Here is a 57,671-nt window from a genome sequence, read left to right on the forward strand (position 1 = left end):
CGCCTTCTTTCAGAACGTTGCGCGCGTCTTCAACGCGGTCACGGCTGATTTCGGAGGCTTTCAGAGTCGCTTCGATATCGTCGGCCAGAGTGATGATGGCGCCTTTAGCGTCAACTTCCTTCACGATGCCTTTAACGATGGCGCCTTTGTCGTTCTCTTGAACGTACTCGGAGAACGGATCGCTTTCCAGTTGCTTGATACCCAGGGAGATGCGCTCGCGCTCTGGGTCAACCGACAGGATAACGGTGTCCAGTTCGTCGCCCTTCTTGAAGCGGCGAACGGCTTCTTCGCCCACTTCGTTCCAGGAGATGTCGGACAGGTGAACCAGGCCGTCGATGCCGCCGTCCAGACCAATGAAGATACCGAAATCGGTGATCGACTTGATGGTGCCGGAGATTTTATCGCCCTTGTTGAACTGGCCAGAGAAATCTTCCCATGGGTTAGATTTGCACTGCTTGATGCCCAGGGAGATACGACGACGCTCTTCGTCGATGTCCAGAACCATAACTTCCACTTCGTCGCCGACTTGTACGACTTTCGAAGGGTGGATGTTCTTGTTGGTCCAGTCCATTTCAGAAACGTGTACCAGACCTTCAACGCCTTCTTCCAGCTCAGCGAAGCAGCCGTAGTCGGTCAGGTTGGTTACACGCGCGGTAACGCGAGTGCTTTCTGGGTAACGGGCTTTGATAGCAACCCATGGATCTTCGCCCAGCTGCTTCAGGCCCAGGGAAACACGATTGCGCTCGCGATCGTACTTCAGAACCTTGACATCGATCTCGTCGCCAACGTTGACGATTTCGGAAGGATGCTTGATACGCTTCCAAGCCATGTCGGTAATGTGCAGCAGGCCATCGACGCCACCCAGATCGACGAATGCGCCGTAATCGGTGAGGTTCTTGACGATACCTTTGACTTGTTGGCCTTCCTGCAGGGATTCCAGCAGAGCTTCGCGCTCGGCGGAGTTCTCGGCTTCCAGGACGCTACGACGGGAAACGACAACGTTGTTGCGCTTCTGGTCCAGCTTGATGACCTTGAATTCCAGCTCTTTGCCTTCCAGGTGCGTGGTGTCGCGCACTGGACGGACGTCAACCAGAGAACCTGGCAGGAACGCACGGATGCCGTTAACGTCGACAGTGAAGCCGCCTTTAACCTTACCGTTGATAACGCCCTTGACCACTTCTTCGGCTGCGAAGGCTGCTTCCAGAACAATCCAGCATTCAGCGCGCTTGGCTTTTTCACGGGACAGCTTGGTTTCGCCAAAGCCGTCTTCAACCGAGTCCAGAGCAACGTGAACTTCGTCACCGACGTTGATGTTCAGTTCGCCAGCGTCGTTGTAGAACTGCTCAAGCGGGATGAGTGCTTCAGACTTCAGGCCAGCGTGAACGGTTACCCAGCGAGCCTGGTAATCGATATCAACGATAACACCGGTGATGATGGAGCCTGCCTGAAGGTTCAGGGTTTTTAGGCTTTCTTCAAAGAGTTCCGCAAAGCTTTCGCTCATTTTAATTCCTGTTGATGAGGGCGAAGAATACGCCCATCTCCACACCCCAGACGGTGTGGGTTAGTTTCATTTAAAAGAAGCCACCGCAGGACTATGACTGGTCCCCTGCGGCCTTCTTGGTCACCCGGCGATATCGCGAATGGCGATCTCGCTCATGATGCGTTCCAGCACCTGGTCGATAGATAATTCCGTGGAATCCAGCTGTATGGCGTCAGCCGCCGGTTTGAGCGGGGCTACCGCTCGCTGGGTGTCACGCTCATCGCGCGCACGTATCTCATCTAGCAGACTCGACAGACTAACACCCTCGACTTTGCCCTTCAACTGCAAATATCGACGGCGTGCCCGCTCCTCGGCGCTGGCGGTCAGAAAAATCTTCAGTGGCGCGTCAGGAAAAACCACTGTGCCCATGTCGCGACCATCCGCCACAAGGCCTGGCGCCTCCTGAAAAGCACGCTGGCGCTGCAGCAGCGCCTCGCGTACAGCCGGCAGCGCAGCCACCTGGGAAGCGCCGGAACCGACGCTTTCGGTGCGAATGACATCGCTGACTTCATCACCTTCCAGAATGATGCGTTGCAACTGACCGTCCGTCGCGGCGATGAACTGTACATCCAGATGAGCGGCGAGTTTCTTCAGCAGCTCTTCATTGGTCAGGTCGACACCGTGGTTATGCGCGGCGAAAGCCAGCAATCGGTACAACGCACCGGAATCCAGCAGGTTCCAGCCCAGGCGCTTGGCCAGTATCCCGGCTACCGTGCCCTTGCCCGAACCGCTTGGCCCATCAATGGTGATGACCGGTGCAATGTTGATCACGACTGTGCCTCTTGTGCCACACGAATGCCGACCTGTGCGCACAGCGCCAGGAAATTCGGGAACGACGTCGCGACGTTGGCGCAATCATGAATGCGGATCGGCGCACTGGCGCGCAGCGAAGCAACGCTGAACGCCATGGCGATGCGGTGATCACCATGACCGTGCACTTCACCGCCGCCGATCTGGCCTCCGTCGATGATGATGCCATCCGGGGTTGGCTCGCACTTGACGCCCAATGCCAGCAAGCCATCAGCCATGACCTGGATACGATCCGATTCCTTGACCCGCAACTCTTCGGCGCCACGTAACACGGTGCGCCCTTCGGCACAGGCGGCGGCGACGAACAGCACCGGGAACTCGTCGATCGCCAGCGGAACCAGCGCCTCGGGAATCTCGATACCCTTGAGTTTAGCTGCACGTACGCGCAAGTCAGCCACGGGCTCGCCACCCACTTCACGCTGGTTTTCCAGGGTGATGTCGGCGCCCATCAGGCGCAGGATGTCGATCACACCGGTACGGGTCGGGTTAATGCCGACGTGTTCCAGCACCAGCTCCGAACCCTCGGCGATCGATGCCGCCACCAGGAAGAACGCCGAGGACGAGATATCACCCGGGACTTCAATGTGGGTCGCGGTCAGCTTGTTGCCGGACTCGACCGATGCGGTCGCACCGTTGACCGTTACCGGGTAGCCGAAGCCACGGAGCATGCGCTCGGTATGGTCGCGGGTCGGAGCAGGCTCGGTGACCGTGGTCTTGCCTTCGGCATACAGACCGGCCAACAGCAGGCAGGACTTAACCTGGGCACTGGCCATCGGCATGGTGTAGGTCAGGCCCTTGAGTTTATGGCCACCACGAATGGTCATCGGTGGACGACCTTCGGCGGCGGTTTCGATCACTGCGCCCATTTCACGCAGCGGATTGGCCACGCGATTCATCGGGCGCTTGGACAGCGAAACGTCGCCGGTCAGGGTGCTGTCGAAGTTCTGCGCAGCCAGCAGGCCGGACAGCAGACGCATCGACGTACCCGAGTTGCCCAGGTAGATCGGACCCGGTGCCGGCCTCAGGCCATGCAGGCCAACGCCGTGAATGGTCACGCGACCGTGGTGTGGACCTTCGATGACCACGCCCATGTCACGGAACGCCTGCAAGGTCGCCAGGGCATCTTCGCCCTCCAGGAAACCTTCGACTTCGGTGACGCCTTCGGCCAGGGAGCCAAGCATGATCGAACGGTGGGAAATCGATTTGTCGCCTGGTACGCGAATCCGACCGGAAAGGCGGCCACCAGGTTGAGCCAGGAAAATCAGATCGTTGGAATTCATAGCGTCCACATAGGCCCTGCGGGCCAGGATTTTACTGAAATGCTCGCGGGCAACCCGGGCGCGAGTGAAAACGCCCAACAATTGGTGCCCATCCCCTGCATCGACCGCGTCGCGCAAGGCGTCGAGATCGCTGCGAAATGTATCGAGTGTGCGCAGGACAGCTTCACGGTTGGCGAGGAAGATGTCGTGCCACATGACCGGGTCGCTTCCGGCGATTCTTGTGAAATCACGGAAACCGCCCGCAGCGTAACGGAAGATCTCAAGATTTTCATTGCGCTTGGCCAACGAGTCGACCAGGCCGAACGCCAGCAAGTGCGGCAGATGGCTGGTCGCGGCCAGCACTTCGTCGTGACGTTCGACCTGCATGTGCTCGACATCGGCACCCAACTCGCGCCACAAACGGTCGACCAGCGCCAGGGCTGCGGGATCGGTCTGATCCAGCGGCGTCAGGATCACTTTATGGCGACGGAACAGTTCGGCATTGGAGGCTTCCACCCCGCTCTGCTCGGAACCGGCAATCGGGTGCCCCGGCACGAAACATGACGGCATCTTGCCAAATGCTTCGGTGGCCGCACGCACCACATTGCCCTTGGCACTGCCGACATCGGTCAGGATCGCCTGCCCCAGATCCATGCCCGCCAGACGCACGAGCAATTTTTCCATGGCCAGGATCGGCACCGCCAGCTGGATGACGTCGGCACCCTGACAAGCAACGCCCAGGTCCTCCTCGCAGCGATCCACCACACCCAACTCGACCGCGAGCTTGCGCGATTGAGGATCGAGATCGACCCCGACCACTTCGCGGCACAGACCGCTTTCACGCAAACCCTTGGCAAACGAACCGCCGATCAATCCGAGGCCGACCACCACCAGGCGACCGATCATAGGTCCGGCAGATTGCAGCGCAGTGACATCAACCACGAGCCAGAACCTTGGTCAGCGCTTCAAGGAAGCGGCTGTTCTCTGCCGGCAGGCCAATGGTGATGCGCAGGTGGTTCGGCATGCCGTAGTTGGCCACCGGGCGCACGATCACGCCTTCACGAAGCAAGCCCTGGAACACCGGGGCCGCGACCTGACCGAGATCGACGCAGATGAAATTGCCCCTGGACGGGATCCAGCTCAGCCCCAGCTCACGGAAACCGGCTTCCAGCTGCTGCATGCCGGACTCGTTCAACTGACGGCTTTGCGCCAGATACTCTTCGTCCTTCAACGCCGCACAGGCCGCGGCCAGGGCCAGGCTGTTGACGTTGAACGGCTGGCGCACACGGTTCAGCACGTCTGCAACCACCGCCGTGGACAAGCCATAACCCACGCGCAGCGCAGCCAGGCCATAGGCCTTGGAGAAGGTACGGGAAACCAGCAGGTTCGGATAAGCCGCCAGGAAGTCCAGGCCATCCGGCAGATCGCTGCCTTCGGCGTATTCGATGTAAGCCTCGTCCAGCACGACCAGCACATGCTCCGGCACATCCTGCAGGAATTCGTCCAGCGCCTCGGCGTCGAACCAGGTCCCGGTCGGGTTGTTCGGGTTGGCGATGAACACCACGCGGGTGTTGGCATCGATCGCCGCCAGCATGGCAGGCAGGTCATGCCCCCAATCCTTGGCTGGAACCACCTTGGCCTGGGCGCCGACCGCCTGAGTGGCAATCGGGTAGACCGCGAACGCATGCTCGCTGAACACGGCATTCAGGCCCGGCGCCAGATAGGCACGCGCGACCAGCTCCAGGATGTCGTTGGAACCGTTGCCCAGCGTGACTTGGTCGAGTTCGACGCGGCACTGCTCGGCCAGCAGGCTCTTGAGGGCAAAACCGTTGCCGTCCGGATAACGGGTCAGCTCGGCCAACGCATCGCGGATCGCCGCCAGCGCCTTGGGGCCGGCACCCAGCGGGTTTTCGTTGCTCGCCAGTTTGACGATGCTGGCTGGATCGAGGTCCAGCTCACGCGCCAGTTCGTCCACGGGTTTGCCCGGAACATAAGGCGAAAGTTGTTGCACGCCCGGCTGTGCCAGAGCGAGGAAATTGCCACTCATTTGCTACCGCCCCTTAAAGAACTGCTTTCGGGTAGGAACCCAGCACCTTGAGTGCCACTGCTTCCTGACTGATCTTTTCCAGCACACCCTTGACCAGCGGATCGCGGTGGTGGCCGACGAAGTCGATGAAGAACACGTAGGTCCATTTACCGCTGCGCGATGGACGAGTCTCGATTCGCGTCAGGTCGATGCCATTGTCGTGGAACGGCACCAGCAACTCGTGAAGCGCACCCGGCTTGTTGCTCATTGAAACGATGATCGAGGTCTTGTCGTCGCCGGTCGGCGGCACTTCCTGGTTGCCGATCATGAGGAAGCGCGTGGAGTTATCCGGACGGTCCTCGATTTTTTCAGCCAGACGGGTCAAGCCATACAGGCCGGCCGCCATGTCGCCGGCGATCGCCGCCGAGTTCCACTCACCCTTGACCCGCTTGGCCGCTTCGGCGTTGCTGGACACCGCCACGCGCTCGACATTCGGGTAATGGGCGTCCAGCCACTTGCGGCACTGGGCCAGGGACTGGGCGTGGGAGTAGATGCGGCTGATGCTGTCGGTCTTGGTGTTTTCACCGACCAACAGGTGATGGTGAATACGCAGCTCGACTTCGCCGCAGATCACCATGTCGTGTTCAAGGAAGCTGTCGAGGGTGTGGTTGACCGCGCCTTCGGTGGAGTTCTCCACCGGCACCACGCCAAAATTCACCGCCCCCGCCGCCACTTCACGGAACACTTCATCGATCGCCGCCATCGGCTTGCTGATCACCGCGTGGCCGAAGTGTTTCATGGCCGCCGCCTGGGTGAACGTACCTTCAGGGCCGAGGTAGGCCACTTTCAGCGGCTGCTCGAGCGCCAGGCACGAAGACATGATTTCGCGGAACAACCGCGCCATCTCTTCATTGCCCAGCGGCCCCTGGTTGCGCTCCATGACTCGCTTGAGCACCTGAGCTTCACGCTCAGGACGATAGAACACCGGCACTTCGCCTTCGGCCAGCGAGGCCATCTTTACCCGCGCGACTTCCTGGGCGCAGCGCGCACGCTCACTGATCAGCTCCAGGACCTTTTCGTCCAGGGCATCAATGCGCAGGCGCAGTGCCTTGAGTTCTTGCTCAGACATTAGCCGTGTTCCTTCTCGAACTCTGCCATGTACGAAATCAACGCGTTGACGGCGTTGATGTCGACGGCGTTATAGATGGAGGCGCGCATGCCGCCCACGGAACGGTGCCCCTTGAGGTTCAACAGGCCACGCTCGTCGGCACCGGCCAGGAATGGCTTGTCCAGGCGATCATCAGCCAGGCGGAACGGTACGTTCATCCACGAGCGGTCCGACTTGTTGATCGGGTTGCTGTACAGGCCGCTGGCATCAATGAAGCCGTACAGCGTGCGCTGCTTGACTTCATTGAGCTTGCCGATGGCCTCGACGCCGCCCTGCTCCTTGAGCCACTCGAACACCAGGCCGGACAGATACCAGGCCAGGGTCGGCGGAGTGTTGTACATCGAGCCGTTATCGGCCGCGACCTTGTAATTGAGCATGGTCGGGCACAGGGAACGGGCCTTGCCCAACAGGTCTTCGCGAACGATGTTGACGACAATGCCACTCGGGCCGATGTTTTTCTGGGCGCCGGCGTAGATCATGCCGAAGCGCGACACATCCACCGGGCGCGACAGGATGTCCGAGGACATGTCGGCGACCAGCGGAACATCGCCTGTTTCCGGGATCCACTGGAACTCCAGACCGCCGATGGTTTCGTTCGGCGCGTAGTGAACGTAGGCCGCGTCTTTCGACAGCGTCCATTCGTTCTGGCCCGGAATGGCGAAATAGTCGTAAGGCTTGGCGGTGCCGGCAACATTGACATTGCCGTAGCGCGACGCTTCTTCGATGGCTTTCTGCGACCAGATACCGGTGTCGATATAGTCGGCCGAGCCGTTTTCCGGCAACAGGTTCAGAGGAATCTGAGCGAATTGCTGGCTGGCGCCACCTTGCAGAAACAGCACTTTATAGTTCGAGGGGATATTCAGCAGATCACGCAGATCCTGCTCGGCCTTGGTGGCAATGGACACGAACTCATCGCTGCGATGGCTCATTTCCATGACCGACAGACCCTTGCCGTGCCAGTCGAGGAGTTCACCCTGGGCGCGCTGCAGGACAGCTTCGGGAAGCGCCGCAGGACCGGCACAGAAGTTATAGGCTCTCTTGCTCACATCCAATCTCGCTCTGATTTGGTGGTATCACGCAGTAAATCTGTAGGAGCTGTCGAGCAGAGCGAGGCTGCGATCTTTTAATGCCAAGTGATAGCAAGAGCCAGATCAAGAGATCGCAGCCTCGCTTCGCTCGACAGCTCCTACATTAAAATCAATTCCACAGTTCCTTGAGGACAAACAACAAGGGGGCGAATTTTCATCCGCCCCCTGCTTACCCGCTTATTCCTGTGGCTCTTCGTCAGCGGCAGCGTCGAGTTGCTGGTCTTCGGCAACGTCGTCGATCACGACTTCACCGACAAACCCTTCACCCTCTTCGCCTTCGAGTTCTTCACCCTCGACTTCCGACGGCTCCTGAACCCGCTCCAGCCCGACCAGTGTTTCGTCGTTGGCCAGTTTGATCAGGGTCACGCCCTGGGTGTTACGACCCAGGCTGGACACTTCGTCGACACGGGTGCGCACCAGGGTGCCCTGGTCGGAAATCAGCATGATTTCCTCGCCGTCGAGCACCTGGACCGCACCGACCAGACGGCCGTTACGTTCGTTGCTGACCATGGCGATAACGCCCTGACCGCCACGCTTGTACTCAGGGAACTCGGTGATCGCCGTGCGCTTGCCATAGCCACGCGCCGAAGCGGTGAGGATCTGGCTGCCTTCTTCCGGGATCAGCATGGAAATCAGCTTCTGGCCTTCCGGCAGACGCATGCCGCGCACACCACGGGCGGTACGGCCCATGGCGCGAACGTCGGATTCCTTGAAGCGGGTGACCTTGCCGCCGTCGGAGAACAGCATCACTTCACGCTCGCCATCGGTGATGGCCGCGGAAATCAGCACGTCGCCTTCGTCCAGCTCCAGTGCGATCAGGCCGACACTGCGTTGACGACTGAAGGATTCCAGCGGGGTCTTCTTCACGGTGCCGTTGGCGGTAGCCATGAAGATGTAGTGACCTTCGGTGTATTCCTCGACCGGCAGCATGGTGGTGATGTACTCACCGTCATCCAGCGGCAACAGGTTGACCAGCGGACGACCACGGGCAGCGCGGGACGCTTCAGGGATTTCGTAGGTTTTCAGCCAGTACACCTTGCCCTTGCTGGAGAACAGCAGCAACGTGGTGTGGCTGTTGGCAACCAGCAGGTGAGCGATGTAGTCCTCATCCTTGACGCCGGTCGCCGACTTGCCTTTACCGCCACGACGCTGGGCCTGGTACGCAGCCAGCGGCTGGGTCTTGGCGTAGCCACCGTGGGAAATGGTCACGACGCGCTCTTCTTCCGGGATCATGTCACCCAGGGTCAGGTCGAGACGGGCATCGAGGATTTCGGTACGACGCACGTCGCCGTATTCGGCGCGAATCACTTCCAGCTCTTCGCGGATCACTTCCATCAGGCGCGTGGCGCTGTTGAGGATGCGGATCAGCTCGCCGATCTGGTTGAGGATCTCTTGATACTCGGCCAGCAGCTTTTCGTGCTCCAGACCGGTCAGGCGGTGCAGACGCAGTTCCAGAATGGCTTGCGCCTGCTCTGGCGACAGGAAGTACTTGCCATCGCGCAGGCCGTATTGCGGATCGAGGTTTTCCGGACGGCACGAATCGGCGCCGGCACGCTCGACCATTGCCACCACGGCCGAGGACTCCCAAGGGGTGCTGATCAGCGCTTCCTTGGCTTCCGACGGGGTTGGCGAGGCCTTGATCAGGGCGATGACCGGGTCGATGTTCGACAGGGCAACCGCTTGACCTTCAAGGATGTGACCACGTTCGCGTGCTTTACGTAGTTCGAACACGGTACGACGGGTTACCACTTCGCGACGGTGACGGACGAAGGCTTCCAGCAGGTCCTTGAGGTTCAGGATCCGCGGACGGCCGTCGATCAGCGCAACGATGTTGATACCGAACACCGCTTGCAGCTGGGTCTGGGCGTAGAGGTTGTTGAGGATGACCTCAGGCACTTCGCCGCGACGCAACTCGATCACGACGCGCATACCGTCCTTGTCGGACTCGTCGCGCAGTTCGGTGATGCCCTCAAGCTTCTTCTCTTTTACCAGCTCGGCGATCTTCTCGATCAGACGCGCCTTGTTCAGCTGGTAAGGGAGTTCGGTGATGACGATTTGCTGGCGGCCACCGACCTTGTCAATATCTTCGATCATCGAGCGGGCGCGCATGTAAATGCGACCGCGACCGGTGCGATAGGCTTCAATGATGCCGGCGCGACCGTTGATGATCGCGGCGGTCGGGAAGTCCGGACCGGGGATATATTGCATCAGCTCGTCGACAGTCAGTTCCGGGTTGTCGATGAGCGCCAGGCAACCGTCGATGACTTCACCGAGGTTGTGCGGCGGAATGTTGGTCGCCATGCCCACGGCGATACCGCTGGAGCCGTTGACCAGCAGGTTGGGAATACGGGTCGGCATGACCGCCGGGATCATTTCGGTGCCGTCGTAGTTCGGCACCCAGTCCACGGTTTCTTTATGCAAGTCAGCCAGCAGCTCGTGCGCCAGCTTGGTCATGCGCACTTCGGTGTATCGCATGGCCGCGGCGTTGTCGCCGTCCACCGAACCGAAGTTGCCCTGGCCGTCTACCAGCAGGTAGCGCAGGGAGAATGGCTGCGCCATCCGAACGATGGTGTCGTACACCGCGGTATCACCGTGCGGGTGATACTTACCGATCACGTCACCGACAACACGGGCAGATTTCTTGTACGGCTTGTTGAAGTCGTTGCCCAGCTCGCTCATCGCGAACAGCACGCGCCGGTGCACGGGCTTCAAGCCATCGCGCGCATCCGGCAGTGCCCGCCCGACAATTACGCTCATCGCGTAGTCGAGGTAGGACTGCTTCAGCTCGTCTTCGATATTGACCGGGAGGATTTCTTTGGCCAGTTCGCCCATGAGAAGCCTGATTCCTTTTTCTGGTGAAACTTCGTCAGGACCAACGAAGCTCGCCGCTGCAGGCTCAGTGCCATGCATTGGCTTACAACAAATCAACGAGTTATGCCATGGATCTGCGCAGTACGGGTCGCCACTTCGGGCAACCCTGGAAACCGCCGGATGTTATCACAAGAGCCGCCACGCACCTATCCCCCAGACGCGCATGGAGAGTAGTTAGTTGACCGGTGACAGGCTTGAGGGGGACGAGAGAGGCTTAGAGCTGCGATCAACCGGCATTCAACCGTATTTTTCACTTGTAAACACCGACCTGTAGGAGCCGCCGAAGGCTGCGATCTTTTCAGGACCGCTACCGACTTATGCCGGGAAGATCAAAAGATCGCAACCTTCGGCAGCTCCTACAGGGATTTCGTGCAACCTTAATGATTTAATGCAGACGCTTACGGCACATCAATTGCGCCATTTTCGCCGTATCCGGGCGTTCGACGATGCCTTTTTCGGTGACGATCGCATCGATCAGGTCCGCCGGCGTCACGTCGAACACCGGGTTGAAGGCATGGACATCAGCGCCGACTCGCTTGCCACCGACCTCCAGCAACTCGCGACCATCACGCTCCTCAATCGGAATGTCATCGCCACTGGCCAGGTTCATGTCGATGGTCGAACTCGGCGCCACCACCATGAAGCGAACGCCGTGGTGCATGGCGTTGACCGCCAGCTGATAGGTGCCAATCTTGTTGGCCACGTCGCCATTGGCGGTGATCCGGTCAGCGCCGACAATGACCCAGGTAGGGCCTTTGGTCTTCATGATATGCGCCGCGGCGGAATCGACATTGAGGGTCACGGGAATGCCTTCATTGGCCAGCTCCCACGCGGTCAGCCGCGAGCCTTGCAGCCATGGGCGGGTTTCGTCGACATAGACCTGCTCGACCATGCCCTCGATGAAAGCGCCACGAATCACCCCCAGCGCCGTGCCAAAGCCACCCGTGGCCAGCGCGCCGGTGTTGCAATGGGTCAGGATCGCCTGGGCGTTGCCCTGATGCTTGCGGATCAGGTCGACACCCAGTTGCGCCATGGTCAGGTTGGCTTCGCGATCACTTTCATGAATGGCGATAGCCTCGGCCTCCAGTACCTCAAGCGGATCGGCATTGTCTTTCAGGCGATCAAGCCGGTCGTGCATGCGGCCCAGCGCCCAGAACAGGTTGACGGCTGTAGGACGGGAATCGGCCAACAGCATGAAATCCTCTTCCAGCGCCGCGTACCAGTCGCCACCTTCGGCAATCCGGGCCCGGGCCGCGAGCACGATGCCATAAGCGGCGCTAATGCCGATGGCCGGCGCGCCACGCACCACCATCGAGCGGATTGCCTCGGCCACACCCGCTGCACTGGTGTAGGCAATCCAGGTTTCCTCGAACGGCAAAATACGCTGATCCAGCAGATGAAGAGCGCCATCACGCCAATCGATGGCCTTTACCTTTTCCGCAGCCAACAGTCGATCGCGCATCCCTCACCCCGCACTCATGAACAAAAGCCGCCGATTATAGCGATCCCCCCGCGAAGACGCTCGGGTATACTTCGCCATCCTATACAAAAGCACTGGAACCGACCCTCGATGCCGAACACTGCCGCTGCGCTCGACCTGTTATTGCTGCCGACCTGGCTGGTACCCGTCGAACCCGCTGGTGTTGTCCTCAAGGAACATGGCGTGGGCATCCGTGATGGACGCATCGTGTTTATCGGCCCACGTTCCGCTGCGCTGAAGCTTAACGCAATCGAAACCCGCGAATTGCCCGACATGCTCCTCAGCCCCGGCCTGGTCAATGCTCACGGGCATGCGGCGATGACGCTGTTCCGTGGCCTGGCCGATGACTTGCCATTGATGACCTGGCTTGAAAACCACATCTGGCCCGCCGAAGCCAAGTGGGTCGACGAGGACTTCGTGCGCGACGGCACCGATCTGGCCATCGCCGAGCAAATCAAAGGTGGCATCACCTGTTTCTCTGACATGTACTTCTTCCCGAAGGTTGCCAGCGAGCGCGTGCACAACAGCGGCATTCGCGCGCAGATCGCGATTCCGATCCTCGACTTCCCCATTCCGGGCGCCGCTACGGCGGACGAAGCCATTCGTCAGGGCGTTGAACTGTTTGGCGACCTCAAGCACCACGAGCGCATCAAAGTCACCTTCGGCCCTCATGCACCCTACACCGTGGGCGACGAAAACCTGGAAAAAATCCGGGTGATCGCCGAAGAACTGGACGCCTCGATTCACATGCACGTACATGAAACAGCATTCGAAGTGCAGCAATCGGTCGAGCAGCGCGGTGAACGACCACTCGCCCGACTGGCGCGCCTGGGCTTGCTGGGGCCGCGCTTCCAGGCGGTTCACATGACCCAGATCAGCGAAGAAGACCTGGCGCTGCTGGTAGAAAGCAACAGCAATGTGATTCATTGCCCGGAATCGAACCTGAAGCTGGCCAGCGGGTTCTGCCCGGTCGAGCGTCTGTGGCAGGCCGGGGTCAATGTCGCGGTCGGCACCGATGGCGCGGCCAGCAACAACGACCTGGACCTGCTCGGCGAAACCCGCACCGCGGCCTTGCTGGCCAAGGCTGTCGCCGGCTCGGCCACCGCGCTCGATGCCCATCGTGCCTTGCGCATGGCCACCCTCAACGGTGCCCGGGCACTGGGTATCGAGGCCGAAACCGGCTCGCTGGAAATCGGCAAGGCGGCGGACATGGTGGCATTCGATCTCTCGGGCCTGGCCCAGCAGCCAGTCTACGACCCGGTTTCGCAACTTATATACGCCACCGGCCGGGACTGCGTGAAACACCTTTGGGTTGCCGGCAAACAGTTGCTCGACGACCGTCGCCTGACACGCCTGGATGAACAACAGCTAAGCACGATCGCGAAGGCCTGGGGCCAGCGCATCAGCGGCCGCACCGAATCGTAAGCACCCTGGAGCACAACCCGGGGCAACAGGATTTTTCAAGTTTTAGAGGACTAGACCATGAGCAACGTCGACTACGCCGAAATCGCCAAATTCGAAGCCCTGGCCCATCGCTGGTGGGACCGCGAAAGCGAATTCAAACCGCTGCACGACATCAACCCGCTGCGGGTCAACTGGATTGACGAGCGGGTCAACCTGGCCGGCAAGAAGGTCCTCGACGTCGGTTGCGGCGGCGGCATCCTCAGCGAAGCCATGGCTCAGCGCGGCGCGACCGTGATGGGCATCGACATGGGCGAAGCGCCGCTGGCGGTTGCCCAACTGCATCAGCTGGAGTCGGGCGTGAGCGTCGAATACCGGCAGATCACCGCCGAAGCCCTGGCCGAGGAAATGCCCGAGCAGTTCGACGTGGTCACCTGTCTGGAAATGCTTGAGCACGTACCAGACCCATCGTCGGTCATCCGTGCCTGCTTCCGCATGGTCAAGCCCGGCGGCCAGGTGTTCTTCTCGACCATCAACCGCAACCCGAAGGCGTACCTGTTCGCCATCGTCGGCGCCGAATACATCATGAAGCTGCTGCCGCGCGGCACCCACGACTTCAAGAAATTCATCCGTCCTTCCGAACTTGGCGCCTGGAGCCGCATGGCCGGCCTGACCGTCAAGGACATCATCGGCCTGACCTACAACCCGCTGACCAAGCACTACAAACTGGCGGCCGACGTGGACGTCAACTACATGATCCAGACCCTGCGCGAGGAATAAGCCGATGCCAATCAGAGCAGTTCTTTTCGACATGGACGGCACCCTGCTCGACACCGCGCCAGACTTCATTGCGATCTGCCAGGCGATGCGTGCCGACCGTGGCTTGCCACCGATGAACGACAAGCACATTCGCGACGAGATTTCCGGCGGAGCCAAGGCGATGGTCGCGGTGACCTTCGCCATGGACCCGGAATCGCCGGGGTTCGAGGAGCTGCGCCTGGAGTTCCTGGAGCGCTACCTCGTCGGTTGTGCCGTCCACAGCAAGCTGTTCGACGGCATGGGCGAGCTGCTGGCGGACATCGAGAAGGCCAACCTGATCTGGGGCGTGGTCACCAACAAGCCGCTGCGCTTCGCCGAGCCGATCATGCAACAGCTGGGGCTGGCTGAACGCTCGGCGCTGCTTATCTGCCCGGATCATGTGAAGAACAGCAAACCGGACCCGGAACCGCTGATCCTGGCCTGCAAGATGCTCGACCTGGACCCGGCCAGCGTGCTGTTCGTCGGCGATGACCTGCGCGACATCGAGTCGGGCCGTGATGCTGGCACCAAGACTGCGGCCGTGACCTTCGGCTATATCCACCCGGATGATAATCCGCGGCATTGGGGTGCTGACGTGGTGGTCGATCATCCACTGGAGTTGCGCAAGGTGCTTGATAGCGCGCTTTGCAGTTGCTGATTAAAGTCAAGAGATCGCAGCCTGCGGCAGCTCCTACAGGGGACCGCGATCGACGTAGGAGCTGCCGCAGGCTGCGATCTTTTCCAGCTTTGTAATGGATTGAGGTTTTTTTATGTTTGATTATTCCGCCCGCCCCGAACTGCTCAAGGATCGGGTCATCCTGGTCACCGGCGCAGGGCGCGGCATCGGCGCAGCAGCGGCAAAAACCTATGCGGCCCACGGCGCAACCGTGCTGCTGCTGGGCAAGACCGAAGCCAACCTGACCCAGGTCTACGACGAAATCGAAGCCGCCGGCCATCCACAACCGGCGGTGATCCCGTTCAACCTCGAAACCGCCCTGCCCCATCAATACGATGAGCTGGCAGCGATGATCGAAAGCGAATTCGGGCATCTCGACGGCCTGCTGCACAATGCTTCGATCATCGGCCCGCGCACGCCGATCGAGCAGCTTTCCGGCGAAAACTTCATGCGGGTCATGCAAGTCAACGTCAATGCCATGTTCATGCTCACCAGCACACTGCTGCCGCTGCTCAAGCTGTCGCAGGATGCCTCGGTGGTGTTCACCTCCAGCAGCGTCGGCCGCAAAGGACGTGCGTACTGGGGCGCTTACGGTGTCTCCAAGTTCGCCACTGAAGGCCTGATGCAAACACTGGCTGACGAAGTCGATACCGTGGCCCCTGTACGTTCCAACAGCATCAACCCGGGCGCCACCCGCACCAGCATGCGCGCCCAGGCCTACCCGGGTGAAAACCCACTGAACAACCCGACGCCGGAGGAGATCATGCCGGTCTACCTCTACCTGATGGGCCCGGACAGCACCGGCATCAATGGCCAGGCGTTCAACGCCCAGTAACGACCGTACGTCGCTTTCTGGTGCCGCGCCAGCTTCCTGTCGCGGCACTCGAAGGCTCTCGGATTAGAGCCAGGCATCTGTCAAACAAACGTCACACGCTGTGCCGTACAGGTAGAAGACGAACAACAACCGATTGATTCACAACAGATTTTATTCGGATGAACCGAATGGCACGACTTTCGCTCTAAGTTTGCTCAGACACGTAACGTGAAAGCAAACGGGGGTGAAGCTTGAGCGCAGAGATTACTCATCTTCTACAAAGCGGATTAAACTTGTACGAAATGTCCTACGGGACTGACGGACCAGTACGACGCGCAGCCCTAAGCCGCTCTCACCCTGCTTGTAAGACAGCCTTACTGCTTAGGGGCGCACGCCTTATGAAACCACCTTCCCAGACCAACGCAATTGACTTCGATAGCGCCAAATTGCAACGCCTGGGCTTTGGTCAGCAGCCGCCCCTTCTGGAAAGACCTGTCAGTCTTGCGCAATTGCGCCAGCAGTTGAGCCTGCAGTTGCAAACCAGTCTGGAGCCGCAACGCATTCTTGGGACTTTCTATCGCGAGATTCAGCGATTGGTACCGTTGGACGCCTTGTGCTACCTGCACAAGAGCAGTGACCTGCGCCTGGAGTTCGGCCAGCGCGGCCACCACTCCATCAGCTACAGCCTCAGCCACAAAGGCGAACACCTGGGTGAGCTGATCTTCCGTCGCAATCAGCGTTTCAGCGAACTGGAACAGGGCCATCTAGAATCACTGCTGGCCGCGCTGCTTTTCCCGATGCGCAACGCGCTGCTGTACCGCACCGCCACCCAAAGTGCACTGCGCGACCCACTGACGGGCGCCGGTAACCGCATCGCCATGGACCAGACGCTGCAAAGGGAAATCGAACTGTCCCGGCGCCATCTGCAACCGTTGTCGGTGCTGATGCTGGACATTGATCATTTCAAGCTGGTCAATGACACCCACGGCCACAGCACTGGCGATGACGTGCTCAAGGCGGTCGCTGCCTCGATCAAAAAACAGCTGCGCAACGTGGACATGGTGTTCCGCTATGGCGGCGAGGAATTCCTGATCCTGCTGTCGAATACCTGTCGCGAGGCCGCGGCCATGGTCGGTGAGCGGCTGCGGTTTGCAGTGCAGTCTGAAGAGTACCTGGCCAATGGTCACAGGATCCTGCTGACGGTCAGCCTCGGCTGTTCGACCCTGTTGCCCGGCGAGTCTGCCGAAAGCCTGTTGCGACGGGCAGACAGCGCGTTGTATGTGGCCAAGCGCGAAGGTCGTAACCGGCTGGAGATGGCGGGCTGATTGTTCAGCCACGACACAAACCAATGTGGGAGCGGCGGTCGCACCGCCGCTCCCACAGTTTTATTGCGTAATAGCTGGATCAGCTTTCGGCCAGCGCCATCCGCTCACGCACGACCGGTGCCCGCTCTGCATGTTCGATTTGCATGCAACGTTCGAGGAACAGGTACATATAGTCGTAGCTCTTGCAAACAGCCTGGCGTAACTCCACCTGCAGGGATTTGCTCGGGTTGCTGCCGGCCAATGTGCAGATGATCTCCAGGGCTTCCCATGGATGGGCATCGTCGTACTGGGCATGCATCTTCAGCCACTTCATCGCCCGCTTGCGATCTTCCTCGGGGAACGAGGCGGCGTAGATACCGTTGGAACACACGACCGCCGACCATTCCCCGGTCGCCCCTTCGATGGCGTAGTTGGTGGCGGCAATCGCGACGATCAGCGAGTCGGCGGAACTGGTGTGCCAGCACCAATGGCTAAGGGCGTGAAGCTCGGGGGGAACCTGCTGAGCCTGCAACTCTTCCAGGCTGACACCGTGCGCGCGACTCCAGTGCACCCAGTAATCGGCGTGGTTCAGTTCGACGCGGATGTTGCGCATCAGCCAGCGACGGGCCATGTCTTCGCCGGGATGACGGGCAAAGCGGGTCTTGGTCAGGTTTTGTGCCATATACAACGCGAACTGTTCGACCACCGGCCAGCCTCCGATCAGGTACTGGCGCATGGTCTTCGCACTGAGTTTGTTGTCTCGCATGCGTTGGTACAGTTCGTGTTCGACAACCCGGCGCTTGCTCTCGCTGCAATCCTGGATCAGGCGCTGGGCCCAGGCAGGGTAACTTGCAGCTTCCATGAGCGGTCCGGTTCGGTTGAATGTATCGATCACTGTCGAGCTCCTTTTGATTGTGATTGTAAGACCGGCAGGAGTTTCAACGGAACGTGCCTGGCGCCTTGAACAGCAGCGGCTGAGGCCTGGCGGGGCGACTCAACAAGCTGTCGCAGGTAAACAACTGCGGGCGTTCAATCACATACCCTTGAGCGTAATCTACCCCGATCTCCAGCAATGCCTGCTCGATCTGGGGCGTTTCGACAAACTCGGCAATCGTACGCTTACCCATCACATGGCCAATGTGATTGATCACTTCGACCATGGCGCGGTTAATCGGGTCGTCCAGCATATCCTTTACGAAACTCCCGTCGATCTTCAGGAAGTCTACAGGCAAATGTTTCAGGTACGCGAACGAGGACATTCCGGCACAAAAATCGTCCAGGGAAAAATGGCAGCCTAAGCCTTTGAGTTCATTAATGAATCGAATGGCGCTGCCAAGATTTGAAATAGCACTGGTTTCAGTAATTTCAAAACAAATCATTTCAGGCGGAATCGAATACGTCACAAACTGCTCGCGCAAGAAGTCCAGGAAGGCCTCATCCCCGATCGTCGTGCCTGACAGATTTATCGCACACATGGCCAGCGGCCCGGGGCCTTGCTCGGCCCGGCATTGGGCAATGATCTTGAACACGTTCTGCACCACCCAACGATCCAGCGAGCTCATCAGGCCATAACGCTCGGCAGCCGGAATGAAGCTGTCAGGCAAGATCATCCGCCCGGCTTCATCATGCAATCGCAGTAGAATTTCAATGTGCCCGCTACCCTGTTCGACATGGCCCAAGGGGGCAATTTCCTGGGCGTACAGGCAGAAGCGGTCTTCCTCCAGCGCCATATGCAAACGCTGCACCCAGGCCATCTCACCGAAGCGCAGGGACAACTCCGAGTCATCCGGATGATAGACCTGGACCCGGTTGCGCCCCTTTTCCTTGGCCATGTAGCACGCCATATCGGCAGCACGCAGCGAGGCTTCGAGCGTCGTCGGATTCTGCGCGACATGGACCAGCCCGATACTGACCGTGGTCACGAAAGGCCGGCCCTTCCAGACAAAATGCAGGTTCTGCACAGTCTGGCGCAGGCTTTCGGCAATTTTCTCCGCCGCTTCCGGTGCGCAGTTTTCCAGCAGGATGCCAAACTCGTCGCCGCCAAGGCGCGCCAGGGTATCGCCTTCGCGCAGCCCGGATTGCAACAGCGCGCAGATGTGCCGCAACAGTTCGTCGCCCGCCGCGTGGCCGCAGGTATCGTTGACCAGCTTGAACTGGTCCAGATCGAGGAACATCAGGGCATGGCGACCCGCGTAGCGGGTCAGGTTGTGCAGCGCCTGCTCCAGGCGATATTCGAACTCCCGACGGTTGGCAAGACCGGTCAAAGCGTCATGGGTCGCCTGCCACGACAGATTGGCGATGTATTGCCGCTCCTGGGTCATATCATGCAGCACCAGCACCGTCCCGCTGACTTTGCCGGCATTGCGGATCGGCGCGCCCACCAGCGTGACGGACACCGTGCTGCCGTCCAGGCGTTGAATCAGCTTGGAGTGTTCACTGCCACCACTGAGTTGGCCGCTCAGAATATGCTCGATCAGGGTAAAGCCATCGGTCTGGGCATTTTCGTCCAACAGGTTGAACAGCGCCGCCAGGGGCAACCCCGTCGCCTGCTCGGCCTTCCAGTGGGTCAACGCCTCGGCCGCCGGGTTCATGTAGGCGATCGCACCGGAAACATCCGTGGTGATCACTCCGTCGCCAATCGATTGCAAGGTGATCTGCGCCCGTTCTTTCTCCACCTGCAGCGCATCGGCAAAGGCATGGCGCTGCTTGAGCAGCTTATGGGTGCGCATCAAGGCCAATACGATCAAGCCCAGGGCTGTGGCGAGGTTGGTCACCAGCAACAGTCGCAGGATCATCCGCGAGCCTTCGCCCAAGGCATCGCTGAAGGCCTTCGCCGCCGGTGTCACACTTTCATTGATGACGAATATCTGATCCTTCCAGCGCTTGATATCGGCATCGGTGGCCTGCCTGGTGGTGATGCGCTGATGCATCTCCTGCGCAATGGCATCGAGCTGCACCAGATACCCGTCGCCCACCCTCCAAAGGTCGATGGCTTTCTCGTGGTAACTGAAGTGCCGGAAATTCAGGTACAGCCAGATCACACTGGAGATGTCATCCGGATGGTTGCCGCCCTTGAGGATCGCCACACGTGCCGCCTCGATGTTCGGCGGCCGATGATCGAGCGCCACGCGTAATTCATGCCCGCCCTGAGGCACGGAAATGGCGTCCTGGTATTTATGAAAAATCGCTTCGTCGCCGCTGTCGGCATAGAGGTTGAGATAATAAATGGCGTCTTTCTGGCCTTTGGACCAGAGGCTTTCGCCGGCAACATAGCCGCGGACCGCCGACAGCACATAAAGGCTAACGCCGCCCAGCAAGGCTTGAAACACCACAACGGCGATAAATGGCCAGACGATGCCCAACAACCGTGGCGTTCCGAGAGTCCGCGTTTGATTCATGAGGTCCCTTGCATTAGCACTGCTTGTTCGTCTTCCGGACGAAATCGCCTTAGCTAGACTAGGTTGCGATTCCGATCCCGGCAAGCGACAAGCTTTGCCCGGAGGGCGTATCGCGGCCACTGAATCCGCTCGCGATGATGTTTTTTTATAGTATTGAATTAGCGCCCTGCAACTTTGATGTCATCTCCTACAACCGCTGCAAATGCCCATACAGCTTGGCGTACAGCCCACCCTCGGCGATCAGTTGCTGGTGGTCGCCGTCTTCGGCAACTTGCCCGCCGTCGAACACCAGCACACGGTCAGCCTGTTTTACCGCCGAAAGACGATGGGCGATGATCAACGTGGTGCGGTTGCTCAGGAAACGCGCCAGTGCCTGGTGCAGATTGTATTCGGTGGCGGCGTCCAGCGCGGAGGTGGCTTCGTCGAGGATCACCACCTTGGGTTCGGCCAGTACCATCCGGGCGATGGCCAGGCGTTGACGTTGCCCGCCGGACAACCGCACCCCGGAACGCCCGACGATACTGTCCAGGCCATTGGGCAAGTCCCGGACGGTGCCGTGCAACTGGGCGATTTCCAGTGCCTGCCAGCAGGCCTCGTCACTGCGTTCGCGACCCATGGTCAGGTTGGCCCGGATGGTGTCGTTGAACAGCGCTGGATGTTGCAGGACCACGGCAACATTTTCCCGCACCGTTTCCAGGCCGATCTCCTGCTGGGTCGAACCGCCGAAGCGAATGGTTCCGGCCAACGGCGTGTACAAGCCCAGCAGCAGTTGCACCAGCGTGCTCTTGCCACCGCCACTGGCGCCGACGATCGCGACCTTTTCGCCGGGGGCAATAGACAGGTTCATCTGGTTCAGGACCAGTTCATCACCGTAACCGAAGCTCAACCCTTGTACTTCAAGCCCGACCGTCTCGCGACCGGCGAAAGGGTCGACGCCGCCCGGGTATTCGGGCTCATCGGCCCGGGACAGCAGTTCGTTGATCCGCGACAGCGCACCGCCGGCAGCGTAGTAGGCATATTGCAGGTTCAGCAGTTGCTCAACCGGACCGATCATGAACCACAGGTAGCTGAACACCGCGAGCATCTGGCCGATTGAAAGGTCGGAAAACAGCACGGTGAGCATCGCCGCAGCCCGGAAAATATCGATGCCGAACTGGAACAGCAAACCGCTGGCACGGTTCGACGCATCGGTTTTCCATTGCGAATTCACCGCATAGTCACGCACGTCCCGGGCGCGTTGCCCCAGGCGACCGAGGAAAAACCCCTGGCGGTTGCCGGCGCGAACTTCCTGGATGGCATCCAGCGTTTCGGTCAGTGCCTGGGTAAAGCGCGAAGTGCTGTCGTTCTCGAGTTTCTTCAGGTGCTTGACCCGCTTGCCCAACTGCACCGTGGCGTAGATCACCAGCGGGTTGAACAGCAGAATCAGCAATGCCAGTTTCCAGTGCATCCACATCAGAATGCCCGCCGTGCCGACCAGGGTCAGCATGGCCACGAGGAAACGGCTGAGGGTTTCGCCGACGAATTTGTCCAGCGTATCCAGGTCGGTGACCAGATGCGTGGTCACCGTGCCGCTGCCCAGGCTTTCGTACTCGCCCAGGGAGATACGCTTGAGACGCTCGATCAGGCGTATGCGAATGCGATAGACGATGTCCTTGGCCAGCCCGGCGAATAATTTCGCCTGCACCACGTTGAACAGCAACGCCGAGCAACGCAGGGTCAAGGTCACCACCAGCATCAGCCCGATGTAACCCGCGGCCTTCTGCCAGCCTTCGGGCAGCACATGGTTCATGATCTTCAGCGCGGCATCACCATGCCCCAGCAACACCTCGTCCACCAGCAACGGCAGGAGCAAGGGGATCGGCACGCTGCACAAGGTCGCCAGCACGGCCACGCCGTTGGCGATCCACAGGGATTTCTTGTGATGCAGGGCCAGGCGGCGGATTTCCGCCCAGCTCAGACGGTCGACACGTTTAGCGGGTGCGACATCATCAGGCAAGTCATGCACAGGCAGCACGCTCCAGCCAGCGGCCGAGCAGCGCGGACAACTCGCTCAACGGCTGATAGCCATTGGTCAATAACGCCAGTTGGCCGTTACGCTCGGCCAACAGAGTGGGGAAACCGGCAATGCCCAGGTCCTGGACCCAGGTGAAATCGGCTTCAGTCGCCGTGTGCATGTCGGCACGGTCGAAAGCGGCGGCGAACTCGATACGCGGCACGCCGGCCTGCTCGGCCAGTTCCACCAGCACGCTGGCGCGGGTGACGTCCCGGCCTTCGACATAAAACGCATGCTGGATCAGCCCGAGCAACTTCCAGGCGCAATCCGGCGCCAGTGCGCGCGCCGTCACCAGTGCCCGGCAGGCAGGCTCGGTGTCGTAGACAAAGCCATCGGGTAACGCGCCCTCGAACTTGAAGGGCTGGCCGGTGGCCTCGGTGACCGCCTGCCAGTGTTCCAGGATGTAGCGGCGGGTGGTCGGCTCCAGCGCCGCACCGCTACCGGTGCGCAAACCACCCACGATCAGATGCACATCCACACCCGCGGCTTGCGCCTGCTCGACCAGTGCGTTGGCCACCGGGGCAAACCCCCAGCACCAGGAACACATCGGGTCCATCACATAGAGCAGGCGCGCAGACATGGTTCAGGCCTCGGAGGATGCTTGCTTGTAGTTGAAGCCGATCGGGTGAGGCTGGTTACGAGCCTTGGCCAGTTCGATCTGCTTCTGCCGGTCGATCGCGCTGCGACGGGTCTTCTCACTCAGCTTATCCCAGCAATGCGGGCAACTGATGCCGGCCACGTAATGCTCGGACGCGCGGTCTTCCACGCTCACCGGCGTGCGGCAGGCATGACATTGATCGTAGTCGCCTTCGCTCAGGTCGTGACGAACGGTCACGCGGTTGTCGAACACGAAGCAGTCGCCCTGCCACTTGGTTTCTTCCTGCGGCACCTCTTCGAGGTACTTCAGGATGCCGCCCTTTAGGTGAAAAACCTCACCGTAGCCCTCGCTGAGCATGTAGCTCGACGCCTTCTCGCAGCGGATGCCTCCGGTACAGAACATTGCGACCTTCTTGTGCACGGCCGGGTCGAAGTTAGCTTTGATGTAGTCGGGAAATTCGCGAAAACTGGTGGTTTTCGGGTCAATGGCGCCTTCGAAGGTACCGATCGAGACTTCGTAATCGTTTCGGGTGTCGATCAACAACACTTCCGGGTCGCTGATCAGGGCGTTCCAGTCCCGCGGATCGACGTAGGTGCCGACCTTTTTGTTCGGGTCCACGCCTTCCACGCCGAGGGTGACGATTTCTTTCTTGAGTTTGACTTTGGTGCGGTAGAACGGCTGCTCATCGCAGTACGACTCTTTATGGTCGATGTCATCCATGCGCGGGTCGTTCTTGAGCCAGGCCATCAGCCCGTCAATGCCTTCGCGGCTGCCGGACACGGTGCCGTTGATGCCTTCTTCGGCAATCAGCAGGGTGCCTTTGATGCCATTGTCGACCATCGCTTGCAACAGAGGCTCGCGCAGGGCGACGTAATCTTCCAGGGTGACGAACTTATACAGTGCCGCCACGACAATCTGTGGTGTCATGGGTAAATCTCCAGGTGGCTACCCTCGTAAGGGGTGAACCGGATGCGAAAAAAAACGCGCCGGGTTAGCGGCGCGTTGGGCATTCTAACAAAAAAGATCGCAGCCTGCGGCAGCTCCTACATGGGAATGCGTATTCCTGTAGGAGCTGCCGCAGGCTGCGATCTTTTGAGCTTAATGCTTGCTGCCACCGGCACAGGTCGGCGAGGCCGGAGCCGCGTCGATCCGGGCCCATTCCTCTGGCGTGTAGGTATGCAGCGCCAACGCATGGAACTCTCCCATCAGCTCGCCGAGCGTGCCGTAGACCTTCTGGTGACGCTTGACCCGGTTCAGGCCTTCGAACTGCGTACTGACCACCACGGCCTTGAAATGGGTTTGCAGCCCACGGCTGTGCATGTGGCTTTCATCCAGCACTTGCAGATGCTCGGGCTGAAGCAGGCCCAGCGTCGATTCGATGCGTTGTTGCATGGTCATACCGGACTCCGCTTAAGGCTTTTTCTTGGCTGGCGCGGCCGCATCTTTCGGCGTCAGCTCGGCGGTCATGTCAGCCAGCAGCTTGTTGACCACCGGCACCGCGCTTTCCAGCTTGGCCTGGGTCATCTGGGCCGATTGCTGGGTCAGCTGAGGCATTTTTTCCAGGACTTTCTTGCCCAGTGGCGACTGGTAGAACGCAACCAGGTCCTTGAGCTCGGATTCGGTGAAGTTGGTGGTGTAGAGCTTGACCATGTCCGGCTTCAGCTTGTTCCAGCCAATGGCCTGGTCCAGAGCGGCGTTGGCCTTGGCCTGGTAGGTTTCCAGCACGGCCTTTTTCGACTCAGGGGCTTTGGTCTGTTCGAAACGCTGGGCAAACATCTGCTGTACTTGCATGTACACCGGGGTGCCCAGTTTGTCAGCGTGCGCCATGGTCAGGAAAGCCTCGGCACTGGCGTTATGGCTGGCGGTGTCGGCAAAAACCTGGCCGCTGGCGCAGACCAAAGCAACGGCGGTACAGATGGCACGAAGACGAGTCATCGAGTTTCCTTTTCTAGCTGGCGAGGTAAGACCCCAAGGGCGTCCATTCTGCGCCTAAAAAAGTGTGTCGCTCAACCCCAAGCCTTGTCGCACCTGATTTAGAGGGGTTCAATGGTCAAATTCAGACTGATGGAACCACGGCCGTCGATCACGGCCTAAACTGCGCAATCGGACCTACAGGAGTGAGCAAGATGAGCCGTATCGAAACCGACAGCCTCGGCCAGGTTGAAGTCCCGGATGAAGCCTATTGGGGCGCTCAGACTCAACGCTCGCTGATCAACTTCGCCATCGGCAACGAACGCATGCCGCTGGCCGTGTTGCATGCCTTGGCGCTGATCAAGAAAGCCGCGGCACGGGTCAATGATCGCAACGGCGACGTGCCCGCCGATATTGCCCGCCTGATCGAGCAGGCGGCCGACGAAGTGCTCGCCGGCGAACACGACGACCAGTTTCCGCTGGTGGTCTGGCAAACAGGCAGCGGTACCCAGAGCAACATGAACGTCAACGAAGTGATCGCCGGTCGCGCCAACGAGCTGGCCGGCAACCCCCGTGGCGGCAAGTCCCCGGTGCACCCCAACGATCACGTCAATCGTTCCCAGAGCTCCAACGACAGCTTCCCCACCGCCATGCACATCGCCGCCGTCCAGGCGGTGCAACAGCACTTGCTGCCGGCGATCAGCGAACTGTCCGGCGGGCTGGCCGAGCTGGCCGCCCGCCACATGAAACTGGTCAAGACCGGCCGTACGCACATGATGGATGCGACACCGATCAGCTTCGGACAGGAAATATCGGCCTTCATTGCCCAACTCCATTACGCCGAGCGGGCGATCCGCAGCGCACTGCCCGCGGTCTGCGAGCTGGCCCAGGGCGGAACGGCCGTCGGCACCGGGCTCAATTCACCCCACGGCTTCGGTGAGGCCATCGCCGCGGAATTGGCCGCCCTCTCCGGATTGCCGTTCATCACGGCACCGAACAAGTTTGCCGCGCTGGCCGGCCATGAGCCGCTGACCACGCTGTCCGGCGCGCTGAAAACCCTCGCCGTGACGCTGATGAAAATCGCCAACGATTTGCGCCTTCTGGGTTCCGGCCCGCGCGCCGGCTTCGCCGAAGTCAGGCTACCGGCCAATGAACCGGGTAGTTCGATCATGCCGGGCAAGGTCAACCCGACCCAGTGTGAAGCGCTGTCGATGTTGGCCTGCCAGGTGTTGGGCAACGACGTCGCCATCGGCTTTGCCGCCAGTCAGGGCCACTTGCAGCTCAACGTGTTCAAACCGGTGATCATCCATAACCTGCTGCAATCGATCCGTTTGCTGGCTGATGGCTGCAGCAACTTCCAGCAGCACTGCGTGGCCGGTCTGGAACCGGATGCGGAAAAAATGGCTGAACACCTGGAGCGTGGCCTGATGCTGGTGACGGCGCTCAACCCGCACATTGGCTATGACAAATCAGCGGAGATCGCCAAGAAGGCCTACAGCGAAGGCCTGACCTTGCGCGAGGCGGCGCTGCAGCTAGGGTATCTGACTGACGAAGAGTTCGATGCGTGGGTGAGGCCGGAGAACATGCTGGAGGCTGGGGCCAAGGGCTGAGATTTGCAGTGAAGCGAAAAGATCGCAGCCTGCGGCAGCTCCTACAGGGATAGGCATTTACATGTAGGAGCTGCCGCAGGCTGCGATCTTTTGATCTTCAGGCCATCCGCACCTTCCGCGCCTTCAGCCCGGCAATCAACGAAGGCCCCAACGCCACCAGCGCCGACCCCAGCACCACCAGCACCGCACCGCCATATCCCAGGCCATTGATGGTCTCGGCATGCACATAGTCGGGCCAAAGCCACGCCGCCATGGCAACCGCGGCAAAGGTCACCAACGGCGTTATGGCCAACGTCGCGCTGACCCGAGAGGCTTCCCAATGGGCCAGGGCCTCGGCAAACGCGCCATAGGCAATCAGGGTATTGAGACAGCAGGCCAGCAGCAACCAACCCTGCAAGGGGTTCAATTGCAACGCTTCGAGCGGATGCACCCACGGCGTCAACAGCGCCGCGCAGAACAGGTAGATCACCATCATCACCTGCAGCGAATTCCACACCGTCAGCAATTGCTTCTGCCCCAGGGCATAGAAGGTCCAGACCGTGGACGCCAGCAGCACCAGCAGCACGCCGGCGGTGTAGTCGGTCAGCGATGTGAGCAACTCACTCAAGCGCTGGTTGAAAAACAGCGCAAAGCCGATCAGCAGCACCAGCAGGCCAATCCCCTGCCCCAGGCTGAAACGCTCCTTGAACACAAACAGACTGGCGATCAGCAGCATGATCGGGCCCATCTGCACCACTAGTTGCGCCGTGCCGGGGCTGAGCAGGTTCAGGCCCATCAGATACAACACATAGTTACCGACCAGGCCGAGCACCGCCATCAGCACCAGCCAGCCACCACGAGGACCGAGCACTTTGCGACTGGGAAGGCGCCTGGTGGCCGCCAGGTAAATGAACAGGCAGCCGCCGGACACCAGCAGGCGAAACCAGGTCACCGTCACCGGGTCCATCACCAGCAACACTTGCTTGAGCTTGATCGGCAGGATTCCCCACAACAACGCGGTCAACAAGGCCAGGAACAGACCGTAACCCCAGCGACCCGATGAAATGTGCATGTGAACCCCAACGCCAACTGACAAGAGTCGTCATTCTAGGCTCGCAGCGGTGGCGTACACAGGGACAGTTTCAGTCTGGCCGCGAATGAAACTGTGCGGGTCGTAATCTTTGAGGGGGCTATGGATGAGCCGGTAAACCGCGTCGTCTGCATTCGCGAGCAAGTCGAATCGTCGCACCGCCGCTCCCACATTTGACCGAGTACTCAAGGTATATACGGTTGAATGTGGGAGCGGGCTTGCTCCGGGCGGCGTTCCGACGAATGCGATCTAACAAGTCACACAAAACAATGAAAATTAACGCACCGCTTCAAACAGCCCGGTCGCCCCCATCCCGCCACCCACGCACATGGTGACGATGCCATACCGCAAATTGCGTCGCTGCAATTCACGAACCAGATGCCCGACCTGACGCGAACCGGTCATGCCGAACGGGTGACCGATGGAAATCGAGCCGCCGTTGACGTTGTACCGGGCGTTGTCGATTTCCAGGCGGTTGCGGCTGTACAGGCACTGCGAGGCGAACGCTTCGTTGAGTTCCCACAGGTCGATGTCGTCAATCCGCAAGCCTTTGGCCTTGAGCAGTTTCGGTACCGAAAACACCGGGCCGATGCCCATTTCGTCCGGCGCGCAACCGGCGACGGTAAAACCACGGAAGAACGCTTTCGGCTTGAGCCCCAGTTCCAGCGCTTTCTCCAGGCTCATCACCAGGGTCATGGACGCGCCGTCAGACAACTGCGAAGAGTTGCCCGCCGTGACCGAGCCATCTTCGGCGAACACCGGTTTCAATCCGGCCAGGCTTTCCAGGGTGGTGTCCGGGCGGTTGCAGTCATCGCGGTCGACGATGCCGTCGAGGATCTGTGCCTGACCGGTGGCCTTGTCTTCGACGCGATACTTCACCGCCATCGGCACGATTTCATCAGTGAACAGCCCGGCGGCCTGAGCCTCTGCGGTGCGCTGCTGGCTTTGCAGCGCGTATAGGTCCTGCTCCTGACGGCTGACGTTGTACCGACGCGCGACGATTTCAGCAGTCTGGCCCATCGGGAAGTAGATGCCCGGCACCTGTTCCTTGAGCAGCGGGTTGATCAGGTTGTCGGTGTTGACGCTTTTCATGGTCAGGCTGATGGACTCGACGCCACCGGCGACGATGATGTCGCTGCACCCCGAAGCGATCTGGTTGGCGGCAATGGCGATCGCCTGCAAGCCCGAGGAACAGAACCGGTTGAGGGTCATGCCGGCCGTGCCGATGCCCAGGCGCGAGAGCACCGCGACGTTGCGACCGATATTGAAACCCTGGGCGCCTTCGTTGGAGCCGGCGCCGACGATGCAGTCCTCGACGCTCGCCGGATCGATTCCGGTGCGCGCCAACAGCGCATCGACACAGTGTGCCGCCATGTCGTCCGGGCGGGTCATGTTGAATTTACCGCGAAAGGATTTGGCCAGGCCGGTCCGCACGCTGTCGACGATCACCACTTCACGCATGGCATACCTCATTGTTGTTATCGGTTGAGAGTGGATCGAGCATAAGTCCAGCCCTTCACCGACCGCGACGATCATTCACCTCGCGTATGCGTAACCATGGCCTCAATCCTTGTCCTTGCGCTTGCGTTCATGCCGGTCGGTTTTTTCGAAAGCCTGCTCCAGCGCCCGGTTGATGGTGCGCAGCACCTTGACCCGTGCCCAGCGCTTGTCGTTGGCTTCCACCAGGGTCCATGGCGCAATCTCGGTGCTGGTACGGTCGACCATATCGCCGACCGCCCCGCGATAATCGTCCCACTTTTCACGGTTGCGCCAGTCGTCTTCAGTGATCTTGAAGCGCTTGAAGGGAATCTTTTCGCGCGCCTCGAAGCGCTCCAGTTGCGTCAGTTTGTCGATGGACAGCCAGAACTTGACCACGATCACACCGGCGTCGGTGAGCTGCTCTTCGAAATCGTTGATTTCACCGTAGGCACGCAGCCAGTCCGCCGGGCTGCAAAAACCTTCGATGCGCTCCACCAACACCCGGCCATACCATGAGCGGTCGAACACGGTGAACTTGCCCCGGGCCGGCAGGTGCCGCCAGAAACGCCACAGATACGGTTGCGCCCGTTCTTCCTCGGTGGGCGCGGCAATCGGCACGATGCTGTACTGGCGCGGATCAAGCGCTGCCGCTACCCGGCGGATCGCCCCGCCCTTGCCGGCCGCGTCATTGCCCTCGAACACTGCCACCAACGCGTGGCGACGCATGCGTTTGTCACGCATCAACCCGGAAAACCGCGCCTGCTCGGTGATCAGCTGTTCTTCGTAATCTTCTTTGTCCAACTGCAGGGTCAGGTCCAGGCTGTCGATCAGGTTCACTTGATCGACACTGGGGAACACTGGCGCGGCGCTGACCTTTTCCGGATGGATCTTCGGTCGCTTCAATGCGCCTTGCAGGCCCGCCAGCAGAATCCGTCCCACGGCCAGGCTGCGATAGTGGGCATCCGCTCCGGCGATCACATGCCAGGGTGCATAGTCACGGCTGGTGCGGCGCAGCGCCCGTTCACCATACTTCACGAACCTGTCGTACGTTTGCGACTGCTGCCAGTCCAGCGGGCTGATGCGCCAGCTGTGCAGCGGATCGTCGGCCAGCGCCTTGAGGCGTGCCTTCATTTGCTTCTTGGAGAGGTGAAACCAGAACTTGAAGATCAGCGCACCTTCGTCGCAAAGCATCTTTTCCAGGCGCTCGGCGCCGTTGATCGCCTGGTCCAGGCGCGGATCCTTGAACTCGCCATGGACCCGCCCCTGCAGCATCTGGCTGTACCAGTTGCCGAAGAAAATCCCCATGCGCCCCTTGGCCGGGAGCATCCGCCAGTACCGCCAGGCCGGTGGCCGCGCCAGTTCTTCGTCGGTTTGCTGATCGAAGGTGCGGACCTCGATCAGGCGCGGGTCCATCCACTCGTTGAGCACCTTGATCGTCTCACCCTTGCCGGCACCTTCGATGCCATTGATCAAAATGATCACCGGAAAGCGGCGTTGCTGCTGCAATTCGAATTGCGCTTCGAGCAACGCTTCGCGCAGGGCCGGGATTTCGGCGTCGTAGGTTTCTTTGTCGATGGCGTGATCGATTTCGGCGGATTCAAACATGAGCGGCTCCCTTCCAGATGTGAGCAAGACTAGCGGATTGAACTGAAGGCCAGCAGGGATTTTCCCGTCCTCGGCCAATGCATGTCTTGCCACGGATCAAGCACCACGCCTGCGATCGGCTAGAATGGCGGCCTTGCCGTTGCCGAGCCAGCCATGAAACCTGTATTGCCCCACGCCCAACTCGACTGGGACGACCAAGGTCGCCCGTATTCGCGAGTGTTCGACGATGTGTATTTCTCCGACCAGTCGGGGCTGGACGAAACCCGCTACGTCTTTATCGAACAGAACCGTTTGGCGGAGCGCTTTGCGGCCTTGCCCGAAGGCGGGCGGCTGGTCATCGGGGAAACGGGGTTCGGCACCGGGCTGAATTTCCTGTGCGCCTGGCAGGTGTTCGAGCAACACGCCGCGGCCGGTGCGCGGTTGCATTTTGTCAGCGTCGAGAAGTACCCGCTGAGCCCGGCCGACTTGCAGCGGGCCCTGGCGCTATGGCCGGAACTCAAGGTGTTTGCCGATCAACTGCTGGAGCAATACGTGGCCATCCATCAGGGCTTTCAGCGCCTGACGCTGGACCACGGCCGCGTGACCCTGACGCTGCTGATCGGCGATGCACTGGAGCAACTGCCGCAACTCGATGCCCGAATCGACGCCTGGTTCCTCGACGGTTTCGCCCCGGCGAAAAACCCCGACATGTGGACCGCCGAACTGTTTGCCGAACTGGCTCGCCTGGCCGCTCCCGGTGCATCCATCAGCACTTTCACCAGCACCGGCTGGGTGCGGCGCCTGCTCAACGCCGCCGGCTTCAAGATGAAACGCACCCCCGGCATCGGCCACAAATGGGAGATCCTTCGCGGCGAGTTCCTCGGCTGGCCCCAGGAAACGCCGGCTCCGGCCCTGGATAAACCCTGGTTCGCCCGCCCAACTCCGCTGACCGGCGAGCGCCAGGCACTGGTGATCGGTGCCGGCCTGGCCGGTTGTGCCAGCGCCGCCAGCCTCGCCGCGCGGGGCTGGCAAGTGACAGTGCTGGAGCGCCACGACGACATCGCCCGGGAAGCCTCGGGTAACCCGCAGGGCGTGCTCTACCTGAAGTTATCCGCCCACGGCACGGCGCTGTCGCAAATGATCGTCAGCGGATTCGGCTACACCCGACGCCTGCTCGAACACTTGCAACGGGGCCGCGACTGGGACGATTGCGGCGTGTTGCAACTGGCCTTCAATGCCAAGGAGGCCGAGCGTCAGGCGCAGTTGGCCGCGGCGTTTGCGGCGGACTTGTTGCACCTGCTGGATCAAACCGAGGCACAGGCCGTGGCCGGTATCGGGCTGGCACAGGGAGGCCTGTTCTATCCCGAAGGCGGCTGGGTCCACCCACCGGCGCTGTGCCAGTGGCAGGCTGCGCATCCACAGATTCAACTGCTCACCCATCACGATGCGCTGGAACTGCGCAAGGTTGAAGGCCGTTGGCAAGCCTGGGACGGCGAACGATTGCTTGCCGACGCCCCCGTGGTGGTACTCGCCGGCGCGGCTGAAATCCAGCGTTTCCCCGAAAGCGCCGAGTTGCCGCTCAAACGCATTCGCGGGCAAATCACCCGCCTGGCGCAAACCCCGCAAAGCCAGGCACTGAGCACCGTGGTATGTGCCGAAGGCTATGTCGCCCCTGCCCGCTTGGGCGAACATACCCTGGGAGCCAGTTTCGATTTCAAGAGCGATGACCTGACGCCGACCACGGCAGAACACCTGGGCAACCTGGCCATGCTCGAAGAGATTTCCCACGACCTGGTCGAGCGTCTACAGGCCGATAAACTTGCACCTGAAAGTCTCCAGGGTCGCGCTGCCTTTCGTTGCACCAGCCCCGACTACTTGCCAATCGTCGGCCCGCTGGCCGATACCCAGGTGTTCACTCAGGTGTATGCAGCACTAAGCAAGGACGCACGGCAGGTACCGGACGTCGAATGCCCATGGCTTGACGGTTTGTACATCAACAGCGGTCACGGCTCGCGCGGCCTGATCACCGCGCCGCTGTCCGCAGAACTGCTGGCAGCCTGGCTGGACAACGAACCCCTGCCGTTGCCCAGAAGTGTGGCTGAAGCCTGTCACCCCAACCGGTTTGCCCTGCGGCGCCTGATCCGGGGCAAGTAGTCGATACAGCAGCCGAAGTCGCCCTCACCGGGCGATTCGGCCGTGGCCAGTCGCGCATATAACTCATCGATCTAAAACTCCCCTTACCGATGAGGGTCACTTTCTGAGCACCCGCTGTTTCGGTGCGGTATCGATCGACCCTCCCCAACGGAAAAACCGGTAAGGAATTTATGTGCGGATTAGCTGGCGAGTTACGTTTTGATCACCAACCTGCAGACCTTGCAGCCATTGAACGAATCACCCACCACCTGGCCCCTCGCGGCCCCGACGCCTGGGGATTTCATAGCCAGGGACCGGTTGCCCTGGGCCATCGGCGCCTGAAAATCATGGACCTGTCGGACGGCTCGGCGCAGCCGATGATCGACCCGCAACTGGGCTTGTCCCTGGCCTTCAACGGGGCGATCTACAACTTTCCGGAACTGCGCGCGGAACTGGAAAACCTGGGTTACGCCTTCTATTCCGGTGGCGACACCGAAGTCTTGCTCAAGGGCTATCACGCCTGGGGCGAAGCCTTGCTGCCAAAACTCAACGGCATGTTTGCCTTTGCCGTTTGGGAGCGCGATGCCCAACGCCTGTTCATCGCCCGCGACCGTCTCGGCGTGAAACCGCTGTACCTGTCACGCACCGGCCAGCGCCTGCGCTTCGCCTCGGCGCTGCCGGCATTGCTCAAGGGCGGCGACATCAGCCCGATCCTCGATCCCGTGGCGCTCAATCACTATCTGAATTTCCACGCCGTGGTCCCGGCACCGCGCACCTTGCTGGCGGGCATCGAAAAACTGCCGCCGGCCACCTGGATGCGCATCGAAGCCGATGGCCGCACCGAGCAGAAAACCTGGTGGACCCTGCCCTATGGCCCTCACGCCGATGAGATGGATCTGACCCTCGAAGACTGGCGCGACCGTGTGCTCGACAGCACCCGCGAAGCGGTCGCCATCCGCCAACGCGCGGCAGTGGATGTCGGCGTGCTGTTGTCCGGCGGCGTCGACTCAAGTCTGCTGGTGGGCCTGTTGCGGGAAGTCGGCGTGGACAATCTGTCGACCTTCTCCATCGGTTTCCAGGATGCCGGTGGCGAGCGCGGGGACGAGTTCCAGTATTCGGACCTGATCGCCCGACACTACGGCACGCAACATCACCAACTGCGCATCGACGAAAAGGAAATCATCGAACAACTGCCCGCCGCGTTCCGTGCCATGAGCGAACCGATGGTCAGCCACGACTGCATCGCCTTCTACCTGTTGTCTCGGGAAGTGGCCAAACATTGCAAGGTGGTCCAGAGCGGCCAGGGCGCCGATGAACTGTTCGCCGGTTACCACTGGTATCCGCAAGTGGACGGCGCGAGCGATCCATATGCCGCGTACCGCGAAGCATTTTTCGACCGCAGTTACGACGACTACGCCGCCACCGTGCAACCGAAATGGCTGACCGCGAATGACGCCGCCGGTGACTTCGTCAAAGCCCATTTCGCCCAGCCCGGTGCCGATACGGCGGTGGACAAGGCCTTGCGTCTGGACAGTACGGTGATGCTGGTGGACGACCCGCTCAAACGGGTCGACAACATGACCATGGCCTGGGGCCTGGAAGCGCGCACGCCGTTTCTCGACTACCGCCTGGTGGAGCTCTCGGCACGGATTCCGGGGCGTTTCAAACTGCCGGACGGCGGCAAGCAAGTCTTGAAAGAAGCCGCGCGACAAGTGATTCCCAGTGAAGTGATCGACCGCAAGAAAGGTTACTTCCCGGTGCCGGGCCTCAAGCATTTGCAGGGCGATACGCTGGAATGGGTGCGCGAACTGCTGCTTGATCCCAGCCAGGATCGCGGCCTGTTCAACCCCGCGATGCTCGACCGTCTACTGACTGATCCACAGGGGCAATTGACACCGTTACGCGGCTCGAAGCTGTGGCAACTGGCGGCCCTCAACCTGTGGCTCAGCGAACAAGGAATCTGACCGATGAAACCTCACGCCACGGCTATCAGCCAACGCCTGTTGCGCGGCCAGTCACCCTCCTATGAACGCTTGCAGGCACGCCTGGCCGAGGATCGCTGTGAACTCGGCGGTGCGCCGATCGCCGTGCATTGCGGCTGGGGGCGCTTGCTGATCGGACACACCTTTGCCGATGCCGCGAGCCTGGCCGGAGAGTTGCTCAACGAGCAACCCGGCGAGCGGGACATTGCCCTGTACGTCGCCGCGCCCCAGCAAGTACTGGGGCTGGAGCCGACGCAGCTGTTCCTCGACCCGTCCGATACCTTGCGCCTGTGGTTCAGCGACTACCGGCAGGCAACCCGGGTGTTTCGCGGTTTCCGCATTCGACGCGCGCAAAGCGATGCCGACTGGCAGGCGATCAACCAGCTGTATCAGGCCCGCGGCATGTTGCCCATCGATGCCACCCTGCTGACGCCGCGTCATCTGGGCGGCCCGGTGTACTGGCTGGCCGAAGACGAAGACAGCGGCGCAGTCATCGGCAGCGTCATGGGCCTCAACCACCACAAGGCCTTCAATGATCCGGAGAACGGCAGCAGCCTGTGGTGCCTGGCGGTCGACCCGCATTGTGCGCGGCCGGGTGTCGGTGAAGTGCTGGTGCGGCATTTGATCGAACACTTCATGAGTCGCGGGCTTGCCTGCCTCGACCTGTCGGTGCTGCACGACAACCGCCAGGCGAAAAGCCTTTACGCCAAGCTCGGCTTTCGCAACCTGACGACCTTCGCCATCAAGCGCAAGAACGGCATCAATCAGCCGTTGTTTCTCGGGCCCGGCCCGGAAGCCGCGTTCAACCCCTACGCGCGGATCATTGTCGAGGAAGCACACCGTCGTGGCATCGATGTGCACGTCGATGACGCCGACGCCGGGATGTTCACCCTCAGCCATGGCGGGCGCCGGGTACGCTGCCGCGAATCCCTGAGCGACCTGACCAGCGCCGTCAGCATGACCCTGTGCCAGGACAAAAGCCTGACCCACAAAGTGCTCAAGGCTGCCGGCTTGAACCTGCCGGCGCAGCAACTGGCGGGTAACGCCGATGACAACCTGGCCTTCCTCGATGAACACCAGCGCGTGGTGGTCAAGCCGCTGGATGGTGAACAGGGCCAAGGGGTGGCGGTGGATTTGCGCACCATCGAGGAAGTGCAGCAAGCCATAGAAGCCGCTCGCCACTTCGACAACCGCGTGCTGCTGGAAAGTTTCCATGAAGGCCTGGACCTGCGCATTGTGGTGATCGGTTTTGAAGTGGTCGCTGCCGCCATTCGCCGGCCAGCCGAAGTGGTGGGCGACGGCCAGCACTCCATCGGTGCATTGATCGAAGCCCAGAGCCGGCGGCGACAGGCGGCCACGGGCGGCGAAAGCAAGATCCCGCAGGACCAGGAAACCCAGCGCACCTTGCGTGCAGCCGGATACGACTACAGCAGCATTCTGCAGGCCGGTGAGCACCTGTTCGTGCGACGCACGGCGAACCTTCATACCGGCGGCGTGCTTGAAGACGTCACGGCGATCCTGCACCCGACGCTGGTGGATGCGGCGGTACGGGCCGCGCGGGCACTGGACATTCCCATGGTTGGCCTCGACCTGATGGTGACGGCCGCTGACCAGCCGGACTATGTGTTTATCGAAGCCAACGAACGAGCCGGGCTGGCCAACCATGAACCGCAGCCGACAGCGGAGCGGTTTGTGGATCTGTTGTTTCCGTACAGTCAGCCGGTGGTCTCTTAGTGATGCGTTGCCTGGGCTGGCCCCTTCGCGAGCAAGCCCGCTCCCACATGTGATCGCATTCCCCTGTGGGAGCGGGCTTGCTCGCGAAGGCGGCCGAACAGGCGATAACCAATCAGGAGTTTCCATGACCAGCAAAATCCCCGAGCCGGACCTCGGTTACCTGCAAAAAGTGCTGCTGGAAATGCTCGCCATTCCCAGCCCCACCGGGTTCACCGACACCATCGTGCGCTACGTCGCCGAACGCCTTGAAGAACTGGGCATTCCCTTCGAGCTGACCCGTCGCGGCACCATCCGCGCCACGCTCAAGGGCAAGAAGAACAGCCCCGACCGCGCCGTTTCCGCCCACCTGGACACCATCGGCGCGGCGGTACGTGCAGTGAAAGACAACGGCCGCCTGACCCTCGCGCCCGTCGGCTGCTGGTCCAGCCGTTTTGCCGAGGGCAGCCGGGTCAGCCTGTTTACCGACAGTGGTGTGATCCGTGGCAGCGTCTTGCCGCTGATGGCTTCCGGGCACGCATTCAATACCGCCGTGGATGAGATGCCAATCAGTTGGGATCACATCGAGTTGCGCCTGGACGCCTACTGCGCCACCCGTGCCGACTGCGAGTCGCTGGGCATCAGCGTCGGCGATTTCGTCGCCTTCGACCCGCTGCCGGAGTTCACCGAAAGCGGCCACATCAGTGCCCGTCACCTCGACGACAAGGCCGGGGTGGCCGCACTGCTGGCGGCGCTCAAGGCCATCGTCGACAGTGGCGAAGAACTGATGATCGACTGCCATCCGCTGTTCACCATCACCGAAGAAACCGGCAGCGGCGCGGCGGCGGCGCTGCCCTGGGATGTCAGTGAGTTCGTCGGCATCGACATCGCACCGGTCGCGCCAGGCCAACACTCCAGCGAGCACGCGGTGAGCATCGCGATGCAGGATTCCGGCGGGCCCTATGACTATCACCTGTCGCGCCACCTCTTGCGCCTGGCCAGCGACAACGAGTTGCCGGCACGCCGGGACCTGTTCCGCTACTACTTCAGCGACGCACACTCGGCGGTCACCGCCGGCCACGATATTCGCACCGCCCTGCTCGCCTTCGGCTGCGATGCCACCCACGGTTACGAGCGCACTCACATCGACAGCCTCGCCGCCCTGAGCCGCCTGCTCGGTGCGTACATCCTCAGCCCGCCCGTGTTTGCCAGCGATGCACAACCGGCCAAGGGCTCACTGGATCGCTTCAGCCATCAGCTCGAACATGACACTCAGATGGAAAGCGACACGCGGGTACCGTCGGTGGACAGCCTGGTGGGGCAGCGTTCGGAGAGCTGATCCGGTTTTTTTGTTGCTGGAGAGATCGCCATCGCGAGCAAGCTCGCTCCCACAGTTGATCGGTGGTGAACACAATTACCCGGTTCGCCACTGAACCCTGTGGGAGCGAGCTTGCTCGCGATGGCGTCAGAGCAGACGACATCAAATCCCAGGCTAGCCGATACCGGCCAATCGCCGTAGCATCGCGCCATTGATCCAACCGAGGTGCCTATGCTGATCCCCCACGACCAACTCCAAGTCGACACCCTCACCCGCCTGATCGAGGATTTCGTGACCCGCGACGGCACGGACAATGGTGACGACACGCCCCTGGAAACCCGTGTACTGCGCGTGCGCCAGGCGCTGACCAAGGGCCAGGCACTGATTGTCTTCGACCCGGAAAGCGAGCAGTGCCAACTGATGCTCAAGCACGACGTGCCCAAACACCTGTTTGACTGAAGTCTTCAGCGCCCCTTGGTTTTCGCCAGTTTTTTCTGGATGCGTTCGTAGATTTCGCAGCGGTGCACGTTGACGTCCCGGGGCGCTTCGACGCCAAAGCGAATGTTGTTTCCATTGATCGCGAGAACGCGCACGGTAATGTTGTCACCGATGGAAATGGTTTCGCCCACAACACGAGTGAGTACGAGCATGAGGAGTGTCCTTCAGGGGTTTCTGGCCCTTGAAGATGCCCGGCCCGACGTACACCCACAATGCTCCGACAGCAAACCAGACCGGACTGACAGCCCTTGACGTACGGCACTTACGGAAAGGTCTGACAGGCCGATTGAATGTAGGGGCTGGTCTGTCAGGACACGGAGAATCGAGGCCCGAACAGAATGATGCTCGCGCCGATCACACACAGCGCCACGCCGAGCCAGTCCGAACCCAGGGGGCGAATCCGCTCGACCACGGCCAACCAGCCGATCGAGGCAATGATGTAGATGCCTCCGTAAGCGGCATAGGCGCGGCCGGCGTAGGTGGCTTCGATCCGGGTCAGCAGCAGGGCAAACAGGGTCAGGCTCAGGAGCGCCGGCACCACCCACCACATGCTTTTACCCTGGCGCAACCACATCCAGAAGGCAAAACAACCGGCAATTTCGAACAGCGCGGCGAGGAAAAACCACAGGTAATTGAGCATGCAAGCGTCTCGCGAGGATGGCCGATGGCGGCCACCCTAACCACAGCATTGCCTGCGGGCAAGATCAGCTTGCCGATTGCCTGGCCTTGGCGCGCATTTTGTCGGCCATGGCGGTCATTTCGTTGTAGAGCAATTGCGGGTTCTTCTGCTTGATCGCCCAGGCCATGCGTCCCTGCTCGTGGGGCAGGATCATGAACTCGCCGGCGGCGACCTGCCGATAGATGTAGTCGGCGATGTCGGCGGCGCTGATCGGCGAGCTTTCCAGCAACTTGCCGACCTGGGCTTTCATGGCCGGAGTCGGGCCGCGGAAGGAGTCCAGCAGGTTGGTCTGGAAGAACGACGGACACACCACATGCACGCCGACTTCCTGATGCGCCAGCTCGATCAGCAGGCTTTCGGACAACGCCACCACGCCCGCCTTGGCCACGTTGTAGTTGCTCATCGCCGGGCCTTGCATCAGCGCCGCCATGGACGCGATGTTGATGATTTTACCTTTGCTTTTTTCCAGCAGTGGCAGGAAAGCCTTGCAGCCCTTGACCACGCCCATCAGGTTGATCGCGATCTGCCAGTCCCAGTCCTCCAGGGACAACTCACTGAAAAACCCTCCAGACGCTACACCCGCGTTATTGACGATGACATCGATGCCGCCGAGCTTGACCTCGCAGGCCTGGGCGAACGCAGTCAACTGGCTGTAATCGCGTACGTCGCAACGCTGGATAAAACCGTCGCCGCCCGCTTCGCGGACCAGCTTGAGGGTTTCCTGCAAGCCGGGCTCGCTAACGTCCGACAAGGCCAGTTGCCAGCCTTCACGCGCCCAGCGCAGCGCGATTTCGCGACCCAGGCCAGAGCCTGCACCAGTGATCATCATGCGATTTTGCATAGCAAACAGCCTTGTTGTTCTCGGAAGATGCACCGAGTGTAGCGAAGGAAATTGCCCGACCCACGCTCCATCAGATTGCTGAATGGCCCGAGCAAACTGCGGGAGCGCCAGACGCAACCAAGGCAACTACAAAAGAAATAAGAACCCGTCCGAAATACTTCAAAAAAACTTGGAATTTTCCTGCAACCGCAAGAGTCGGAATTTTTAAGCAGCTCGAATCTACTTCATTCCAGCTGACCTTGATTGGCATGGTCAATCCACTGCATTTTCGACAAGGAAATAGACATGGGCACAATACTGATCATCATTCTGATCCTGTTACTGATCGGTGGTTTACCGGTCTTCCCGCACTCCAGAAGTTGGGGTTACGGCCCGTCCGGAATCATCGGCGTCGTATTGGTGGTGCTGTTGATCCTGCTCTTGCTTGGCCGAATATAAATATCCGCCAGGCAAAAAAAAGAGGCCCTTGAAGGGCCTCTTTTCTATTGCGTCACAACTTAGTCCGGCTTGCCATCAACAACACCGGCGGTGTTGTCCAGCAGGCTCTTGGTCGCTGTTTGCAGGAACGCTTCGAGCTTGAGTTTCAACTCGGCGGTACGCGGCGCATCGGCAATGACTTCGGCGCGAGGCTTGTCCCCCAATTCATACTGATACAACTTCGGCGCCATGTCCTTGTCCTTCGGCAGGACCAGAATCTGGTCTGCGGTAAGGATGGCCGTGGTCTGCTCGCTGCCCGACGGCTTGATCACACCAATACCGGCGTCGCCTTCGGGCAGGTTGAGCAGGTCGCGCCCCCAGCACTGATGACGCACCTCACCACCAATGCGGCCCATGATGGTCGGCACGATGTCGATCTGAGTGCCCACGGTGTGGTCACGCTGGCCGAATTTGTCCTGGATGCCCGGCGCGATCATCAGCATCGGCACGTTGAAGCGGCCCAGGTCCATTTCGGTGATCTGCTGTTCGTTACCAAAACCGTGGTCACCGACGATGACAAACAGGGTTTCCTTGAAGTACGGCTCCTTTCGGGCCTTTTCAAAGAACTGGCCCAGCGCCCAGTCCGAGTAACGCATGGCGGTCAGGTGTTCGTTCAGGCTGCCACGATCGGTCACGCGCTCAACCGGCAATGGCGTCGGCAAGGCGTAAGGCGTGTGGTTGGACAGGGTTTGCAGCAAGGCATAGAACGGCTTGCCGTTTTCCCGCGCCTTGAGTTCGACCAGGCCACGGTCGAACATGTCCTGGTCGGACACGCCCCAGGTCGGATCAGAGAACACCGGATTCACGAAATCGTTACGGCCGATGAAGTTGGTCATGCCCTGGTTGCTGAAGAAACCCGACTGGTTGTCCCAGGCGAAATCGCCGTTGTAGACATACACGTCGTCGAAGTCGCGGGCGCTGAGCAACTGCGGCAGACCGGACAGCTTGTGGCTGCCTTCCGGGGTCTGCATCAGGTATTCGAAGCCCGGCAGGTTCGGGAAGCAGGCCATGGTGGCGAACATGCCCTGGTGGGTATGGGTACCGTTGGAGAAGAAGCGGTCGAACAGCAAGCCCTCCTTCGACAGTTTGTCGAGGTAAGGCGTGATGTTGCCCGGGCCACCCAGAGCACCCACCGAGTGACCGGCCATGCTTTCCATCAGGATTACGACGACGTTTTTGATCGGCAGGGTCTTGTCGGCTGGAGGGGTGTAATCGCGACGTACCGCCGCGGTGTCGGCATCCACCAGTTTCTCGGCCGGCAGCACCAGCATGTCACGCACCACTTGCTGGGCTTGTGGCTGCGGCAGGGTCGCCTTCCAGATATTGTCGCGATCTTCGGACATCCGGCTCTTGGCGGCGGCTACCAGCGACAACGTGCCGTTGAGGCCCAACTGGTTGGCAAAATTCGAGTCGGTGGTATAGACGTCACCCCAACGCAGCGGCGGGCCCTGGCGCAGGGTGCCACGGGCAGCGACCACGCAAACCAGCAGGCACACCACGAATACCGCGATACGCGAGTACCACGGCGCAACCTGGCGTGTGCCGATGCTGCCGCCACTGAACGGGCCACGAGGGCGGGTCGCACGGTCGGCGCCCTTGAACGCCAGGCTCAGGATCCAGGTGCCCACGGCCCAGGCCAGCAGGTAACGGACCACCGGGAAACCGTACCAGAGCATGCTCATCACGGTTTTCGGATCTTCCTTGACGTACTGGAAGACCAGCCCGTTGAGGCGCTGGTGGAACTCACGATAGAAGTCCATCTCCATCAGGCCCAGGAACAGCGCAATGCTGGAGACGATCGTCAACCACAGACGGAACAGCCCGCGTGCGGCCATGGCCCGGGCACTGAACAAGGCCAGCAGCAACGGGATACTGAGATAGACCACCAGGCGCAGGTCGAAACGCAGACCGTTGGCGAATGCCTCGAGGAAGGTCGAGGCCGGTGTGTCGAGGATCATCGAGCTGTTGTAAGCCAGCAGCGCGACGCGCAGCAGGCTGAACATGACCATCATGACCAGGGCACACAACAGCGTGTAGGCCAGATGCGATTTGACGGTCGGTTGCAGCAGGCGACTAGAAGCTCGCTGCTGATTCAGGGCGTCCGGGATTGCCATGTCGTTTTAGGACCCATTGGAAGTTGAAGTTTCAAAAATACAGCTGCGCCTTGCCCTCTTTTCGGCCCGTACCAGGCCTGGGGGTTTGCGCGGTGCGCAAATGTTGCACGATCAACGGCAGCATTGCCATTGATAACTACCCTCATCCCGACTCTTTCATCCTGCATTCAGCAATACACAGGGTGTTACGGGAGAGCCGGCGAATTGTCTTGGAGAGTGGGTGAAAATTTCGTGCAACGCATATCCAGAAACAAATTAAAGCCTGCGCAGCGGTCAAAAACGCAAACGCCCCGATCGAGTCGGGGCGTTACGAAGTCACCTCAAAAGCGCGAGACATTTACTTCTCGGCGCGTTCCTTGAGGGCTTTCAAGGTATTGAACGGGGCATCCACCACGAACTTGTTGGCCACCATCGACGGCACGCTGCCGCCCGGCTCAGTGTGCACCTGATAGGTCACTTCGATCTGGTCGCCCTTGGGGACGAACTTCCAGAAACCGTCGACCTTGGCGACCCGGACGAAGCCTTTTTCTTCAGGAATGTACTTCGGTACGCCTTCAAGCTTGCGGGTCAGGCTGCCATCGGCGCCTTCGATGGTGGTGACGTGCAACACCGAATCACGGGGAGTAACCGGCCACGGGGTGTTGAACTGGGTGTAGGTCCAGCTCTGGTCACCTTCGTGCTTGAGCAGCTTCTGGGTTTTGCATTCGTGAATCCAGGCGCAGGCTCCGGGCACGTCTTCCTGCAACGCACGCAGCTTGGCCATGGTGGTCTTCATCAATGTGACGCCCTGGTAAGCCTTGTAGTCGGAGCCGGCCACTTCACTCAGGGAGATCTTGATGCCGTCTTCGTCCTTTTTGACTTTCCAGTCTTCGGCCTGGGCCGTCGAGGTAGCCAGCGCAACCGTCAAACCACACAACACAGCCATACGATGCAGCGAACCCATAGTCTTATTCCTTATTGTTGAAGTTCCGTTCGTTGGGCTTGCACCTCCGATCACCTTCAGGTTTTTCGGAGGTGCAAGCCCACACATCACGCCGCCGTCATTTGTTCCCACCAGCCAATCAACCGGATAGCCTCTTCGCTGCTGCTTCCGCACACCTCGGGGTCGGCCTCGAAGGCAGAACACACCGTCGGCCGTTCCGGCTGGCCGAAAATACTGCAAAGGTTATCGGAGGAAAGTTGCAGGCAACGCTGCCCCGCGGCCTTGCCGTTTGGCATACCGGGAATCGGCGAACTGATGGAAGGGGCAATGCAACAAGCGCCACAGCCCTCACGGCATTTCATGACGACAAGCTCCTCGCGACGAGCAATGTGTTAATGGACGGGGCACAGAGTACCCGCTTAAACAGTTGTTTTAAATTACCTGCGAGCGGGTTTTTCAACGCAAACGGGCATGACCGGCCAGTCTCCGACAAAGCGTCTGGCCTGCGGCTCGCGGATCCTGACGGGGTTACTGCTTGAACTCGAAATCCAGTGCCGCGCCTTCGACCTCGTGGCGTTCTTCATTTCGCAGTTGCAGCTGCATTTCGTTGCTGAGCAGGCGGCCATTGAGCTGGAACTCGCTGCTGCCGCTTTTGTCACCGAACATCTGGGGTAACAACGGTTCACGCCTGACCAACGGCACCGTTCCGACCGGCTTGAGCTCTTGAACCATATCCTTGGGCAAGCTCAGGTCCAGCTTGGCAGATGGAAGCTCGGTCTTTACCACCTCGCTGGCCGGTTTCGATTTGGAGGCAATGGGCGGACGCTTTTTCACGGGCGCAGCCTGCTTACTCGCCGCCGAGGCTTTTTTTACAGGTGCGGTGTCTATCGGTGCGACGTGGAAACTGCCGGTTGCCTGATCCTGCTCGGTAGCCGCCACGACGGATGCCGGTTGAATACTCGCAATCAGGCAGAGCAAAAGCCAGGCGGCAGGAAAAGTCGGTTTCATGTATCCAACGGTGGGTGCAAACGGCAGAGATGCATATGCTGGCCTGTTGCAGCCCACAAGACAAGCGTAGTCGCAGCCTGTTACAAACCGACGGCCATCTCCTGGCAGAGTTGGGTGGCCAGCATGCCCAGGGTCATCAATGCGCGCTCGGCTTCACGGTTCCACGGGATGCCGCAGTTGAGCCGGATGCAGTGATTGAATTGCTCGGTATTACTGAAGATCAGTCCCGGCGCGATACTGATGCCCTGCTGCAATGCCCGCACGTGCAACTCTTGCGTGTTGACCCGCCCCGGCAGGCTGACCCACAGAATGAAGCCGCCGGTAGGCCGGGTCATCTGCGTGCCTTCCGGGAAATACTGCTGCACGGCCAGCTGGAAGGCACTGAGGTTTTTCCGGTATTCCTGACGGATGAAACGCAAATGCCGGTCGTACCCGCCGTTTTCCAGGTACGCGGCAATGCCCATCTGGGTCACGCTGCACGCGGAATGCGTACTGAAGGTCTGCAAGCGCTGGATCTCCTGCTGGTACTTGCCGGCAATCATCCAGCCGATCCGCACGCCAGGCGACAGGGTCTTGGAGAAGCTCGAGCAATAGATCACCCGGTCCAGCCGATCGTAGGCCTTGAGGGACTTGGTGCGCCCCTGCTCGAACATCAACTCACCGTAGATATCGTCTTCGACAACCTGGATATCGAAGTCCGACGCCAGGCGCAGCAATTGTTTCTGCCGCTCCTCGGGCATGGTGCCGCCCAATGGATTGCTCAGTCGGGTGGTCAGCACCAACGCCTTGATCGACCATTGGTTGGCCGCCAGTTGCAGGGCTTCCAGGCTCATGCCCGTGGCGGGATCGCTGGGGATCTCGATGACCTTGAGGCCCAGCAGGTCAGCCAGTTGCAGCAAGCCGTAATAGGTCGGCGACTCGGCCGCGATCAGATCGCCCGGACGGGTCAGCACGCGCAGGGACATCTGCAGCGCATCGACACAACCGTGAGTGATCACCACCTCCGACGGATCGACCACCACGCCGGCATCGCGCATGCGGATCGCCACCTGTCGGCGCAACGGCTCGAAACCGGGGCTGAACATGTAGCTGAAGGCCCGCGGGCTATGGAAACGGGTGACCTTGGCCAATTGCTGATGCAGTGCCCGCACCGGCAAATAGTCGACACTCGGCACCGCAGCGCCCAGCGGGAAGACACCTTCACGACGGGATTCGACCAGCACTTGCTGAATGATGCTGCTGCGGGTGACCAGCCCGGGGCGCTCGACCCGGGCGATGTCCGGCGTCGGCGCGGTGAGTGCCGGCGTCTGGTGCACGTAGTAACCCGACTGCGGCCGGGCGCGGATCAACCCTTGATCTTCGAGATTGGCATACGCCTGCAACACCGTCGCATGGCTGACATTGAGTTGCGAGCTCATCTTGCGCACCGAAGGCACGCGCTCCCCCGGCTGATAGACCCCACGGCGGATGTCTTCGGCCAGTTGTTGAGCAATACGTTGATAGAGCAAAAGGTTGGTCATGACGCAGCACTCGATTTCACGGGCATTTTATTCTTGTGTGAAACAATACCGGAACAGTTTAGAAGTGTACGGGAACAGTTGCCACAATAGTCGACCGTACAGTGCAGTGTCAGCAAAATCTGTACTGTTTTGTGCGGTAATCGGCAGGCAAAAAAAACCCGGCGCTGCATGGCAGGCCGGGTTGTAGGAGCTGTCGAGTGAAACGAGGCTGCGATCTTTCCAGCCCCACTTGAGTATCAAGAGCAAGAGCAAGATCAAAAGATCGCAGGCTCCGCCAGCTCCTACCGGGCGGCGCCGAGCTGGCCCTTTTCGTCGGAAAACACAATTTCCACCCGACGATTCTGCGCCCGACCCCGTTCCGACGCATTCGCGTCCACCGGATACTCGTCGCCATAACCTTCGACCTGGATGCGCTTGTCGTCGATACCCAGGTCCATCAGCACGTCAGCCACCGATTGTGCGCGGTCGCGGGACAGCTTGAGGTTTTCCTGCTTGCCCCCGGTACTGTCCGTATAACCTTCGATCCGCACCACACGCTTGGGGTTGAGTTGCAGGAACTGCACGATCTTCAACACCACACGGTTGGCCGACGGCTTCAATTCCGCTTCGCCGGTGTCGAACAGCATATCGCCCAAGGTCATCACCAGCCCGCGGTCGGTCTGGCTAGTGGTCAATGCAAGGATCTGCTCCTCGAGCCATTTGCCTTGCTGCTGCACGCTGAACAGTTTGGACTCACGCAGTGCCAGTTGCAGGCGCTGCCGTTCCAGTTCGAGTTTTGCCGCCTGCTCTTCGTTAAGCACCTGATTGGTGTGTTCCCGGGCAATGGCGCTGTAGCGCTGGCTCAGGTAGGCGTAATGCACCACGTCCGAACCGCTGCCCCAATAGCTGGACAGGCGATCGGCACGGGCCAGGGATTCACCGGCGCGAATCACGTCCTTGGGGGCGATTCGCAGTACATTGGAGTCTTCCTTGACCTTCTGAAAGTCGGCACCGGCCTGCTGCAACGCGGACTCGCTGTGCTGGCTGGCGCAGCCAAAGAGGCTCACGCAGCCTGCCAGGATCAAACCGCCGAGGGCTTTGCTCTTGAGGCTCATTGGGCATCTCCCAGTTGCTTGCGCAGGCGGGCGATGCGGGTGTTGAGCACGTTCAACTGTTCCTCGCTCTTGGCCGTCAACACCTTGGCTTCAGCCAGGCGCGCATCGAGTTCGGCCTGTTCGGCCCGCATGCGTGCGTTTTTGAAGGATTGATCGGTCATGTTGCCCTTGGCGCGGTTGAACTTGTCTTCGGCCAGTTTCATTTCCGGCACATCGTCTGCCGTGGCGCCCACGGCCTTGGCCTGTTCGAGTGCCTGTTCGGTCAGGCGAATCTGTTCATTCGGCGCAGGATCGGTTGCACAACCCGCCAGGGCGGCAAAGGCCACGGCAGCGAAAAGAGGTCGAATACTCACTGAAAATCCTTACTGTTTTGGGGTACTGACGGGTTGTTGCTGGGGGATTGGCTGTGGTTGTGAGCGTTGTGCTTTCCATCGCTCGATATTGCGCATCAGCACGGCCTCCGTCAGTCCGGACGCGGGCAATTCTGTCATCTTTTTGGCCAACTGTCCGCGCAACCACGGATCGTTGCAGGCCGAGTCATGGGAAATCGCCAGGTACAGGCCAGGTTTGTCGACCGGTTGTGAGCGTGCGATCAGATCAGCGGCCATGCCCAGTGTCTGTGCAGTCGCCATGCCCGAGTAACGCCCTGCCAGTACAAACTCGACCTCGCCCAACAGCAGTTTCTGAAAGGCCTGGGTCAGGTTGGACGTGCGCGTGAGGGTCAGTTGCTGCCCGGCAAAGGTGCTGAATTGCGCGGTCAATCGGGCCTTTTCCGACACGGCACCGAGATGGCCGTGCAGGTCCTGTGCTTCGTTGTAGACCAGGGTCGAGTCCTTGCGAGTCCAGACCAGATAGTCGTTTTCCAGCAAGGCTGGATGAATGTAATCCAGGGTTTCCAGCTCGCTGACGGTCAACGCCGCGTCCGCCAGCATGTCCATGCGCCCACTGCGCACTTCGTCCAGGGCCTGGGCGCGTTTGCCGGCATAAAGCAGTTCGACCTTGAGCCCCAACTCCCCCGCCACTTGCTGCAGCAAATCGGCGCTGGCACCGATCAGGTATTTGGGATTCTGCGGGTCTTGCCACAGGTACGGTGGCGCATCCGGGCTGCCGGTGACCACCAGGCGCTCGCATTTACCCGCGGCGACAGACAGTGCCGGCATAGCCGACAGTCCCAGCAGCAGCAACGACCAGCCGCACAGGCGACGCAGATCCATGGCATCACACTCCCATTCAAATCCGGAACAAAAAAAAGCCCGACCAAAAGGCCGGGCTCTTTATAAGTGAAGCAGCCGGATTAGACCAGCTTCTCCAGCTCAGGGATGGCTTCGAACAGGTCCGCCACCAGGCCGTAATCGGCCACCTGGAAGATCGGCGCTTCTTCGTCCTTGTTGATCGCAACGATCACTTTGGAGTCTTTCATGCCGGCCAGGTGCTGGATCGCGCCGGAGATACCGACGGCGATGTACAGCTGTGGAGCAACGATCTTGCCGGTCTGACCGACCTGCATATCGTTCGGTACAAAGCCTGCGTCGACCGCGGCGCGCGAAGCACCGACGGCAGCGCCCAGCTTGTCGGCCAGGGCGTACAGGTGTTTGAAGTTGTCGCCGTTCTGCATGCCGCGACCGCCGGAAACGACGATTTTGGCAGCGGTCAATTCCGGACGATCGGACTTGGCCAGTTCTTCGCCAACGAAGCTGGAGATGCCAGCGTCGTGGGCAGCAGCAACAGCTTCAACGGCAGCGGAGCCGCCTTCAGCTGCAACCGGGTCGAAACCGGTGGCACGCACGGTGATCACCTTGACCGCAGCGTTCGACTGAACGGTAGCGATGGCGTTACCGGCGTAGATCGGACGCTTGAAGGTGTCGGCGCTTTCTACCGAGATGATCTCGGAGATCTGGTCAACGTCCAGTGCAGCGGCAACGCGCGGCAGGATGTTTTTGCCGTTGGAAGTAGCGGCAGCCAGGATGTGGCTGTAGCCCTTACCCAACTCTGCAACCAGAGGAGCAACGTTTTCCGGCAGCTGGTGAGCGTAGGCAGCGTTATCGGCCACCAGCACTTTAGCCACGCCAGCGACTTTCGCAGCGGCTTCAGCCACGGCGCCAGCGCCCTGGCCGGCAACCAGAACGTGGATGTCGCCACCGATTTTGGCGGCAGCAGCAACGGTGTTCAGCGTGGCCGGGGCCAGCACTTTGTTGTCGTGTTCAGCAATAACCAAGATAGTCATTTAGATTACCTTCGCTTCGTTTTTCAGTTTCTCGACCAGTTCAGCCACCGACTTGACCTTGATACCCGCGCTGCGTGCAGCCGGCGCTTCGACTTTCACAGTCTTGTTGGTGGAGGCGGTGGAAACGCCCAAAGCATCCGGAGTCAGCACTTCGAGAGGCTTCTTCTTGGCTTTCATGATGTTTGGCAGAGACGCGTAGCGCGGCTCGTTCAAACGCAGGTCAGTGGTGACGATGGCCGGCAGTTTCAGGGAAACTGTCTGCGCGCCGCCGTCGATTTCGCGGGTGACAGCTACGCTGTCGCCGCTGATTTCGACTTTCGAAGCGAACGTACCCTGACCGTAGCCGCTCAATGCAGCAAGCATCTGGCCAGTCTGGTTGTTGTCGCTGTCGATGGCCTGTTTGCCAAGGATCACCAGCTGAGGCTGTTCCTTGTCGACAACAGCTTTCAACAGTTTGGCAACAGCCAGGGAAGTCAGGTCTTCGGCGGACTCGACGAGGATGGCGCGGTCGGCACCCAGAGCCAGCGCGGTGCGCAGTTGCTCTTGAGCGGTGGACGGGCCTACGGAGACGACGACGATTTCAGTCGCAACACCCTTCTCTTTCAGGCGTACGGCTTCTTCCACGGCGATTTCGCAGAACGGGTTCATCGACATCTTGACGTTGGCAAGATCGACGCCGGAATTGTCCGCCTTGACGCGAACCTTGACGTTGTAATCCACAACGCGTTTGACAGCTACAAGAACCTTCATGGATTCCTCGTTACTCTCCGGTGAAAAGAAAGTCGCCTAGGCGAACCTGGCGGTTGATGCTCATCGGGCGCAAGGGCACCTCCAAAAACGCCGGCAAAGCTGTCAAGTGACCATCGCTCATGATCTGGATGACCGTTCGTCAGTGGTGACTGACGAGTCATTCAACATCGCGGCGTGTAAACTGCACATCAAACCCGCGCAGCACATCACTCTCTACTGCCATCGCCCTGTCTTTAGAGGTGCTCTTGAAACCAACAGTCAGCCTACGGCGAGCGCAAAACCGCCCGTATCTTGACCGGAACGCCTATTCCGGTCAATACGCCAAAATGGCCGTTCATAAGGCGCGTGACTTTGATTTCTCTGGCCTTGAGCCAATTCAAACAAACGTTTGTATTGGACGCTGAGAGTGGTGTAGATATAATGCGCCACCAAAAGAGAAAGGTGGTCAATCGATTGTCCTCTTCCGGCGTTGCGCCGGGATTCATGGATGCGACACCCGACTTCCAAATTAGAAAAAAAACTGTTGAGCCTTGAGTAGGAGATAACCTGTGGAACGCGAATACATGGAATTCGACGTGGTCATCGTCGGTGCCGGCCCCGCTGGTCTTTCCGCCGCTTGCCGCTTGAAGCAGAAGGCCGCTGAAGCCGGTAAGGAAATCAGCGTCTGCGTGGTCGAAAAAGGCTCCGAAGTCGGTGCTCACATCCTGTCCGGCGCCGTGTTCGAACCACGGGCCCTGAACGAACTGTTCCCGAACTGGAAAGAACTCGGCGCGCCGCTGAACACGCCGGTAACCCGCGACGACATCTTCGTTCTCAAGAACGCTGAAAGCGCGCAGAAAATTCCAGACTTCTTTGTGCCCAAGACCATGCACAACGAAGGCAACTACATCATCTCCCTGGGCAACCTGTGCCGCTGGCTGGCCCAGCAGGCCGAGAACCTGGGCGTGGAAATCTACCCGGGCTTCGCCGCTCAGGAAGCGCTGATCGATGAGAACGGCGTGGTTCGCGGGATCATCACCGGTGACCTGGGCGTCGACCGCGAAGGCAACCCGAAGGAAGGCCTGTACACCCCCGGCATGGAACTGCGTGGCAAATACACGCTGTTCGCCGAAGGTTGCCGCGGCCACATCGGCAAGCAACTGATCAAGCGCTTCAACCTGGACACTGACGCTGATGCCCAGCACTACGGCATCGGCCTGAAAGAAATCTGGGAAGTCGATCCGGCCAAGCACCAGCCTGGCCTGGTGGTGCACACCGCCGGTTGGCCGATGGACATCATGGGCACCGAGAACACCGGTGGCTCGTTCCTCTACCACCTGGAAAACAACCAGGTCGTGGTTGGCCTGATCGTCGACCTGTCCTACAGCAACACCTACCTGTCGCCGTTCGACGAGTTCCAGCGCCTCAAGCATCACCCGGTGCTTGCCCAGTACCTGGAAGGCGGCAAGCGCATCAGCTACGGCGCACGTGCCATCAGCAAGGGCGGCCTGAACTCGCTGCCGAAAATGGTATTCAAGGGCGGCGCGCTGATCGGTTGCGACCTCGGCACCCTGAACTTCGCCAAGATCAAGGGCAGCCACACTGCGATGAAGTCCGGCATGCTCGCCGCTGAATCCGTGGCTGACGCGCTGTTCGCCGAGAAGGATGGCACCGAAGAGCTGACCACCTACGTCGACGCGTTCAAGAAGAGCTGGCTCTACGAAGAACTGTTCGCCAGCCGCAATTTCGGCCCGGCGATCCACAAGTTCGGCGCCATCGTCGGTGGCGGTTTCAACTGGCTGGACCAGAACATCTTCGGCGGCAAACTGCCCTTCACCTTGCACGACACCAAGCCGGATTACGCTTGCCTCAAGCTCGCGGCCGACTGCAAGAAGATCGACTACCCGAAACCGGACGGCAAACTCAGCTTCGACAAATTGAGCTCGGTGTTCATCTCCGGCACCAACCACGAAGAAGAACAGCCGTGCCACCTGAAGCTGACCGACCCAAGCATCCCGATCAGCAAGAACCTGCCGCTATACGATGAACCGGCACAGCGTTACTGCCCGGCCGGCGTGTATGAAGTGATCACCAAGGAAGACGGCGAGAAGCGCTTCCAGATCAACGCCCAGAACTGCGTTCACTGCAAGACCTGCGACATCAAGGACCCTGCACAGAACATCACCTGGGTGACACCGGAAGGCGCTGGCGGCCCGACTTACCCGAACATGTAAGCCGAACCGCTGAACATCAAGGCTCCCGACATGGGGGCCTTTTTGTTGCCCGCGATTCAAGCCACACCACAAGACAAATGTGGGAGCGGGCTTGCTCGCGAATACGGTTGATCCTTCACCATTTATACTGACTGACACACCGTTTTCGCGAGCAGTCGGATCGCCGCACCGCCGCCCCCACAGGGGATTGGCGGTGAGTCAGGCTGCACGCTCGTCGCCAGGATTACGCTCGAAGTACCTTTTGTACTCGCGACTGAACTGCGAAGTGCTCTGATACCCCACCCGATGCGCCACCTGCGCCACGCCCAACCCCTCCCCCACCAACAACTGCTGCGCCCGCAGCAGACGTAATCGCTTCAGATACTGCACCGGCGACAACAAGGTGCTGCGCTTGAAATGCTCGTGAAAGGTCGATGCACTCATGTTCGCGCAACTGGCCAGGGTCTCGACGTTCAACGGTTCGGCAAAATGCGCATGCAGATGACTGAGGGAGGCCGCGATCCGGGCGAACTGCCCCTGCTGCTCCACCAGTGCTCGCAATACATCGGCTTGCGGACCGCGCAATGCGACGAACAGCAGCTCACGCAAACGCGCTTGCCCCATGATCTGGCATTCCAGCGGATCGTGCAGGCAACGCAACAATCGTTCGACACAACCACGCATCGCATCATCGAGCACTGCGCAGGTCATGGACTCAGGTGTTTGCGCCGGAATATGCCGCCCCGGCGCCAGGCCCATCGCCAATACCAACTCGCCCAGCATCACCCGGTCGATCGCGACCGACACCCCGAGCATTGGCCCGTCCGGCGCGGCAAAGGTTTCACACTCGAAAGGCACCGGCAGCGCCTGAATCAGGTAGTGCCCTGCGCCATATTCCAGGGTGCGCGGCCCCAGGTACGCCAGTTTGCTGCCCTGGGCGATGATCACCAGGCTCGGCTCGTAGATCTGCGGCCCACGGGCCACATCGCAGCTGGCCCGCAGAACCTGCACGCCCGGCAAGGCAGTCGGGACGAAACCGTCGCGAGTGGACAGCGGCTCGATCAGCGAAACCAGGGTGGCATTGGCATCAAGGTGACGGGTTAACAGCATCGGGGCACTTCACAGAAAAAATCGCGGAAAAAGGGACGAAAGCATCATCGCAGATCCGCGGACCAATGCGACGGCTCACACCCGCATGCCGGAGGAATAGGCATGACACCCGGAGGAATCACCATGGCCGGTACAGGGTTCGGCGCCCAGAATGCGCCACCTCACCCGTCAGCGCTTTTGCGAGGTTCACCATGTACACCGCCATCGGATACGCCGCCCAGTCGGCCACCACTCCCCTTGCCCCCGTGAAATTCGAACGTCGCAGCCCAAGGCCTGACGACGTTGCCATCGAGATTCTCTACTGCGGCGTCTGCCATTCCGACATCCATCAGGCCCGCAACGAGTGGGGCATTGCCGTTTACCCGCTGATGCCCGGCCACGAAATCGTAGGCAAGGTGACCGCCGTCGGTGCGAAAGCCACCCAGCACAAAGTCGGCGATCTGGTCGGTGTCGGCTGCATGGTCGACTCGTGCCGCAGCTGCGAAGCCTGCCAGGCCAACCTGGAGCAATACTGCCTCGAAGGCCCGACCCTGACCTACGCCACCCCGGATCGGGTCGACGGTAGCAACACCATGGGCGGCTATTCCGACAGCGTCGTGGTCAGCGAGCACTTCGTGGTGCGCATTCCCAAGTCACTGGACCCGGCCAGCGCCGCGCCGATCCTGTGCGCCGGCATCACTACCTACTCGCCGCTCAAGCACTACGGCGTGAAGGCCGGTGACAAGGTCGGGATTCTCGGCATGGGTGGCCTGGGCCACATGGGTATCAAGTTCGCCAAGGCCCTGGGCGCGCAAGTGACGCTGTTCACCCGCTCGGCAAGCAAGGCCGAAGAGGCTCGCCGCCAGGGTGCGGACCATGTGATCGTGTCCACCGATGACGCGCAGATGCAGGCTGCCGCCGGTCACTTCGATTTCCTGCTCGACACCATTCCGGTGCAGCACGACCTCAACCCATACCTCGATACGCTGCGTTTCGACGGCGTGCATATCCTGGTGGGGTTGATCGAACCGGTGGAGCCACCGGTGCATGCCGCCAAACTGGTATTGGGGCGTCGCGTGCTCGCCGGCTCGCTGATCGGCGGCATCGCCGAAACACAGGAAGTGCTGGATTTCTGCGCCGAGCACAACATCACCTGCGACATCGAGATGCTCGACATCCGCCAGATCAACGAGGCTTACGCCCGCATGATCGCCGGTGACGTGAAATACCGCTTCGTCATCGACATGGCGACCCTCAAGGTTTAAACCTTAAGGCCAAGCTCCGCCGACAGCCGGGCCGTGACCCCTTTGATCAGGGGAATCAGCTCGGCCATTTTTTCCAGCGGCATATACGGTACGGTACTGGCGATGCTGATACCGGCGACGATGCGTTTGCTGGCATCGCGGATCGGCGCGGCTACGCAGCGGATCGACGGCTCGTTGTCTTCCAGGTCGAAGGCATAACCGCCGGCCACGTACTCGACCATGCGCTGCTCGAATTGCTCCCAGGATTGCTCCGGGTGCTGCGGCCAGAACTGGTTTTTCCCACCCACCGGCAGGCTGACTTCGTACAGGCGCTGCCACTCTTGCGGCGAATCATCGAGCATCAGCGCCTTGCCGATCCCGGTGCGCGCCAACGGCATGCGATGGCCGACCCGCGAACGCATTTCCGGACCATTGCGCCCCGGATTCTTGTGCAGGTACAGCACTTCGTCACCCTCACGAATCGCCAGGTGAATGGTGTCGCCGGTCAACGCCGACAACTCATCCAGATACGGCCCGGCCAGGGTCACCAACGGCAACTCTTCACGGGCCTGAAAGCCCAACTCGATCAGTTTCGGCCCCAGCAGATAACCGACTTGCGGCACCACCCGCAGATAACGCTCATCCACCAGGCAACTGGCCAGGCGATGGGTGGTGCTGCGCGTGGTGCCAATCAGCCGGGCGATTTCCTTGAGATCCCGGGCGCCGCTGGCCACGGCGTGAACCACACCCAAACCGCGAAGCAGGGTCTGGGTGCCGGTCGGCGCGGCGTCCTTGGCGATTTTTGGGGCGTCTTCCTGCATATCCAGCCTTTACCGTTGAGCGAGTGAACGGGCGGCATTATGGTCGCCCGAATGCCACGACTACAACTTGATACGCTCGACCTTGCCCACCAGCAAGATGTAGGACAGTGCGCCAATCAACGCCAGCACCGAAATGTAGGTGATTGCAGGGGCAAAAGAATCACCCGTCGCGAGGAAGCCGATCACGATAGGCGTGGCAATCGCCGACAGGTTGCCGATGAAGTTGAACACCCCGCCGGTCAGCCCGAGCAAGCGCGCCGGAGCCAAGGTCGACACCAGCGACCAGGTAATCGAGGCCAGGCCATTGCCGAAGAACGCCAGCGCGAGGAAGGCAATCACCAAGGGCGTCGACTCGACAAAGTTGGCGCCAATGATCGAGGTGGAAATCAGCAGGCCGCTGATGATCGGCAACTTGCGGGCGAAACCCACCGTGTAGCCGCGACGGATCAAAAAGTCCGAGAAGAACCCGGAACACAGCACACCGACAAAGGCCGCGAGAAACGGCAGCGACGCCAGCAGGCCGGATTTGATGAAGTCCATGCCGCGATACTTCACCAGGTAGGTCGGGAACCAGGTGAGGAAGAACCACAGGGTCGAGTTGAGGCAGAACTGCCCAAGGTAGATGCCCCACAGCTTGCGCTTGGTCAGGACGATCCCCAGGTCGGTCCAACTGAACCTGGCTTTGACCTTGGCCTGTTCGGCCTGGATATCCACCAGCCCGCCGCCCTCGCGGATCAGATCAATCTCTGCGTCATTGGCGCCTTTGAAATCCCGTGGTTCGCGATACACCGCGTACCAGATCACCGCCCACACAATGCCCACCGCTCCGGTGGCGACAAACACCATGTGCCAGCCGAATTCGTGCTGCAGCCAGGCCAGCACCGGCGTCAGGAAGGCCAGGCCGACGAACTGCCCGGAGGTGTAGAAACCGATGGCCGTGGCGCGCTCGCGCTCCGGGAACCAGGTGGTGACCACGCGGCTGTTGATCGGATAGGCCGGCGCTTCCAGGGCACCGACCGCCATGCGCAACACGAACAGCGCGATGAAGCTGGCGGCAAAGCCGAGCATCACCGTGGCCACCGACCACAGCAGCAAGGCGACGCTGTACAGAATCCGTGGCGGCACGCGGTCCACCAGCCAGCCGCCGGGGATTTGCATGGCGGCGTAGGTCCAGCCGAACGCGGAGAAGATCAGGCCGACGTGGATCGGGTCGATGCCCAGGTCACTGGTCAATGCCGGGGCGGCAATCGACAGGTTGCTGCGGTCCAGGTAATTGATCACCACAGTGATGAACAACAGCACCATGATGAAAAAACGCTTGCGGCTGGGCGTCACCAACGACGCCTGCCCGGTGAGGGTTTGCGGTTGCATGAGGGGTGCCTCTTCTTATGGTTATTGAGGTCAATTTTGAAGACTTGCACTACCCCCCCTGTGGGAGCGAGCTTGCTCGCGATGACGGCGGCACATCCGGCATTGATGTGACTGACAGGACGCTATCGCGAGCAAGCTCGCTCCCACAGGGGTTCAGTGGTGTGTCAGGCACTCACCACTCGGCAAAACTGCCATCGGCATGGCGCCAGATCGGGTTGCGCCAGCGGTGGCCGATGGCGGCGCGTTCGATCACGTATTCCTCGTTGATCTCGATGCCCAGGCCCGGGCCGTTCGGGATCTTCACGAAGCCTTTGTCGTAGTCGAACACCCGTGGGTCTTTGACGTAGTCGAGCAGGTCGTTGCTCTCGTTGTAATGGATGCCCAGGCTCTGTTCCTGGATGAACGCGTTGTAGCAAGCCGCGTCCAGTTGCAGGCACGCCGCCAGGGCAATCGGGCCCAGCGGGCAATGCAGCGCCAGCGCCACGTCGTAGGCTTCGGCCATGTTGGCGATCTTGCGGGTTTCGGTGATGCCGCCAGCGTGGGAGGCATCCGGCTGGATGATGTCGACGTAGCCTTCGCTGAGCACACGCTTGAAATCCCAGCGCGAGAACAGGCGCTCACCCAGGGCAATCGGCGTACTGGTCAGCGGCGCCAGTTCTTTGAGCGCTTCGTAGTTTTCGCTGAGCACCGGCTCTTCGATGAACATCAGCTTGTACGGATCAAGCTCCTTCATCAGCACCTTGGCCA

At 60.4% G+C, this 57,671-nt stretch carries 50 protein-coding genes (2 of these 50 only partly in view); 14 read left to right on the forward strand and 36 right to left on the reverse strand.

Annotation, left to right across the window (positions count from 1 at the left end):
- From rpsA to mtnA, 8 genes are all read right to left on the reverse strand, one after another.
- On the reverse strand, positions 1-1,501 hold the 5' portion of the coding sequence (gene rpsA, locus AB4O40_RS09690) for a 30S ribosomal protein S1 (RefSeq protein WP_007973639.1). The gene continues 191 nt to the left of window position 1, outside the view; the window shows 1,501 of its 1,692 coding nt (coding positions 1-1,501); the start codon lies at positions 1,499-1,501; its stop codon lies off the left edge, out of view.
- A 120-nt stretch (positions 1,502-1,621) separates the two neighbouring features.
- A complete protein-coding gene (cmk, locus tag AB4O40_RS09695) occupies positions 1,622-2,311 on the reverse strand; it encodes a (d)CMP kinase (RefSeq protein WP_007985391.1) in 690 nt (229 codons plus the stop codon).
- Positions 2,308-4,515, reverse strand: a complete 2,208-nt coding sequence (locus tag AB4O40_RS09700) for a bifunctional prephenate dehydrogenase/3-phosphoshikimate 1-carboxyvinyltransferase (protein ID WP_460058138.1) — start codon at positions 4,513-4,515, stop codon at positions 2,308-2,310. Before AB4O40_RS09700 ends, cmk begins: the two co-directional genes overlap by 4 nt.
- Positions 4,516-4,543: 28 nt before the next feature.
- Positions 4,544-5,656, reverse strand: a complete 1,113-nt coding sequence (gene hisC, locus AB4O40_RS09705) for a histidinol-phosphate transaminase (protein ID WP_460054778.1) — start codon at positions 5,654-5,656, stop codon at positions 4,544-4,546.
- 13 nt (positions 5,657-5,669) lie between these two features.
- Positions 5,670-6,764, reverse strand: coding sequence for a prephenate dehydratase (pheA, locus tag AB4O40_RS09710; RefSeq protein ID WP_007939916.1), 1,095 nt, complete (start codon positions 6,762-6,764; stop codon positions 5,670-5,672).
- Entirely contained in the window at positions 6,764-7,849 is a 1,086-nt protein-coding gene (gene serC / locus AB4O40_RS09715) for a 3-phosphoserine/phosphohydroxythreonine transaminase (protein WP_056727164.1), read from the reverse strand. The genes pheA and serC overlap by 1 nt, the downstream gene beginning before the upstream one ends.
- Positions 7,850-8,068: 219 nt before the next feature.
- Positions 8,069-10,723: a DNA gyrase subunit A gene (gyrA, locus tag AB4O40_RS09720; RefSeq protein ID WP_056727165.1), complete on the reverse strand. Its 2,655-nt coding sequence runs from the start codon at positions 10,721-10,723 to the stop codon at positions 8,069-8,071.
- Between the two features lie 424 nt (positions 10,724-11,147).
- A complete protein-coding gene (gene mtnA, locus AB4O40_RS09725) occupies positions 11,148-12,224 on the reverse strand; it encodes an S-methyl-5-thioribose-1-phosphate isomerase (protein ID WP_056727166.1) in 1,077 nt (358 codons plus the stop codon).
- A gap of 108 nt (positions 12,225-12,332) precedes the next feature.
- Here mtnA and AB4O40_RS09730 point away from each other — a divergent pair, with 108 nt between their 5' ends.
- From AB4O40_RS09730 to AB4O40_RS09750, 5 genes are all read left to right on the forward strand, one after another.
- Entirely contained in the window at positions 12,333-13,667 is a 1,335-nt protein-coding gene (locus AB4O40_RS09730; protein WP_056727167.1) for a TRZ/ATZ family hydrolase, read from the forward strand.
- A gap of 57 nt (positions 13,668-13,724) precedes the next feature.
- Entirely contained in the window at positions 13,725-14,423 is a 699-nt protein-coding gene (gene ubiG, locus AB4O40_RS09735) for a bifunctional 2-polyprenyl-6-hydroxyphenol methylase/3-demethylubiquinol 3-O-methyltransferase UbiG (RefSeq protein ID WP_046042598.1), read from the forward strand.
- 4 nt (positions 14,424-14,427) lie between these two features.
- Complete coding sequence (gene mupP / locus AB4O40_RS09740) at positions 14,428-15,099, forward strand: N-acetylmuramic acid 6-phosphate phosphatase MupP (protein WP_056727168.1); 672 nt, start codon at positions 14,428-14,430, stop codon at positions 15,097-15,099.
- A 112-nt stretch (positions 15,100-15,211) separates the two neighbouring features.
- Positions 15,212-15,952 carry a YciK family oxidoreductase gene (locus AB4O40_RS09745; RefSeq protein WP_007999919.1) on the forward strand — a complete coding sequence of 247 codons (741 nt, stop codon included), beginning with the start codon at positions 15,212-15,214 and terminating at the stop codon, positions 15,950-15,952.
- 377 nt (positions 15,953-16,329) lie between these two features.
- Complete coding sequence (locus AB4O40_RS09750; RefSeq protein ID WP_056727169.1) at positions 16,330-17,256, forward strand: GGDEF domain-containing protein; 927 nt, start codon at positions 16,330-16,332, stop codon at positions 17,254-17,256.
- Positions 17,257-17,335: 79 nt separating this feature from the next.
- Here the strand turns inward: AB4O40_RS09750 and AB4O40_RS09755 are convergent, their stop codons facing one another.
- The 7 genes from AB4O40_RS09755 to AB4O40_RS09785 form a co-directional block, all read right to left on the reverse strand.
- Positions 17,336-18,097, reverse strand: a complete 762-nt coding sequence (locus AB4O40_RS09755; RefSeq protein ID WP_263291613.1) for a TenA family transcriptional regulator — start codon at positions 18,095-18,097, stop codon at positions 17,336-17,338.
- 76 nt (positions 18,098-18,173) lie between these two features.
- Complete coding sequence (locus tag AB4O40_RS09760; RefSeq protein WP_223541099.1) at positions 18,174-20,633, reverse strand: EAL domain-containing protein; 2,460 nt, start codon at positions 20,631-20,633, stop codon at positions 18,174-18,176.
- A gap of 187 nt (positions 20,634-20,820) precedes the next feature.
- A complete protein-coding gene (locus AB4O40_RS09765; protein WP_056727172.1) occupies positions 20,821-22,638 on the reverse strand; it encodes an ABC transporter ATP-binding protein in 1,818 nt (605 codons plus the stop codon).
- Positions 22,631-23,266, reverse strand: coding sequence for a DsbA family protein (locus tag AB4O40_RS09770; RefSeq protein WP_056727173.1), 636 nt, complete (start codon positions 23,264-23,266; stop codon positions 22,631-22,633). The genes AB4O40_RS09765 and AB4O40_RS09770 overlap by 8 nt, the downstream gene beginning before the upstream one ends.
- A 3-nt stretch (positions 23,267-23,269) precedes the next feature.
- On the reverse strand, positions 23,270-24,211 hold the full coding sequence (gene trhO, locus AB4O40_RS09775) for an oxygen-dependent tRNA uridine(34) hydroxylase TrhO (protein WP_056727174.1): 942 nt from the start codon (positions 24,209-24,211) through the stop codon (positions 23,270-23,272).
- Between the two features lie 171 nt (positions 24,212-24,382).
- Positions 24,383-24,682, reverse strand: coding sequence for a BolA family protein (locus AB4O40_RS09780; RefSeq protein ID WP_056727175.1), 300 nt, complete (start codon positions 24,680-24,682; stop codon positions 24,383-24,385).
- A 12-nt stretch (positions 24,683-24,694) separates the two neighbouring features.
- Positions 24,695-25,219, reverse strand: coding sequence for a DUF2059 domain-containing protein (locus tag AB4O40_RS09785; RefSeq protein ID WP_046042584.1), 525 nt, complete (start codon positions 25,217-25,219; stop codon positions 24,695-24,697).
- A 191-nt stretch (positions 25,220-25,410) separates the two neighbouring features.
- Between AB4O40_RS09785 and AB4O40_RS09790 the strand changes: the two genes are divergently transcribed.
- Positions 25,411-26,805 carry a class II fumarate hydratase gene (locus AB4O40_RS09790; RefSeq protein WP_056727176.1) on the forward strand — a complete coding sequence of 465 codons (1,395 nt, stop codon included), beginning with the start codon at positions 25,411-25,413 and terminating at the stop codon, positions 26,803-26,805.
- Between the two features lie 97 nt (positions 26,806-26,902).
- On the opposite strand, the gene AB4O40_RS09795 is transcribed toward AB4O40_RS09790, so the two are convergent.
- The 3 genes from AB4O40_RS09795 to pap form a co-directional block, all read right to left on the reverse strand.
- Positions 26,903-27,856 (reverse strand): DMT family transporter, encoded by a 954-nt coding sequence (locus AB4O40_RS09795; protein ID WP_409078916.1) that lies wholly within the window; start codon positions 27,854-27,856, stop codon positions 26,903-26,905.
- 294 nt (positions 27,857-28,150) lie between these two features.
- Positions 28,151-29,335, reverse strand: coding sequence for a thiolase family protein (locus AB4O40_RS09800; RefSeq protein WP_056727178.1), 1,185 nt, complete (start codon positions 29,333-29,335; stop codon positions 28,151-28,153).
- Positions 29,336-29,437: 102 nt separating this feature from the next.
- The gene (pap, locus tag AB4O40_RS09805) at positions 29,438-30,958 is read right to left on the reverse strand and encodes a polyphosphate:AMP phosphotransferase (protein WP_056727179.1); all 1,521 of its coding nucleotides are present in this window, start codon (positions 30,956-30,958) and stop codon (positions 29,438-29,440) included.
- Between the two features lie 153 nt (positions 30,959-31,111).
- Here pap and mnmC point away from each other — a divergent pair, with 153 nt between their 5' ends.
- From mnmC to AB4O40_RS09830, 5 genes are all read left to right on the forward strand, one after another.
- Positions 31,112-33,091: a bifunctional tRNA (5-methylaminomethyl-2-thiouridine)(34)-methyltransferase MnmC2/FAD-dependent 5-carboxymethylaminomethyl-2-thiouridine(34) oxidoreductase MnmC1 gene (gene mnmC, locus AB4O40_RS09810; RefSeq protein WP_223541103.1), complete on the forward strand. Its 1,980-nt coding sequence runs from the start codon at positions 31,112-31,114 to the stop codon at positions 33,089-33,091.
- Positions 33,092-33,261: 170 nt separating this feature from the next.
- Positions 33,262-35,034 (forward strand): N-acetylglutaminylglutamine amidotransferase, encoded by a 1,773-nt coding sequence (locus tag AB4O40_RS09815; protein ID WP_460054763.1) that lies wholly within the window; start codon positions 33,262-33,264, stop codon positions 35,032-35,034.
- 3 nt (positions 35,035-35,037) lie between these two features.
- Positions 35,038-36,786 carry an N-acetylglutaminylglutamine synthetase gene (gene ngg, locus AB4O40_RS09820; protein ID WP_056727182.1) on the forward strand — a complete coding sequence of 583 codons (1,749 nt, stop codon included), beginning with the start codon at positions 35,038-35,040 and terminating at the stop codon, positions 36,784-36,786.
- A gap of 124 nt (positions 36,787-36,910) precedes the next feature.
- Entirely contained in the window at positions 36,911-38,101 is a 1,191-nt protein-coding gene (locus AB4O40_RS09825; protein WP_056727183.1) for an osmoprotectant NAGGN system M42 family peptidase, read from the forward strand.
- Positions 38,102-38,311: 210 nt separating this feature from the next.
- Positions 38,312-38,539, forward strand: coding sequence for a YheU family protein (locus AB4O40_RS09830; RefSeq protein ID WP_056727184.1), 228 nt, complete (start codon positions 38,312-38,314; stop codon positions 38,537-38,539).
- A gap of 5 nt (positions 38,540-38,544) precedes the next feature.
- On the opposite strand, the gene csrA is transcribed toward AB4O40_RS09830, so the two are convergent.
- The 4 genes from csrA to AB4O40_RS09850 form a co-directional block, all read right to left on the reverse strand.
- On the reverse strand, positions 38,545-38,730 hold the full coding sequence (gene csrA / locus AB4O40_RS09835; protein ID WP_409078920.1) for a carbon storage regulator CsrA: 186 nt from the start codon (positions 38,728-38,730) through the stop codon (positions 38,545-38,547).
- 155 nt (positions 38,731-38,885) lie between these two features.
- Entirely contained in the window at positions 38,886-39,218 is a 333-nt protein-coding gene (locus AB4O40_RS09840) for a YnfA family protein (protein ID WP_056727186.1), read from the reverse strand.
- Between the two features lie 64 nt (positions 39,219-39,282).
- Positions 39,283-40,098, reverse strand: coding sequence for an SDR family oxidoreductase (locus AB4O40_RS09845; protein ID WP_008048965.1), 816 nt, complete (start codon positions 40,096-40,098; stop codon positions 39,283-39,285).
- Between the two features lie 70 nt (positions 40,099-40,168).
- Positions 40,169-40,348 carry a hypothetical protein gene (locus tag AB4O40_RS09850; RefSeq protein ID WP_156385853.1) on the reverse strand — a complete coding sequence of 60 codons (180 nt, stop codon included), beginning with the start codon at positions 40,346-40,348 and terminating at the stop codon, positions 40,169-40,171.
- A gap of 29 nt (positions 40,349-40,377) precedes the next feature.
- Here AB4O40_RS09850 and AB4O40_RS09855 point away from each other — a divergent pair, with 29 nt between their 5' ends.
- A complete protein-coding gene (locus AB4O40_RS09855) occupies positions 40,378-40,536 on the forward strand; it encodes a DUF3309 family protein (protein ID WP_172435350.1) in 159 nt (52 codons plus the stop codon).
- Between the two features lie 59 nt (positions 40,537-40,595).
- Here the strand turns inward: AB4O40_RS09855 and AB4O40_RS09860 are convergent, their stop codons facing one another.
- From AB4O40_RS09860 to AB4O40_RS09905, 10 genes are all read right to left on the reverse strand, one after another.
- A complete protein-coding gene (locus AB4O40_RS09860; RefSeq protein ID WP_056727187.1) occupies positions 40,596-42,689 on the reverse strand; it encodes an LTA synthase family protein in 2,094 nt (697 codons plus the stop codon).
- Between the two features lie 337 nt (positions 42,690-43,026).
- On the reverse strand, positions 43,027-43,632 hold the full coding sequence (locus AB4O40_RS09865) for an START domain-containing protein (RefSeq protein ID WP_056727188.1): 606 nt from the start codon (positions 43,630-43,632) through the stop codon (positions 43,027-43,029).
- Between the two features lie 86 nt (positions 43,633-43,718).
- A complete protein-coding gene (locus AB4O40_RS09870) occupies positions 43,719-43,973 on the reverse strand; it encodes a YkgJ family cysteine cluster protein (protein WP_056848076.1) in 255 nt (84 codons plus the stop codon).
- 166 nt (positions 43,974-44,139) lie between these two features.
- Entirely contained in the window at positions 44,140-44,619 is a 480-nt protein-coding gene (locus AB4O40_RS09875; protein WP_056727189.1) for a hypothetical protein, read from the reverse strand.
- An 80-nt stretch (positions 44,620-44,699) separates the two neighbouring features.
- Positions 44,700-46,139: an aminotransferase-like domain-containing protein gene (locus tag AB4O40_RS09880; RefSeq protein ID WP_056727190.1), complete on the reverse strand. Its 1,440-nt coding sequence runs from the start codon at positions 46,137-46,139 to the stop codon at positions 44,700-44,702.
- Positions 46,140-46,420: 281 nt separating this feature from the next.
- Positions 46,421-47,233: an OmpA family protein gene (locus tag AB4O40_RS09885; protein WP_056727191.1), complete on the reverse strand. Its 813-nt coding sequence runs from the start codon at positions 47,231-47,233 to the stop codon at positions 46,421-46,423.
- Positions 47,230-47,586 carry a DUF4398 domain-containing protein gene (locus tag AB4O40_RS09890; protein WP_056727192.1) on the reverse strand — a complete coding sequence of 119 codons (357 nt, stop codon included), beginning with the start codon at positions 47,584-47,586 and terminating at the stop codon, positions 47,230-47,232. The genes AB4O40_RS09885 and AB4O40_RS09890 overlap by 4 nt, the downstream gene beginning before the upstream one ends.
- Positions 47,587-47,595: 9 nt before the next feature.
- On the reverse strand, positions 47,596-48,447 hold the full coding sequence (locus AB4O40_RS09895; RefSeq protein WP_460054753.1) for a substrate-binding periplasmic protein: 852 nt from the start codon (positions 48,445-48,447) through the stop codon (positions 47,596-47,598).
- A gap of 80 nt (positions 48,448-48,527) precedes the next feature.
- Positions 48,528-49,457: an electron transfer flavoprotein subunit alpha/FixB family protein gene (locus AB4O40_RS09900; protein ID WP_056727194.1), complete on the reverse strand. Its 930-nt coding sequence runs from the start codon at positions 49,455-49,457 to the stop codon at positions 48,528-48,530.
- Positions 49,458-50,207, reverse strand: coding sequence for an electron transfer flavoprotein subunit beta/FixA family protein (locus tag AB4O40_RS09905; protein WP_007987229.1), 750 nt, complete (start codon positions 50,205-50,207; stop codon positions 49,458-49,460).
- Between the two features lie 548 nt (positions 50,208-50,755).
- Here AB4O40_RS09905 and AB4O40_RS09910 point away from each other — a divergent pair.
- Positions 50,756-52,420, forward strand: a complete 1,665-nt coding sequence (locus AB4O40_RS09910; protein WP_056727195.1) for an electron transfer flavoprotein-ubiquinone oxidoreductase — start codon at positions 50,756-50,758, stop codon at positions 52,418-52,420.
- 198 nt (positions 52,421-52,618) lie between these two features.
- Here the strand turns inward: AB4O40_RS09910 and AB4O40_RS09915 are convergent, their stop codons facing one another.
- Positions 52,619-53,509, reverse strand: a complete 891-nt coding sequence (locus AB4O40_RS09915; protein WP_056727196.1) for an AraC family transcriptional regulator — start codon at positions 53,507-53,509, stop codon at positions 52,619-52,621.
- 191 nt (positions 53,510-53,700) lie between these two features.
- Here AB4O40_RS09915 and AB4O40_RS09920 point away from each other — a divergent pair, with 191 nt between their 5' ends.
- Entirely contained in the window at positions 53,701-54,753 is a 1,053-nt protein-coding gene (locus AB4O40_RS09920; RefSeq protein ID WP_460054748.1) for an NAD(P)-dependent alcohol dehydrogenase, read from the forward strand.
- On the opposite strand, the gene AB4O40_RS09925 is transcribed toward AB4O40_RS09920, so the two are convergent.
- The 3 genes from AB4O40_RS09925 to dgoD form a co-directional block, all read right to left on the reverse strand.
- Positions 54,750-55,553 carry an IclR family transcriptional regulator gene (locus tag AB4O40_RS09925; RefSeq protein ID WP_056727198.1) on the reverse strand — a complete coding sequence of 268 codons (804 nt, stop codon included), beginning with the start codon at positions 55,551-55,553 and terminating at the stop codon, positions 54,750-54,752. The genes AB4O40_RS09920 and AB4O40_RS09925 overlap by 4 nt on opposite strands.
- Before the next feature lie 60 nt (positions 55,554-55,613).
- The gene (locus AB4O40_RS09930; protein ID WP_056727199.1) at positions 55,614-56,924 is read right to left on the reverse strand and encodes an MFS transporter; all 1,311 of its coding nucleotides are present in this window, start codon (positions 56,922-56,924) and stop codon (positions 55,614-55,616) included.
- 172 nt (positions 56,925-57,096) lie between these two features.
- Positions 57,097-57,671: the 3' portion of a galactonate dehydratase gene (gene dgoD / locus AB4O40_RS09935; protein WP_008047041.1), read on the reverse strand. It continues 574 nt past the right edge of the window; the window shows 575 of its 1,149 coding nt (coding positions 575-1,149); the start codon falls outside the window, past its right edge; its stop codon occupies positions 57,097-57,099.

Source organism: Pseudomonas sp. S2_F07 (assembly GCF_054668325.1).

Coding starts and splice junctions, on each gene's coding strand:
- AB4O40_RS09700 (WP_460058138.1), bottom strand. CDS start 4,515: ATGATCGGTCGCCTGGTGGTGGTCGGCCTCGGATTGATCGGCGGTTCG.
- hisC (WP_460054778.1), bottom strand. CDS start 5,656: ATGAGTGGCAATTTCCTCGCTCTGGCACAGCCGGGCGTGCAACAACTT.
- pheA (WP_007939916.1), bottom strand. CDS start 6,764: ATGTCTGAGCAAGAACTCAAGGCACTGCGCCTGCGCATTGATGCCCTG.
- gyrA (WP_056727165.1), bottom strand. CDS start 10,723: ATGGGCGAACTGGCCAAAGAAATCCTCCCGGTCAATATCGAAGACGAG.
- mtnA (WP_056727166.1), bottom strand. CDS start 12,224: ATGCGCGATCGACTGTTGGCTGCGGAAAAGGTAAAGGCCATCGATTGG.
- AB4O40_RS09730 (WP_056727167.1), top strand. CDS start 12,333: ATGCCGAACACTGCCGCTGCGCTCGACCTGTTATTGCTGCCGACCTGG.
- ubiG (WP_046042598.1), top strand. CDS start 13,725: ATGAGCAACGTCGACTACGCCGAAATCGCCAAATTCGAAGCCCTGGCC.
- mupP (WP_056727168.1), top strand. CDS start 14,428: ATGCCAATCAGAGCAGTTCTTTTCGACATGGACGGCACCCTGCTCGAC.
- AB4O40_RS09745 (WP_007999919.1), top strand. CDS start 15,212: ATGTTTGATTATTCCGCCCGCCCCGAACTGCTCAAGGATCGGGTCATC.
- AB4O40_RS09750 (WP_056727169.1), top strand. CDS start 16,330: ATGAAACCACCTTCCCAGACCAACGCAATTGACTTCGATAGCGCCAAA.
- AB4O40_RS09755 (WP_263291613.1), bottom strand. CDS start 18,097: ATGGAAGCTGCAAGTTACCCTGCCTGGGCCCAGCGCCTGATCCAGGAT.
- AB4O40_RS09760 (WP_223541099.1), bottom strand. CDS start 20,633: ATGAATCAAACGCGGACTCTCGGAACGCCACGGTTGTTGGGCATCGTC.
- AB4O40_RS09770 (WP_056727173.1), bottom strand. CDS start 23,266: ATGTCTGCGCGCCTGCTCTATGTGATGGACCCGATGTGTTCCTGGTGC.
- trhO (WP_056727174.1), bottom strand. CDS start 24,211: ATGACACCACAGATTGTCGTGGCGGCACTGTATAAGTTCGTCACCCTG.
- AB4O40_RS09780 (WP_056727175.1), bottom strand. CDS start 24,682: ATGACCATGCAACAACGCATCGAATCGACGCTGGGCCTGCTTCAGCCC.
- AB4O40_RS09785 (WP_046042584.1), bottom strand. CDS start 25,219: ATGACTCGTCTTCGTGCCATCTGTACCGCCGTTGCTTTGGTCTGCGCC.
- AB4O40_RS09790 (WP_056727176.1), top strand. CDS start 25,411: ATGAGCCGTATCGAAACCGACAGCCTCGGCCAGGTTGAAGTCCCGGAT.
- AB4O40_RS09795 (WP_409078916.1), bottom strand. CDS start 27,856: ATGCACATTTCATCGGGTCGCTGGGGTTACGGTCTGTTCCTGGCCTTG.
- AB4O40_RS09800 (WP_056727178.1), bottom strand. CDS start 29,335: ATGCGTGAAGTGGTGATCGTCGACAGCGTGCGGACCGGCCTGGCCAAA.
- pap (WP_056727179.1), bottom strand. CDS start 30,958: ATGTTTGAATCCGCCGAAATCGATCACGCCATCGACAAAGAAACCTAC.
- mnmC (WP_223541103.1), top strand. CDS start 31,112: ATGAAACCTGTATTGCCCCACGCCCAACTCGACTGGGACGACCAAGGT.
- AB4O40_RS09815 (WP_460054763.1), top strand. CDS start 33,262: ATGTGCGGATTAGCTGGCGAGTTACGTTTTGATCACCAACCTGCAGAC.
- ngg (WP_056727182.1), top strand. CDS start 35,038: ATGAAACCTCACGCCACGGCTATCAGCCAACGCCTGTTGCGCGGCCAG.
- AB4O40_RS09825 (WP_056727183.1), top strand. CDS start 36,911: ATGACCAGCAAAATCCCCGAGCCGGACCTCGGTTACCTGCAAAAAGTG.
- AB4O40_RS09830 (WP_056727184.1), top strand. CDS start 38,312: ATGCTGATCCCCCACGACCAACTCCAAGTCGACACCCTCACCCGCCTG.
- csrA (WP_409078920.1), bottom strand. CDS start 38,730: ATGCTCGTACTCACTCGTGTTGTGGGCGAAACCATTTCCATCGGTGAC.
- AB4O40_RS09840 (WP_056727186.1), bottom strand. CDS start 39,218: ATGCTCAATTACCTGTGGTTTTTCCTCGCCGCGCTGTTCGAAATTGCC.
- AB4O40_RS09845 (WP_008048965.1), bottom strand. CDS start 40,098: ATGCAAAATCGCATGATGATCACTGGTGCAGGCTCTGGCCTGGGTCGC.
- AB4O40_RS09850 (WP_156385853.1), bottom strand. CDS start 40,348: ATGCCAATCAAGGTCAGCTGGAATGAAGTAGATTCGAGCTGCTTAAAA.
- AB4O40_RS09860 (WP_056727187.1), bottom strand. CDS start 42,689: ATGGCAATCCCGGACGCCCTGAATCAGCAGCGAGCTTCTAGTCGCCTG.
- AB4O40_RS09865 (WP_056727188.1), bottom strand. CDS start 43,632: ATGGGTTCGCTGCATCGTATGGCTGTGTTGTGTGGTTTGACGGTTGCG.
- AB4O40_RS09870 (WP_056848076.1), bottom strand. CDS start 43,973: ATGAAATGCCGTGAGGGCTGTGGCGCTTGTTGCATTGCCCCTTCCATC.
- AB4O40_RS09875 (WP_056727189.1), bottom strand. CDS start 44,619: ATGAAACCGACTTTTCCTGCCGCCTGGCTTTTGCTCTGCCTGATTGCG.
- AB4O40_RS09880 (WP_056727190.1), bottom strand. CDS start 46,139: ATGACCAACCTTTTGCTCTATCAACGTATTGCTCAACAACTGGCCGAA.
- AB4O40_RS09885 (WP_056727191.1), bottom strand. CDS start 47,233: ATGAGCCTCAAGAGCAAAGCCCTCGGCGGTTTGATCCTGGCAGGCTGC.
- AB4O40_RS09895 (WP_460054753.1), bottom strand. CDS start 48,447: ATGGATCTGCGTCGCCTGTGCGGCTGGTCGTTGCTGCTGCTGGGACTG.
- AB4O40_RS09900 (WP_056727194.1), bottom strand. CDS start 49,457: ATGACTATCTTGGTTATTGCTGAACACGACAACAAAGTGCTGGCCCCG.
- AB4O40_RS09905 (WP_007987229.1), bottom strand. CDS start 50,207: ATGAAGGTTCTTGTAGCTGTCAAACGCGTTGTGGATTACAACGTCAAG.
- AB4O40_RS09915 (WP_056727196.1), bottom strand. CDS start 53,509: ATGCTGTTAACCCGTCACCTTGATGCCAATGCCACCCTGGTTTCGCTG.
- AB4O40_RS09920 (WP_460054748.1), top strand. CDS start 53,701: ATGTACACCGCCATCGGATACGCCGCCCAGTCGGCCACCACTCCCCTT.
- AB4O40_RS09925 (WP_056727198.1), bottom strand. CDS start 55,553: ATGCAGGAAGACGCCCCAAAAATCGCCAAGGACGCCGCGCCGACCGGC.
- AB4O40_RS09930 (WP_056727199.1), bottom strand. CDS start 56,924: ATGCAACCGCAAACCCTCACCGGGCAGGCGTCGTTGGTGACGCCCAGC.